The sequence below is a fragment of the Candidatus Nanopelagicales bacterium genome, assembly GCA_037045355.1.
GTDB lineage: Bacteria > Actinomycetota > Actinomycetes > S36-B12.
Genome location: JBAOHO010000008.1, coordinates 1 through 57,671 on the forward strand (window position 1 = coordinate 1; position 57,671 = coordinate 57,671).

General features: G+C 65.3%; 49 protein-coding genes, 3 tRNA genes and 4 pseudogenes (1 of these 56 running past the window's edge). 32 read left to right on the top strand and 24 right to left on the bottom strand.

Features of this window, described 5'->3' with window-relative positions; translation table 11 throughout:
- The first annotated feature begins 21 nt into the window (after positions 1-21).
- Entirely contained in the window at positions 22-360 is a 339-nt protein-coding gene (locus V9E98_00920; GenBank protein MEI2715559.1) for an aldo/keto reductase, read from the top strand.
- A gap of 33 nt (positions 361-393) precedes the next feature.
- Here the strand turns inward: V9E98_00920 and V9E98_00925 are convergent.
- The 3 genes from V9E98_00925 to V9E98_00935 all read right to left on the bottom strand — a co-directional run bounded on the left by V9E98_00925 (position 394) and on the right by V9E98_00935 (position 644).
- Positions 394-467: transfer RNA gene (locus V9E98_00925), tRNA-Phe, on the bottom strand.
- 26 nt (positions 468-493) lie between these two features.
- Positions 494-567, bottom strand: a tRNA-Asp gene (locus V9E98_00930).
- A gap of 4 nt (positions 568-571) precedes the next feature.
- A tRNA-Glu gene (locus tag V9E98_00935) sits at positions 572-644 on the bottom strand.
- A gap of 95 nt (positions 645-739) precedes the next feature.
- Between V9E98_00935 and V9E98_00940 the strand changes: the two genes are divergently transcribed.
- Positions 740-1,717, top strand: a complete 978-nt coding sequence (locus V9E98_00940) for an L-threonylcarbamoyladenylate synthase (GenBank protein MEI2715560.1) — start codon at positions 740-742, stop codon at positions 1,715-1,717.
- 27 nt (positions 1,718-1,744) lie between these two features.
- Here the strand turns inward: V9E98_00940 and V9E98_00945 are convergent, their stop codons facing one another.
- The 3 genes from V9E98_00945 to V9E98_00955 all read right to left on the bottom strand — a co-directional run bounded on the left by V9E98_00945 (position 1,745) and on the right by V9E98_00955 (position 3,098).
- Positions 1,745-2,092, bottom strand: coding sequence for a metallopeptidase family protein (locus V9E98_00945; protein ID MEI2715561.1), 348 nt, complete (start codon positions 2,090-2,092; stop codon positions 1,745-1,747).
- A gap of 67 nt (positions 2,093-2,159) precedes the next feature.
- Complete coding sequence (locus tag V9E98_00950) at positions 2,160-2,654, bottom strand: hypothetical protein (protein ID MEI2715562.1); 495 nt, start codon at positions 2,652-2,654, stop codon at positions 2,160-2,162.
- 201 nt (positions 2,655-2,855) lie between these two features.
- Entirely contained in the window at positions 2,856-3,098 is a 243-nt protein-coding gene (locus tag V9E98_00955) for a hypothetical protein (protein ID MEI2715563.1), read from the bottom strand.
- A 140-nt stretch (positions 3,099-3,238) separates the two neighbouring features.
- On the opposite strand from V9E98_00955, the gene V9E98_00960 reads away from it, so the two are divergent.
- The 3 genes from V9E98_00960 (at position 3,239) to V9E98_00970 (ending at position 7,412) form a co-directional block, all read left to right on the top strand.
- Complete coding sequence (locus tag V9E98_00960; GenBank protein ID MEI2715564.1) at positions 3,239-4,483, top strand: saccharopine dehydrogenase NADP-binding domain-containing protein; 1,245 nt, start codon at positions 3,239-3,241, stop codon at positions 4,481-4,483.
- Between the two features lie 179 nt (positions 4,484-4,662).
- A complete protein-coding gene (locus V9E98_00965; GenBank protein MEI2715565.1) occupies positions 4,663-5,832 on the top strand; it encodes an ABC transporter ATP-binding protein in 1,170 nt (389 codons plus the stop codon).
- Positions 5,829-7,412 (top strand): hypothetical protein, encoded by a 1,584-nt coding sequence (locus tag V9E98_00970; GenBank protein ID MEI2715566.1) that lies wholly within the window; start codon positions 5,829-5,831, stop codon positions 7,410-7,412. The genes V9E98_00965 and V9E98_00970 overlap by 4 nt, the downstream gene beginning before the upstream one ends.
- Here V9E98_00970 and cydB read toward each other — a convergent pair.
- Together cydB and V9E98_00980 are read right to left on the bottom strand one after the other, a co-directional pair.
- Positions 7,320-8,405 (bottom strand): cytochrome d ubiquinol oxidase subunit II, encoded by a 1,086-nt coding sequence (cydB, locus tag V9E98_00975; GenBank protein ID MEI2715567.1) that lies wholly within the window; start codon positions 8,403-8,405, stop codon positions 7,320-7,322. The genes V9E98_00970 and cydB overlap by 93 nt on opposite strands.
- A 9-nt stretch (positions 8,406-8,414) precedes the next feature.
- Positions 8,415-9,896: a cytochrome ubiquinol oxidase subunit I gene (locus V9E98_00980; GenBank protein MEI2715568.1), complete on the bottom strand. Its 1,482-nt coding sequence runs from the start codon at positions 9,894-9,896 to the stop codon at positions 8,415-8,417.
- A gap of 789 nt (positions 9,897-10,685) precedes the next feature.
- Between V9E98_00980 and V9E98_00985 the strand changes: the two genes are divergently transcribed.
- The 5 genes from V9E98_00985 to V9E98_01005 all read left to right on the top strand — a co-directional run bounded on the left by V9E98_00985 (position 10,686) and on the right by V9E98_01005 (position 15,038).
- On the top strand, positions 10,686-11,681 hold the full coding sequence (locus V9E98_00985; GenBank protein ID MEI2715569.1) for a metallophosphoesterase: 996 nt from the start codon (positions 10,686-10,688) through the stop codon (positions 11,679-11,681).
- 326 nt (positions 11,682-12,007) lie between these two features.
- Positions 12,008-13,222 (top strand): acyl-CoA dehydrogenase family protein, encoded by a 1,215-nt coding sequence (locus V9E98_00990; protein MEI2715570.1) that lies wholly within the window; start codon positions 12,008-12,010, stop codon positions 13,220-13,222.
- Positions 13,219-14,304 carry a phosphotransferase family protein gene (locus V9E98_00995; protein MEI2715571.1) on the top strand — a complete coding sequence of 362 codons (1,086 nt, stop codon included), beginning with the start codon at positions 13,219-13,221 and terminating at the stop codon, positions 14,302-14,304. Before V9E98_00990 ends, V9E98_00995 begins: the two co-directional genes overlap by 4 nt.
- A gap of 90 nt (positions 14,305-14,394) precedes the next feature.
- Positions 14,395-14,736: a DUF202 domain-containing protein gene (locus V9E98_01000; protein MEI2715572.1), complete on the top strand. Its 342-nt coding sequence runs from the start codon at positions 14,395-14,397 to the stop codon at positions 14,734-14,736.
- Entirely contained in the window at positions 14,733-15,038 is a 306-nt protein-coding gene (locus tag V9E98_01005) for a hypothetical protein (protein ID MEI2715573.1), read from the top strand. The genes V9E98_01000 and V9E98_01005 overlap by 4 nt, the downstream gene beginning before the upstream one ends.
- A 109-nt stretch (positions 15,039-15,147) precedes the next feature.
- Here the strand turns inward: V9E98_01005 and V9E98_01010 are convergent, their stop codons facing one another.
- A complete protein-coding gene (locus V9E98_01010) occupies positions 15,148-16,134 on the bottom strand; it encodes an NADP-dependent oxidoreductase (GenBank protein MEI2715574.1) in 987 nt (328 codons plus the stop codon).
- A gap of 36 nt (positions 16,135-16,170) precedes the next feature.
- Positions 16,171-16,407, bottom strand: coding sequence for a hypothetical protein (locus tag V9E98_01015; GenBank protein MEI2715575.1), 237 nt, complete (start codon positions 16,405-16,407; stop codon positions 16,171-16,173).
- A 75-nt stretch (positions 16,408-16,482) separates the two neighbouring features.
- Here V9E98_01015 and V9E98_01020 point away from each other — a divergent pair, with 75 nt between their 5' ends.
- Both V9E98_01020 and V9E98_01025 read left to right on the top strand, forming a co-directional pair.
- A complete protein-coding gene (locus V9E98_01020) occupies positions 16,483-16,983 on the top strand; it encodes a putative toxin-antitoxin system toxin component, PIN family (protein MEI2715576.1) in 501 nt (166 codons plus the stop codon).
- A 260-nt stretch (positions 16,984-17,243) separates the two neighbouring features.
- Complete coding sequence (locus tag V9E98_01025) at positions 17,244-18,323, top strand: hypothetical protein (protein ID MEI2715577.1); 1,080 nt, start codon at positions 17,244-17,246, stop codon at positions 18,321-18,323.
- A 151-nt stretch (positions 18,324-18,474) separates the two neighbouring features.
- On the opposite strand, the gene V9E98_01030 is transcribed toward V9E98_01025, so the two are convergent.
- The gene (locus tag V9E98_01030; protein MEI2715578.1) at positions 18,475-21,579 is read right to left on the bottom strand and encodes a glycoside hydrolase family 2 TIM barrel-domain containing protein; all 3,105 of its coding nucleotides are present in this window, start codon (positions 21,577-21,579) and stop codon (positions 18,475-18,477) included.
- Positions 21,580-21,741: 162 nt separating this feature from the next.
- On the bottom strand, positions 21,742-22,608 hold the full coding sequence (locus V9E98_01035) for a pirin family protein (protein ID MEI2715579.1): 867 nt from the start codon (positions 22,606-22,608) through the stop codon (positions 21,742-21,744).
- Positions 22,609-22,824: 216 nt separating this feature from the next.
- Between V9E98_01035 and V9E98_01040 the strand changes: the two genes are divergently transcribed.
- The 13 genes and pseudogenes from V9E98_01040 to V9E98_01100 all read left to right on the top strand — a co-directional run bounded on the left by V9E98_01040 (position 22,825) and on the right by V9E98_01100 (position 37,241).
- Positions 22,825-23,646 carry an MIP/aquaporin family protein gene (locus V9E98_01040; GenBank protein ID MEI2715580.1) on the top strand — a complete coding sequence of 274 codons (822 nt, stop codon included), beginning with the start codon at positions 22,825-22,827 and terminating at the stop codon, positions 23,644-23,646.
- A 58-nt stretch (positions 23,647-23,704) separates the two neighbouring features.
- Positions 23,705-25,201: a glycerol kinase GlpK gene (gene glpK, locus V9E98_01045; GenBank protein ID MEI2715581.1), complete on the top strand. Its 1,497-nt coding sequence runs from the start codon at positions 23,705-23,707 to the stop codon at positions 25,199-25,201.
- Positions 25,202-25,263: 62 nt separating this feature from the next.
- A complete protein-coding gene (locus tag V9E98_01050; protein ID MEI2715582.1) occupies positions 25,264-26,337 on the top strand; it encodes a hypothetical protein in 1,074 nt (357 codons plus the stop codon).
- A 61-nt stretch (positions 26,338-26,398) separates the two neighbouring features.
- Positions 26,399-28,054 (top strand): methyl-accepting chemotaxis protein, encoded by a 1,656-nt coding sequence (locus tag V9E98_01055; GenBank protein ID MEI2715583.1) that lies wholly within the window; start codon positions 26,399-26,401, stop codon positions 28,052-28,054.
- A 3-nt stretch (positions 28,055-28,057) separates the two neighbouring features.
- Positions 28,058-30,316, top strand: coding sequence for a chemotaxis protein CheW (locus tag V9E98_01060; GenBank protein ID MEI2715584.1), 2,259 nt, complete (start codon positions 28,058-28,060; stop codon positions 30,314-30,316).
- Positions 30,309-30,773 (top strand): chemotaxis protein CheW, encoded by a 465-nt coding sequence (locus V9E98_01065; protein MEI2715585.1) that lies wholly within the window; start codon positions 30,309-30,311, stop codon positions 30,771-30,773. Before V9E98_01060 ends, V9E98_01065 begins: the two co-directional genes overlap by 8 nt.
- Positions 30,766-31,122, top strand: a complete 357-nt coding sequence (locus tag V9E98_01070) for a response regulator (GenBank protein MEI2715586.1) — start codon at positions 30,766-30,768, stop codon at positions 31,120-31,122. The genes V9E98_01065 and V9E98_01070 overlap by 8 nt, the downstream gene beginning before the upstream one ends.
- 2 nt (positions 31,123-31,124) lie before the next feature.
- The gene (gene cheB, locus V9E98_01075; GenBank protein MEI2715587.1) at positions 31,125-32,183 is read left to right on the top strand and encodes a chemotaxis-specific protein-glutamate methyltransferase CheB; all 1,059 of its coding nucleotides are present in this window, start codon (positions 31,125-31,127) and stop codon (positions 32,181-32,183) included.
- Positions 32,180-33,013 (top strand): annotated as a pseudogene (locus tag V9E98_01080) (protein-glutamate O-methyltransferase CheR). Before cheB ends, V9E98_01080 begins: the two are co-directional and overlap by 4 nt.
- Positions 33,003-33,482 (top strand): chemotaxis protein CheX, encoded by a 480-nt coding sequence (locus V9E98_01085; protein ID MEI2715588.1) that lies wholly within the window; start codon positions 33,003-33,005, stop codon positions 33,480-33,482. Before V9E98_01080 ends, V9E98_01085 begins: the two are co-directional and overlap by 11 nt.
- Positions 33,479-34,444, top strand: coding sequence for a diguanylate cyclase (locus V9E98_01090; protein ID MEI2715589.1), 966 nt, complete (start codon positions 33,479-33,481; stop codon positions 34,442-34,444). Before V9E98_01085 ends, V9E98_01090 begins: the two co-directional genes overlap by 4 nt.
- Positions 34,445-34,457: 13 nt before the next feature.
- Positions 34,458-36,272, top strand: a complete 1,815-nt coding sequence (locus V9E98_01095; protein ID MEI2715590.1) for an FUSC family protein — start codon at positions 34,458-34,460, stop codon at positions 36,270-36,272.
- Positions 36,273-36,329: 57 nt separating this feature from the next.
- Complete coding sequence (locus V9E98_01100; GenBank protein MEI2715591.1) at positions 36,330-37,241, top strand: diguanylate cyclase; 912 nt, start codon at positions 36,330-36,332, stop codon at positions 37,239-37,241.
- A gap of 139 nt (positions 37,242-37,380) precedes the next feature.
- Here V9E98_01100 and V9E98_01105 read toward each other — a convergent pair whose 3' ends face one another.
- Both V9E98_01105 and V9E98_01110 read right to left on the bottom strand, forming a co-directional pair.
- Positions 37,381-38,454 carry a B12-binding domain-containing protein gene (locus V9E98_01105; protein MEI2715592.1) on the bottom strand — a complete coding sequence of 358 codons (1,074 nt, stop codon included), beginning with the start codon at positions 38,452-38,454 and terminating at the stop codon, positions 37,381-37,383.
- Positions 38,451-39,281, bottom strand: a complete 831-nt coding sequence (locus V9E98_01110) for a GGDEF domain-containing protein (GenBank protein MEI2715593.1) — start codon at positions 39,279-39,281, stop codon at positions 38,451-38,453. Before V9E98_01110 ends, V9E98_01105 begins: the two co-directional genes overlap by 4 nt.
- 252 nt (positions 39,282-39,533) lie before the next feature.
- On the opposite strand from V9E98_01110, the gene V9E98_01115 reads away from it, so the two are divergent.
- Entirely contained in the window at positions 39,534-39,998 is a 465-nt protein-coding gene (locus V9E98_01115) for a hypothetical protein (protein MEI2715594.1), read from the top strand.
- 241 nt (positions 39,999-40,239) lie between these two features.
- On the top strand, positions 40,240-40,689 hold the full coding sequence (locus V9E98_01120; GenBank protein ID MEI2715595.1) for a hypothetical protein: 450 nt from the start codon (positions 40,240-40,242) through the stop codon (positions 40,687-40,689).
- An 83-nt stretch (positions 40,690-40,772) separates the two neighbouring features.
- Here V9E98_01120 and V9E98_01125 read toward each other — a convergent pair whose 3' ends face one another.
- Positions 40,773-41,996, bottom strand: a complete 1,224-nt coding sequence (locus tag V9E98_01125) for a DUF4143 domain-containing protein (protein ID MEI2715596.1) — start codon at positions 41,994-41,996, stop codon at positions 40,773-40,775.
- 432 nt (positions 41,997-42,428) lie between these two features.
- Here V9E98_01125 and V9E98_01130 point away from each other — a divergent pair.
- Positions 42,429-42,655: pseudogene (locus V9E98_01130) on the top strand (integrase core domain-containing protein).
- 264 nt (positions 42,656-42,919) lie between these two features.
- Here the strand turns inward: V9E98_01130 and V9E98_01135 are convergent.
- From V9E98_01135 to V9E98_01145, 3 genes are all read right to left on the bottom strand, one after another.
- Positions 42,920-43,747, bottom strand: coding sequence for a nucleotidyl transferase AbiEii/AbiGii toxin family protein (locus tag V9E98_01135; protein MEI2715597.1), 828 nt, complete (start codon positions 43,745-43,747; stop codon positions 42,920-42,922).
- Positions 43,744-44,283 (bottom strand): type IV toxin-antitoxin system AbiEi family antitoxin domain-containing protein, encoded by a 540-nt coding sequence (locus V9E98_01140; GenBank protein MEI2715598.1) that lies wholly within the window; start codon positions 44,281-44,283, stop codon positions 43,744-43,746. The genes V9E98_01135 and V9E98_01140 overlap by 4 nt, the downstream gene beginning before the upstream one ends.
- Before the next feature lie 243 nt (positions 44,284-44,526).
- The gene (locus V9E98_01145) at positions 44,527-45,966 is read right to left on the bottom strand and encodes an integrase core domain-containing protein (protein MEI2715599.1); all 1,440 of its coding nucleotides are present in this window, start codon (positions 45,964-45,966) and stop codon (positions 44,527-44,529) included.
- A 64-nt stretch (positions 45,967-46,030) separates the two neighbouring features.
- Between V9E98_01145 and V9E98_01150 the strand changes: the two are divergent.
- A pseudogene (locus tag V9E98_01150) lies at positions 46,031-47,187 on the top strand (IS3 family transposase).
- A gap of 255 nt (positions 47,188-47,442) precedes the next feature.
- Positions 47,443-47,580 carry a hypothetical protein gene (locus V9E98_01155; protein MEI2715600.1) on the top strand — a complete coding sequence of 46 codons (138 nt, stop codon included), beginning with the start codon at positions 47,443-47,445 and terminating at the stop codon, positions 47,578-47,580.
- A 605-nt stretch (positions 47,581-48,185) separates the two neighbouring features.
- Here the strand turns inward: V9E98_01155 and V9E98_01160 are convergent.
- From V9E98_01160 to V9E98_01180, 5 genes and pseudogenes are all read right to left on the bottom strand, one after another.
- A pseudogene (locus V9E98_01160) lies at positions 48,186-48,611 on the bottom strand (transposase).
- 643 nt (positions 48,612-49,254) lie between these two features.
- Positions 49,255-49,551 carry a hypothetical protein gene (locus V9E98_01165; protein ID MEI2715601.1) on the bottom strand — a complete coding sequence of 99 codons (297 nt, stop codon included), beginning with the start codon at positions 49,549-49,551 and terminating at the stop codon, positions 49,255-49,257.
- Positions 49,552-49,716: 165 nt separating this feature from the next.
- A complete protein-coding gene (locus V9E98_01170; GenBank protein ID MEI2715602.1) occupies positions 49,717-50,742 on the bottom strand; it encodes a hypothetical protein in 1,026 nt (341 codons plus the stop codon).
- Between the two features lie 235 nt (positions 50,743-50,977).
- Positions 50,978-53,587, bottom strand: coding sequence for a DEAD/DEAH box helicase family protein (locus V9E98_01175; GenBank protein ID MEI2715603.1), 2,610 nt, complete (start codon positions 53,585-53,587; stop codon positions 50,978-50,980).
- A 2-nt stretch (positions 53,588-53,589) separates the two neighbouring features.
- Positions 53,590-55,236, bottom strand: a complete 1,647-nt coding sequence (locus V9E98_01180; protein MEI2715604.1) for a DNA methyltransferase — start codon at positions 55,234-55,236, stop codon at positions 53,590-53,592.
- Between the two features lie 654 nt (positions 55,237-55,890).
- On the opposite strand from V9E98_01180, the gene V9E98_01185 reads away from it, so the two are divergent.
- Positions 55,891-56,172: a hypothetical protein gene (locus V9E98_01185; GenBank protein MEI2715605.1), complete on the top strand. Its 282-nt coding sequence runs from the start codon at positions 55,891-55,893 to the stop codon at positions 56,170-56,172.
- A gap of 207 nt (positions 56,173-56,379) precedes the next feature.
- Here V9E98_01185 and V9E98_01190 read toward each other — a convergent pair whose 3' ends face one another.
- Complete coding sequence (locus V9E98_01190) at positions 56,380-56,712, bottom strand: helix-turn-helix transcriptional regulator (GenBank protein MEI2715606.1); 333 nt, start codon at positions 56,710-56,712, stop codon at positions 56,380-56,382.
- 158 nt (positions 56,713-56,870) lie between these two features.
- Between V9E98_01190 and V9E98_01195 the strand changes: the two genes are divergently transcribed.
- Positions 56,871-57,671 carry the 5' portion of a site-specific integrase gene (locus V9E98_01195; GenBank protein ID MEI2715607.1) on the top strand. 234 nt of this gene lie beyond the right edge of the window, so the window shows 801 of its 1,035 coding nt (coding positions 1-801); it begins with the start codon at positions 56,871-56,873; its stop codon lies beyond the right edge, outside the window.

The following is a 57,671-nucleotide window of genomic DNA, read 5'->3' on the forward strand; positions in this document are numbered from 1 at the left end:
ACTTAACGGGGAATCGCACCCATCGCCTATAGCAGCCTTGTGCCCTTGTCCACCTGGCGCGCTGAGGAGGGGCAAGACAGTGCCAAGACCGCTGAGATGCAGGCAGCCAGTGAGGCCGCCGACTCCCCGTTCGCAGTGATGGCCCGGAAGTATGGCGTCAGCGAGGCCCAGGTCTTGCTGCGCTGGGCAGTCCAGAAGGATTACGCCGTGCTGCCAAAGAGCACGTCTCCTGAGCGGATACGGGAGAATGCGGACCTTTTCTCGTTCGCGTTGGACGACGAAGACATGGCCGCCATCGCCGCGATGGACCGCGGAACCGGCGTGGCGTGGCCCACTGGTGATCCGATGACGGGTGCGTAAGTGGGTGGATGTCCCCACGCAGAAAGTAGAAAGTGGCCAGGGGCGGGGTCGAACCGCCGACCTTCCGATTTTCAGTCGGACGCTCGTACCAACTGAGCTACCTGGCCGAAGGTCCGGTTCTCACCGGACCACGCGACCCTGACGGGACTTGAACCCGCGACCTCCGCCTTGACAGGGCGGCGCGCTAACCAACTGCGCCACAGGGCCTCAGTACCCCCAACGGGGTTCGAACCCGTGTTACCGCCTTGAAAGGGCAGCGTCCTAGGCCACTAGACGATGGGGGCCGAGACTGACCCCTCACCAGCTGCGAAGCCGTTGAGGTGCCGCTTCAGCATAGGGGACGGCTTCAGCGATCTCCAACCCGGTCGATACTGGTCAAATGCCGCCTGCGGACCCCGACACTGTCGCCTCGGCGGCCGTGGTCTCGCTGCGCGCCGGGGGGGTCGTCGCGCTGCCCACCGAGACCGTTTACGGGCTCGCCGCCGACGCCAGGGATCCGCAGGCAGTCGCGCGCATCTACGCGATCAAGGGTCGCCCCGCGGACCATCCGCTCATCCTGCACGTCGCTGATTCCTCAGCTGTCGACTCCTGGGTCCGAGACGTACCCCGCTACGCCCGCCGGCTGATGACGTGCGCCTGGCCCGGACCTCTCACGCTCGTCCTGCCCCGCGCGCAGACCGTCGGCGACTGGGTCACCGGAGGGCAGGACACCGTGGCCATCCGAGTGCCGGACCACCCGCTGACGCTGCGCATCCTGCGCGACTTCGGCGGTGCGGTGGCGGCGCCGTCGGCCAACCGCTTCGGGCACGTGTCTCCCACCACGGCTGCTCATGTGATCGCCGACCTGACCGGACTACTCGATCCCGACCGAGACATGATCGTCGACGGCGGCCCGTGCCCGATCGGCGTGGAATCCACGATCGTCGACTGCACCGGCGCTGCCCCGGTCGTCCTGCGTCCCGGTCGCTACTCGGGAGACGAGATCACCGAACTCGGCGGCGTCCCCGTGGCACCCACCCGGGGGCGCAAGCCCCGGGTCTCCGGAACGTTGACGAGCCACTACGCGCCCACCGCGCGCGTTCACGTCGTGACCGCAGTGCCACAAGACTCGACCGGCGCCGGTCTGATCGCCGCAGCGGATGTGCCGACCCCACCCGGAATGGTGCGGATCATGGCACCTGCCGACACCCGGGACTACGCTCAGCGCCTCTACTGGGCCCTGCGGGAGTCGGACGCACTGGCCCTCAGCGACGTGTTCGTCATCGCACCGTCCGACAGCAGCGGCTTGTCGGGGGCCGTGCGGGACCGAGTGCAGCGGGCCGCCGCGATGACGGACGAGCGGGGCGATCCCCGGTAACTGTCGACTGTTGCTGCGCAGCTGTGCTCACCCGTAGCCGAGTTCGTGGAGCCGGTCGTCGTCGATCCCGAAGTGATGCGCGATCTCGTGCACGACCGTGATCCGGACCTCGTCGACGACATCGGCGGGGGTGTGACACAACCGCAGGATCGGAATGCGGTAGATCGAGATCCGGTCCGGAAGAGCTCCTGCGTAGTGGGTGTCGCGACTTGTCAGCGGCACCCCTTGGTACAGCCCCAGCAGATACTCCCCGGGCGGCGGCCAGTCCTCCACGACGAACACGACGTTGTCGACAAGTTCCGCAAGTTCGCGTGGCACCTGGTCCAGCGCGATGGCCACGAGATCCTCGAAGTCCTTCCGGGACATGTGGATCATGGCCCGAGCCTGACATGACACCGCCCCGCCCACCAGCGGTGAACGGGGCGGCTCGCTGACAGCGGAATCAGTCGATCACGCGAGCGACCTCGACTTCCGTCACGACCTTGCGGGTCAGCCGGAACGTGGTGACGGCTTCACCCGGGTTGAAGTCACCCATCATGCAGATCTGCTTGCGGCCACCGATCTTCTCGCAATCCGCCTGCGGGAACTCGGCCTTGACCTCTGACTGCGTTGAGCCGACTCCGGTGCCTCCGGTCGTGCGCTCCGCAGCCGAGCGAGTACCGACACCGATCACCCGCTTGTCGTACAAGGTCACTTCGAGGTCGTCGCCGTCGGGACCGTACTTGAATACGGTCACGGACCCGAGGATCTCGTTCTGCACCTTCTCGCGGGAGTCCGGCTGCCCCTTCTTCTTGATGACCTGCTTCTGGGTGTTGTCGAGCTTGACCTTGGCGATGCCCACCTCGGGGTTGATACGAGCTTGTGCGCTGGGCGCCGCGGCCAGGACGAGCGCGGCCGCGGCGGCTCCGGTGACGGCGATGTGTGTGATTCGAGTCATGGCGAAACAGTAGAGCGCTGCTCCCGCGCCGGCCGTCATTGGCGCGACCGGCGTTCCTCTTGAGGTTCTCCCTCTCACTCGAGGTCCTTCCTCCCACTCGCCTCCCACTCGCTTTTCCCACTCGCGTTCGCGGGTCTCCCCGGCTCTCCTCGGGTTCTCGTCGGTCGAGTGATGCCCGACATGCATCCCCGCGACTCCTGACTACGGTTGGGGGATGACCCAGGCCCAGAACCCGCCCGCGAAGAAGACACCGCACAGCGCTGCGACGCAGCAGTCCGCGGAGCAGGAGACTCCGGCGCAGCAGCCCCCGGCGCGGAAGCGCGCGACGAAGAAGTCCGCTGCGAAGCAGTCCACTGCCGGCAAGGCGAGTACACGGAAGGCCGCCACGCAGAAGACCAGCCCGAAGAAGCCCGCCACGCAGAAGACCGCGAGCGAAGCGGACACCCGCCGCGAAGTCCGCTACCAAGCAAACCCCCGCCCGCAAGACCACTGCCACGAAGTCCGCCGCCGCCCGAAAGCCCGCGGCCAAGACCTCCGGCGCCCAGCCGTCGTCGCGAGCCAAGAAGACGTCGCCGGCCGCCGACGTGTCCAGCACCACGGCCCGACCGCGCCGGGAGCACGACCTGGTCTTGTTCGGGGCCACGGGTTTCACGGGCCAACTCGTGGCCAAACACCTGATCCGCACCACGCCTGCATCGCTGCGGATCGCGCTGGCCGGTCGCAGCGAGGGCAAACTCGGGCAGGTCGTCAAACAGATCGGCGGTCGCGCCTACGACCTGCCGCTGGTGATCGCCAACTCCGACGATCCCCGCAGCCTTGCCGCCATGGCGCAATCCACGACAGCCCTGATCACCACCGTCGGCCCCTACGCGAAGTACGGTCTGCCGCTGGTCGGGGCGTGCGCTGACGCCGGCACCAACTACTGCGACCTCACCGGCGAGGTGCTGTTCATGCGCGACAGCATCGACCGGTACGACGCCAAGGCCCGCTCCACCGGGGCGCGGATCGTGCACTCGTGCGGCTTCGACTCCATCCCCAGCGACCTCGGGGTCCTGGCCCTGTCGATGGCGATCGCCAACGACGATGCGGACGCTCGTATGCTCGCCACCCGCCTGGTCGTGCGCAGCGCACGCGGCGGCATCAGCGGTGGGACCATCGCTTCGGGCATGCTCGAGGCGGAACGCGCGCGCGGCGACGAGCGGGCGCGCGAAGTGCTCGACGACCCCTACTCCCTGTCGCCGGACCGCGCCGCAGAACCCACCCCAGGGGACGACCCCGACCCCCGCAGTCCGCTGCGCGACGAGGTGACGGGTACGTGGCTGACGCCCTTCCTGATGGGCTCCATCAACACCCGCGTCGTCCGGCGCAGCAACGCGTTGCAGGACTACCGCTACGGCCGGCAGTTCCGCTACTCCGAGTACCTGAGCACCGGCGGTGGCCCGGGCGGGCGACTCGCCGCCACCGGGATCGCCACCGCCATGGCAGCCGGGGAGTTCGCCATGAGCCTGGCCCCGGCGCGAGACCTGCTTCAGCGGTTCCTCCCGGACCCCGGCGAGGGCCCCAGCGAACGCACCCGCGCCAAGGGGTACTTCTCGATCCTGCTCCACACCCGCACGAATACCGGAGTGCAGTACCGGGCGACCGTCGCCGCGCAAGGTGACCCCGGATATGCGGCGACCTCGATGATGCTGGCGACCTCAGGGCTCACGCTGGCCGGGACGGGGTTGACCGAGCGCGCCGGGGTGCTCACACCGGCCACTGCCATGGGGGAGACCTTGATCACCAACCTCAAGGCCGCGGGCATGACCATCGAGGCGGCCCGGGCCTGAGAAGCTCCAGGTCTGCGTCGAGGCCAGTGCCTGAGTGGAGGGCAGGGCCAGTGCCAGTGGAGGGCGGGGCCTGCGCCGACGAACTACGGTCCGGTCACTTCCGTGACCCGAATGTGACGTCTAGGTCACGGTGGACCCGACCTCCCCACCGAATTTGGGGCGCCGCCTAGCCTGTCCCCATGACCGACAGCGTGATCTCCGCCCGCGGCGTGTGCAAGGACTTCGGCAGCACCAAAGCCCTGGACAAGTTCGAACTCGAAGTGGCCCCCGGCGAGGTCCACGGGTTCCTTGGGCCCAACGGCGCCGGCAAGACCACATTCCTGCGCATCCTCATGGGGCTGATCCAGCGCGACGAGGGCGTGCTGACCATCATGGACCTGGACCCCTGGCAGGACGCCATCTCGCTGCATCGCGACATCGCCTACGTGCCCGGGGACGTCGAGTTGTGGCCCGACCTCACCGGCGGCCAGACCATCGACCTGCTGCTGCGCATGCGCAAGGTCGACCCGATCCACCGCGACGACCTGATCGAACGTTTCAACCTCGACCCCACCGTCAAGGTCCGCGACTACTCCAAGGGCAACCGGCAGAAGATCGCTCTGATCGTCGCGTTCGCCGCCGATGTCCCCCTCTACATGTTCGACGAGCCCACCGATGGCCTCGACCCGCTGATGGCGCAGTCCTACCGCGAGTGTGTCGCCGAAGTCCGTGACGCCGGCGGCACCGTGCTGTTGTCGAGCCACATCATGAGCGAGGTCGAAGCCGTCGCCGACCGCATCACCCTGATCCGCAGTGGCCGCACTCTTGAGACCGGCACTCTGGCCGAACTGCGCCACCTCACCCGGATGCAGGTCAGCGCCACGACCGCGCGACCCGTCGCCGGACTCGTCGACAACGAACTCATCCACGACTTGACGATCGACGCCGACACCTTCACCTGCGACATCGGCCCCGAGGGTCTCGAACCCCTGCTGGCCGCCGTGCAGCAGGCCGGCCCGATCATGCTGGACTGTCGCCCGCCCAGCCTCGAGGAGATCTTCCTGCGCCACTACGGCGAGGAGGAGAAGACGACCGTCGACGACTTGTTCGACGGGCAAGCGGACGCGGGGCAGTTTGGCGCGGGGCAGGTGCCACCACCGCCCGTGGACCTCGCCGATGGCTCTTCGACTGCTGCGAGCGGTCACTCCGACGGCACCGAGCAATCCCACGACGACCATGCCCCCGACGGACATGCCCCCGACGGGCATGCCCCCGACGGGCATGCCCCCGACGGGCAATCCCCCGACCCAGACAACTCAGGCCGCGACGAGGACAGCGAGAACGGCCACGAGGCGAAGGTGCCGTCGTGATCGGAGTCGGCAGCCTGCTGCGTTTCGACCTGTCCCGCGACAGGGTCCGGGTCCTGCTGTGGGTCGTCCTGCTCGGTCTGATGGTGATCGGGGTCGCATCATCGTGGGATCGCCTCTACCCGACGTCCGACGAGCGGCTGCAACTCGTGGCGATCCTGTCCGGCAACCCCGCGCTGACGGCTTTGCTCGGTCCGCTGAACAACCCGCTGTCCACCGGTGGTCTGACGGCGTGGCGGATCGGCGTCGGGATCGTTCTGGTGCTGGGCCTGGTCAACATCTTCACGATCACCCGCCACGTGCGCGGGGAAGAACAGTCCGGCCGCGCCGAGATGCTGCTCGCGGGACGCACCAGCCGCGTGGCGTCGTTGTGGGCGGCAGTGTTCGTCACTCTCATCGCCGCACTTGCGTTCGTCGCCATCGCGACCGGACTCATGGTCGCGGTCGGGCTGGCACCGGCCCCGTCGTTCCTGTTCGCAGCGACCGCCGCCGCTTCCGCCTGGGTGTTCACCGGAGTGTCCGCAGTGACCAACCAGATCACCCGGTCGTCCCGCGCCGCCAACGCGATCGCCGCGAGCATCCTGGTCCTCACGTGGGCGATCGCCGGGCTGGGCAACCTGCAGAACAACCTGCTGCAGTGGTTCTCGCCCTTCGGCTGGGTCAACAAGGCAGACCCCTTCGGCGGCAACCATTGGGAGGTCCTCATCGTCCCGCTGGGGGCCACGGCCATCCTGCTGGTCATCGCCACGGCGCTGCAGTCCCGACGCGACCTCGCGGCGGGAGCGCTGGCCGACCGCATCGGACCGGCCGAAGCGGGTGGAGCGTTGCGCGGCGCGCACTCCCTGGCCTGGCGGCTGGAACGCTCGACCCTGCTGTGGTGGGTGGTCGGCTACCTCGCCGTGGGCGCGTTCATCGGAGCCTCCCGTGACGCGTTGATCCAGTTCGCCGACAGCAGTCCCGCGCTGACTGACATCTTCGAAGCGCTCGGTGGCCCCGGCGCCATCATCGACGCGTTCCTGGCCACCTACATCGGCCTGGGTGGAGTGGTGGCCGCGTTCTTCGCGGTATCCATCGTCATGCGGCTCGACCACGAGGAGCGGGCCGGGCATACCTCGGCGGCGCTGTCCACTGTGACCCGGCGCTCGCGCTGGCTGTCGGCCTATGTCCTGCTCGCGCTCGTGGGTTCGGCGTTGATCCTGATCGCGCTGGGTGGTGTCATCGGCCTCACGTTCGGGTTGCAGGGCGACTCGGGACTGAGCGAGGTGCCGCGCCTGCTACAGGCGTCACTGGCCTGGCTGCCGGCCATCGTGCTGGTCGTGGGACTCACCGTGGCGCTGATCGGGCTGCTGCCCCGGTGGGCGTCGGCCGCGTGGGTCATCGTGGCCGCATTCGCCCTGATCACCGAACTCGGCCCGGTGTTCGCGCTGCCGTCGTGGCTGGTGAACCTGTCGCCGTTCTCCCACATCGCGAAGGTGCCGGCGGAGTCGCTGTCAGCGGCCCCGCTGATCGCCTTGACGGTCAGCGGTCTGCTGCTGGCCATGATCGGATACATAGCGTTTCAGGTCCGCGACATCCGCACCTGACGTCACGGGCGTCGCGATCCGGCGGCGGAACACGTAGTAGTTCCACCCCTGGTACAGCAACACGATGGGGAACATGACCACCGCGACGATCGTCATGACCTGCAGCGCATAAGCGCCACTGGCGGTGTTGGCGACGGTGAGGTTGTTCGCGGTCGCCAGCGACGACACCATGACGTTCGGATACAAGCTCGAGAACAACGTCGCCACCATCGCGCCGATACCCACCGCGCTGGCCGCGAACCCGACCCCGTCGCGGCCCCGAGCCCCGAACAGCAGACCCGCGGCCGCGCCACTGACGGCCAGCACCATGAACGCCACCGTCAACGCGTTCACGGACTCGGACACGATCGCGGTGTAGATCACCCACACCACGGCCAGGACAAGCGCGACGCGGCCGGTGATCGCCGCCACCCGGGCACTGCGCTCCCGCACACTGCCGGTGGTCTTCAGTGTCAGGAACGCCGCACCGTGAGACAGACACACCACGGTAAGAGCCACCCCCGTGGTCAGGCCGTACGGCGTCAACAGGTCCCAGAACGTTCCGGCGTACTCCTGGTCACCGCCGATCGGCAGACCCACCAGCAGGTCGCCGAGGCCCACTCCCAGCAGCAGAGGCACGAGCAGGCTGGATACTGACAACGCCCAACTCCAGCCCGAGCGCCACCGATCAGAGTCGCGTTTGCCGCGGTACTCGAACGACACTCCGCGCACGATCAGGGCGACGAGAATGACCACGAGCGCCAGGTACAGCGACGAGAACATGGTCGCGTACCAGCCGGGGAACGCCGCGAAGATCGCCGCGCCACCCACGATCAGCCACACCTCATTGGCGTCCCAGAACGGGCCGATCGTGTTGATCGCCACTCGGCGTTCGGTGTCGTTGCGGCCCACGAACCGGTGCAGCACGCCCACGCCGAGGTCGAAACCTTCCAGCACGAAGAACCCGACCCAGAAGATCGCGATGATCACGAACCAGATGACAGTCAGATCCATCGCATGTCCTCAGTAGGTGAGCGCTGGTTCGCGGTCGGCGGAGTCGGTGTCGTCGTCATCTGCCTCGTCCGGCAGCCCGGCCTTGGCGGCGCGCAGCATCAACGTCAGCCACACGGCTCCGATGATCAGATAGACGAGGGCGAACACGATGATGCTGATCCACACCTCGGTCGCGGACACCGACGGACTCAAGCCATCCTCGGTGAGCATCAGTCCCTGGACGATCCACGGCTGGCGGCCGTTCTCCGTCAGCATCCAGCCCGCGGTGTTCATCAGGTATGGAGTGACCACCGCGATCATCGCCAGCGTCCAGAACCAGCGGGCCCCCTCCAGCTTCCTGCGCCACCACAGGAAACCGCCGATCAGCGCGAGCAGGGCCACCAGGGTCGCCGTGTAGGCCATGACCCGCATCGACCAGTACTGCACGAACACGTTCGGGATGTAGTAGCCGGGGCCGTACTCCTGCTCGTACTGCGCCTGCAGTTCGTTCAGGCCGATCACCTGGCCATCGAAGGAGTTCGTGGCCAGGAACGACAGCAGGTAGGGAATCTCGATGATCTTCTTCGGGTCCTGGTCGTTGTTGCCGCCACCGATCTGGAACGCACTGAACGAACACGGCTGGCACGTTGTCCACTGCGCCTCGGCGGCCGCGATCTTCATCGGCTGGTAGGTCGCCTCGACGACACCGAGTTCGCTGCCGACCCCCATGGCCAGGATGATCGACGGGATCAGGACTGCGAGCGAGGTCTTGGCTGCGGTGAGGAACTCGGGGTTCTTCGTTTGTGATCCGCCCTTGAGGGGCTGGTCCTGGCTCGGGTGACTCTGGCTCGGGTGGCTCTTGTTCGGGTGACTCTTGCTCGGGTGACTCCTCCGGAGGTGATAGGCGGAAACGGCCAGCATGAACACGCTGCCGGTCACCGCCGACGCGAGCAGAACGTGCACGTAGGCGGTCAGGAACACCGGGTTGGTGAACACCGCCCCGATGTCGTTGAGTTCCGGGCGCCCGGTCTGGGCGTTGGTCGCGTAACCGACCGGGTTCTGCATCCAGGAGTTGGCCGCCATGATGAACATCGCCGACAGTGCCGCTCCGACGGCGACGAGCCAGATGCACGCGAGATGGACGCGGCGCGGGAGACGGTCCCAACCGAACAGCCACAGACCCAGGAACGTCGACTCCAGGAAGAACGCCGCCAGCCCCTCCATGGCCAGCGGCGCCCCGAACACGTCACCGACGAAGCGGGAGTACGCCGACCAGTTCATGCCGAACTGGAACTCCTGCACCAGGCCGGTCACCACGCCGATCGCGATGTTGATGAGCAGCAACGTTCCGAAGAACCGGGTCAGTTTGCGCAGCTGTGCGTCGCCACTGCGATGCCAGCGGGTCTGCAGGATCGCGGTGAGGAACGCCAGCCCAATGGTGAGCGGGACGAATAAGAAGTGGTAGATCGATGTCATCGCGAACTGCATCCGCGCGAGATCGAGGTTGGACATCCGACGGCTCCGTGGGTTCGCTGCCGTGAACAGGACTGGAGCCAGCGTAGGCGTGGGGTGAGGGGCTTCGCAGGGTAAGTGAGTGACTGCGTACCGACGTCTTTGTCTGTCTGGGACCGTATTGGGTCAGACCCCTGGAACCCAGTGCTCGGATCTCGCCAAATGTGGCGTGATCTGAGCAGCGCTTGGCGGGTTCGCGGCATTTCGTCCGCAACCTGAGGCGGCACAACCACTCGGCGGTACAACCACTCGGCGGCTCAGTTTGGGCCCGACAGCACTGGGCCTCGCTGTGGCCGAGTGGGCCCCGTGGTGGCCCCAGTCGCAGCTCCAGCTGCGGCTTCCACGGGCGGTCCCCAGTTGCGGCTCCCGCTGGAGGTTCCAGCTGTGGCCCCTAGCGGCGCCCAGAATGACGTTTGTCGGCCACGCGGTGCTGTGATGTCGCCGGATGTGGCGAGATCTCGGCACTGGGACGAGGGGGATCGGTCTCGAACCTTGGACGACCACTCTGAGTCGCGCCTGGGGACTGTCCGTAGGGCTGGGGCCGGGTTACGGTGCGACATGAGGCGCGAGCGGAACTGAGAATCAAACGGGGAGCGCGACCGTGGATCAAGCGGAGTCAGGGACGAGCGGGGGCAGGACCAGCGGGGGCAGGACCAGCGGGGGCAGGACCAGCGGGGGCAGGACCAGCGGGGGCAGGACGAAAGGGCATGAGGACGAGGCGGAGAAGCGGGACGAGCGGGGATGACGGCAAGCGGGGATGACGACAGCGGGAATCGGGACGAGGCGGGCATGAGGACGAAGCGTCGGCACGTGATGGCGGGTGCGGTCGCAGTCGCCGCCGTGGTCGTGTCGGGCTGTTCGCCGGGGCCGACGACCGCGGCACTTCCCGCGAGTGCCGCAACGGCAACCGAGCAGGCGGCGGACACCTCGGTGGACCGACAGGGATCCGCTTCGCCGGTGTCCGATCCGGCCGGGCGTGTAGCCAGCACGGCGCGGGGTTCGACGACGGTCTACGCGGTGGGTGACATCGGCGATTGTGGGGGTGACCCGGCGGCCACTTCCCGGCTGATCCCTCGGGGCGCGACGCTGCTGGCCCTCGGTGACCTGGCGTACCCCAACGGGTCGATGGCGGACTTCCGCAACTGCTACCTGCCGTCGTACGGCAAACACCGACCGGCCACTCATCCGGTGCCCGGCAATCACGAGTATTACGACTACCCCGAGTTGGCGTACTTCGACGTGTTCGGCAAACGCGCCGGCAGTCGCGAGAAGCCTTGGTACACGTTGCGGCGCGGGGCCTGGACCGTCTACCAGCTCAACTCGAACTGCTCGTTCTTCCCGGGCGACTGCGGATCCAAGTCCCGGCAGTACCGGTGGCTGCGGCGCCACCTGGCGGATCACCCGGCGCGGTGTATCGCTGTGAGTTGGCACCACCCCCGCTGGTCGGCATCCGAACACGGTCCGGAGGAGGCCATGGGGCCGATGTATCGGCTGCTCTCCAAGCGCGGCGCTGATCTGCTGCTTTCGGGCCACGAGCACAACTACCAGCGGTTCCCCCGCCTGTCACCCGCCGGGAAACCGGACCCGGCCGGGTTGCGGCAGATAGTGGTCGGCACCGGAGGGGCGGGGCTGTACTCACGCGAGCCGGCGGCGGTGGAGCCGACGGTGTTCGACTCCGAGCATCACGGGGTTCTGCAGTTACGTCTGTCTGAAGCCGGGTACTCGTGGAAGTTCCTCAGCGCCGACGGCGCTCAGGTCGACTCCGGTTCCGACACCTGCGGTTGACCAACGCCACCCGTGGCAGCGGAAGCGACGGGTCGCGAGGTCTAGGGACAGGCGATGTCACAGCGCACTTCGGGCGCTCGGGCGATCGCTTGGTCCAAGGTCACCAGGGTCGTCCTGAGGTACTCGGCCAGGGCTACGCAGCTCGCGTCGTAGGCAGTGAGGCTCTGGCGCAGCTCCCAAGCCCTCGGCGCCAGTAACTCATAGGGCCACAGTTCGACCGGCAGGGTGATGAGGGAACCGGCTCGGTCCCGCGGACGATGACCGCAGGACACCTCGGGATGTGGGGCGATGGCACGGCCTCGGGCGTGCTGCGTAGGGTGCGGGGTATGGATTTCGCCGCATCCCCACGAGCTCAGGAGTACCTCGCCAAGGCCGAGGCATTCATCGCCGATCGGGTCTTGCCGGAACTTCCCGGTTACCTCGAGGCCGCGCATGCCGAGCCGTGGTCGGTGCCCCCCGTCGTCGAGGTCCTCAAGGCAGAGGCCCGCGACGCCGGACTGTGGAACCTGTTCCTGCCCGACGCGAGGTTCGGGCCCGGTCTGTCGAACACCGACTACGCGCCGATCGCGGAACTCACGGGTCGAGCCATGCCGCTGGCACCGGAGGTGTTCAACTGCAACGCCCCGGATACCGGCAACGCCGAGGTGCTGGTCCACTACGGGTCCCCCGAGCAGCGAGAGCGATGGCTCACGCCGCTGCTGGACGGCACGATCCGGTCGGCGTTCTGCATGACCGAACCGGCAGTCGCCTCGTCGGACGCATCCAACATGGCCGCCACCGCTGTCGTCGAAGGTGACGAAGTGGTCATCAACGGAACGAAATGGTGGAGCACTGGAATCGGGCACCCGGAATGCCGGTTCGCCGTCTTCATGGGCCTGACCGATCCGGAGGCACACAAGTATCGGCGTCACTCCATGGTCCTCGTACCGCTGGACACCCCAGGTGTCGAGATCGGCCGCATGTTGCCGGTCTTCGGCTACCTCGATGAGCCCTACGGTCACGGCGAAGTGACGTTCACCGACGTCCGGCTGCCGGTCGATGCCATCATCGCGGGGCCCGGTCGCGGGTTCGAGATCGCGCAGGGCCGGCTCGGCCCTGGCCGGGTCCACCACTGCATGCGCATGATCGGACTCGCCGAGATGGCGCTCGAGCTCGCGTGTCGCCGCGCCACCGACCGGGTCGCATTCGGCAAGCCCCTGGCCAATCTGGGCGGAAACCGAGAACGCATCGCCGAGGCCCGGCTGGCCATCGACCAAGCCCGACTGCTCGTGCTCCGGACCGCGTGGCTGCTCGACCAACATGGAGTTGCCGGGGCCCGCAACGAGGTCTCCCAGATCAAGGCCGTGGTGCCGCGGATGGCCTGCGATGTGATCGACATGGCGATCCAGCTGCACGGCGGCGCTGGACTCAGCGACGGATTCCCGTTGGCCGAGGCCTATGCGGGAGCGCGGTCGCTGCGCCTGGCCGACGGCCCCGACGAGGTCCACCTGGGCATGGTCGCCCGCGCGGAACTGCACAAATACTCGGAACCACCCGCATGACACGGTCGATCGGCACCGACGGAGCGTTCTCGGACGAGCCGCGCGATCTGCGCGCCGAGGACTCCTTCGACATCGCGGCTGTGGACACCTGGCTGCGGGTCCAGGTGCCGGACCTGCCGGCCGGCGAACCGGGACTCCGACAGTTCCCCGGAGGGGCGTCGAATCTGACCTACCTGCTGTCGTATCCCGATCGCGACCTGATCCTGCGCCGGCCACCGACCGGCACCAAGGCGGCATCCGCACATGACATGAAGCGGGAGTTCACGTTCCAGGAACGGTTGCGACCCGTGTTCCCCCAGGTGCCTCGCGTCCTGGCGTTGTGCACCGACGACGCAGTCATCGGCAGTGAGTTCTACGTGATGGAGCGGGTCGCGGGACTGATCCTGCGCGGTGATCCGCCACCGGGGCTCGACCTGGATCCCCATCGGGCGGCGTCCTTGTCCGAGGCGATGGTCGACACGCTCGTGTCACTGCACGACGTCGATGTCGAAGCCGCGGGTCTGGCCGACCTGGGGCGCGGACCCGGCTACGTCCAGCGGCAGGTGAGTGGTTGGTCTGACAGGTTCCGGCGCGCTCGAACGGACAACGTTCCTGACTTCGCAGCGGTCATGGCATGGCTGGCCGCCGAGCAGCCCCCGGATGTCGGCTACGGGATCGTGCACGGAGACTTCCGGCTGGACAACCTCGTCCTGGATCCGCAGTCGTTGACCGTCAAGGCTTTGTTGGACTGGGAGTTGGCGACCATCGGCGACCCGCTGATGGACCTCGGCAGTGCCATGGCCTACTGGGTGCAGGCGGACGATGACCAAGGCATGCAGATGGCCCGGCGACAACCCAGCAACCTGCCGGGAATGCTCACCCGGCGGCAGATCGTCGAGCGCTACTGCTCCGCTCGTGGTTTGAGCACGGACAACTGGACGTTCTACGAAGTCTTCGGCCTGTTCCGTCTGGCGGTGATCGCGCAGCAGATCTACTACCGGTACCACCACGGCCAGACCACCAATCCGGCGTTTGAGCACTTCTGGGTCTTCACGGCCTACGCCGAACAGCGGTGTGCCTCCCTGGCCGGCATCTCGCAGTAGCAACACGTGCGCCCGACAAATCCGGGCCTGCGATGACTGGCTCTGGTCGAGTCGGCCTGTACCCGCTCAGTGCCGGATAGTCTGCCTGCCATGGCCGCCGACGATCCCGGAGTGGAACCGGACTACCGCTACACGCTGGCCAATGAGCGGACGTATCTGGCCTGGACCCGCACGGCGCTGGCCCTCATCGCGGGTGGGGTGGCGCTGCGAGCGTTCGCCAAGGAGTTCGGTGAGCAGTGGCCCCCGTTGGTGGCGGCCGGACTGGCCACCGCTCTCGGCGGGATCCTGACGGTCCTGGCTCACCACCAATGGCGGCGAACCCAGATCGCCATGCGTCTGGGTCAGCCGATGCCGCGGCAACTGGCGGCGCCCTTGCTGACCGGCGGCGTGGTGCTCATCGCCTTGGTCCTCAGCGTGACGATCCTGCAGTGAGTGTCCCCGAGGCGCCCGGAAAGGACCTACCCGAGAACCAGTACGAGCGCACCCGACTGGCCTGGAACCGGACCATGATCGTGCTGCTGGTGGTTCTGGGGGTGGGCGGGATCCGGATCGTGGTCCTCGAGCACATCTGGCTCGGCGTGTTCGCGGGGGTGATGTCGCTGGTCGCCATGATCCCGATCGCATCGCGGACGGCCCAGTTGCGGGCCCACCGGCCCGGAGCTGCCCGGTGGCAACCGACCGTGCTGACGTTCGGCTTGTCCGCACTGGCCGTGGCGTTTCTCATCTTGAGTTGAGTCGGCCGGTCTCCGATCCTGAGTTGCTCGGCGTTGAGCAGGCCGCTCCCTTACCCCAGCGCTCGCAGGGGACAGGCCCGGAGCCGCCCCGGATCGCTTGGTTCGGGGCCTACAGCCGCACCAGTGTCTTGCCGGTGTTCGCGCCCGTGAACAGATCCGCCAGCGCCTGCGGCGCCGCGTCGAGTCCGGTCACGACGTAGGTGGCAGAAGTGAGTTTGCCTTCCGCGAGCAGACCCGTCATGTGTTCTGCGGCTGCGCGGGCCCGGTCGTAGTGATCGAGCACGATGAATCCCTGCAGAGTGGCGCGGCGCGGGATCGCGTTGACCAGGTTGGCTGGACCGGGGGGTAGTTCGGCGCTGTCGTACTGCGAGATCGCACCGCACAACACGATCCGAGCGTGGTCGTTGATCTGCCCCAGGACGGCGTTGAGAATTTCGCCACCGACGTTGTCGAAGTACACGTCGATCCCGTCGGGACATGCTGCCCGCAGCGCCCGGGCGATGTCGCCGGTCTTGTAGTTGACGCATTCGTCGAAGCCGAGTTCGTCCGTCACCCAACGGCACTTGTCATCCGAGCCGGCAATGCCGACCACCCGGCAGTCGCGGGCCTTGGCCAGTTGCCCGGCGATCGATCCCACCGCACCCGCGGCCCCCGACACCACCACCGTCTGCCCCGACTGCGGCCGGCCGATGTCCTCGATTCCGACGAATGCCGTCAGCCCGGTCATGCCGAGCACTGACAGCGCCTGCTCGTAGTCCACGCCTTCGGGGATGGGGAACCCACCGTTCATCACGACGTTGCTCTGCCACCCCGTAACACCTGTGACCCGGGTTCCGACCGGAAAAGATGGGTTGCGGCTCTCCACCACCTCGCCGGCACCCAGACTGCGGATCACCTCACCCTCGGCGATCTTGGGCAGGTAAGTGTCCCGGGCGATCCAGCCGCGGATGGTGGGGTCGATCGACAAGTACCGCACCGCCACGAGAATCTCCCCGTCCGACAGGGCGGGCACGTCCACCTCAGCAGTTCCGAACGTGTCCGGCCCCATGGGGCCGGTGGGAGTCTTGGCCAAAGTGATCTGTCGAGATGTCGTCATGGACGACACCGTAGCGAGTCCGCAACCCGTTCGACGTCACAGCGCACGGCGGTAGGCGTGCAGCTCGTCACGGGCAATGAACGCCGCTTCGGCTTCGGTCACGGCATTGTCCGCGGCTGCATCCAGAATCCGCGTGAGACGCCGCCTCGCCAGAACACGGCGCACGGCAGCTTCGAGGAGTTCGTCAGTGCTGCCACCAGTTCGGCTGGCTTCTGAGTCCAACTGCTCCCACACGGACTGCTCCATGGAGATCCGGCGATCGACCTTGGTCATCGTCACGCCTCCCGCTTGTCCAGCCCTCGCAGTCTACTCGCGAGGGTGCGGATGTCACCTGAGACGATGACCGGCATGACCGTCCGCCCGCAAGGTCCACTGCGACTCGTACTGGACACGTCGGTCTATGTCACTGCGGTGCTGTCCGCCCGCTCGGACGGGCATTGCAGGCAGTTGTTGGAGGCAGCGGCAGCCGATGAGATCACCGTGATCGTCTCCCCAAGCCTCCTGGCCGAACTGAGAGGAGTGCTGGGTCGCGACAAGTTTCGCCGCTGGATTCCGCTGAGCGAGGTTGATCCATTCGTCTGGTCCGTTGCGGCGGTCGCCGAGCAACGGCCAGACAGTGACGTCATCCCCGCCGTCGATAGAGCCTGCCAAGATCCGGGGGATCGCTATCTGGTGGCGCTCGCCCGGTCGGGTGATGCGCACTACCTGGTCAGTACGGACCGTGATTTGACCGAGATGAACCACCCGCAGGTATTGGTGCGGACCCCTACCGAGATCGCCCAGATGCTTGCCCAGCCAGCAGAACTCGGCTCGGGGGCCGCGGCCGACCCTCGCACCGAGGAGGAGTGACATTGAGTCGGCGCCCGAGGACAGTCACGTCGCCCGCGCGGGTTGGGGCCGGCTGCTCAACAGTGTGGGCACTCTGATGGTGTTGCGGTGGTGTCTGACTCTGAAGTTGATGGGTCCCGGTACCAAGAAGTCGCGTTTCGGAGCAGCATCTGTGAGGTGCATCACTGACTCAGTCGTGTCAGCCTGCCTAGCCTGGGGAACGTAACTGGCCTGGGGGACGTCGGAAACGGTGGACCAGTCATCGTGGAGGGGAATCAGTCGTGTTTGTTCGCGCAGCGGCGCTCGCGTGCGCGGCGGTGTTGGTCCTTCCCGCGACCCACGCGGTCGCGGCAGAGCCCGACGACAAGGGCAAGCCCGCTCCCACCGCACAGGACAAACTCATCGTCACCCCGCTGCAGCAGGCGCAGGACCGCGTCGACGACGCCCGCGCCGACTACGAGAAGGCGAAAGACACGGCCGATCGCTTGCTGCGTCAAGCCGACGCCGCCCGGGGTCGCGCCGACGATGCCCGGCGAGACCTCGGCAACTTTGCGCGCGAGGCCTATGCCTCGGGGGTCAGCGAGGAACTCCTCGGACTCGCCTCCCTGTTGGACGCACCGAATCCCTCCGACGTCATCCGGCGCGCGACCGTCGCCGAGTTGCTCGCCATCCACCAGGACACCGAAGTCGCCAAAGCGTTGACGGCACTCGGTCGCGCCGACATCCTGCGCGAAGAAGCGGAGGTGCTGGTCGACCGGGCTCGCGAAGAGGTCGACCGTGCCGAGGCTGCTCTGGAGGCGCTGAAGCGCAACCTCGCGTTGATGGGCAAGCAGGCCCAGGGCCCGGCGAGCGGTCCTGGAGCCGCCGAGCTCAACAAGCTGTGCCTCCAGGCGCAGATGATCATCGACGTATGCATGACCCCGCCGTGGAGTGAGCAGAATCTGACCCGCGACGCGGTCCTGGTCGAGCGCTACACCCACATCGGCTGGCCCCAGATCAAGGTCGTCGGAGGCTGGCGACCGAGCGACCCCTATCCCGATCACCCCAGCGGGCGGGCCGTGGACATCATGATGCCGGCCGGCGGGGGGACCGCCGAGGACGTCGCCCTGGGCGACGACATCGCGCGCTACTTCCAGGAGAACGCGGCCGACTACGGCATCTACTACATGATCTGGCGGCAGCGGATCTGGAAGAACGGCGACCCCATCGGGCAGTGGACCGGCATGTCCGACCGCGGCTCCCCGACCGCGAACCACATGGATCACGTCCACATCACCGTGACCGACGGGACCAGTGGACGGGGCTTCGACCTCGCGGTGCAGCGGTCAGCGGCGCTGCAGGACGAACTGATCCGCCGCTGACGTTCGTTCTGCCTGGCGTTCCCTCTCGGCTGGCGTTCCCTGCGCACTGCTGATGCCTCCGCGTCGTTGCACCTCGTGCGCTGAGTCGACTCGTGCTGCGGTGGCCGACGCTCGTCACCGGACGCTCCCCGGCAGCTCATCCGGGCGAAGCTCAGTCGGCGCTGAAGCGGGCCGTCACCTCGATCGGCTCCCCAGCGGGGATCTTGTACTGCGGCAACAGGTTGGCCACTCCGGGCGTATCGCCACCGACACCGCGCTGGCGCCGGTCGATGTTCACCGTCACCGCGCTGGTGTGTTCGAGGTCATGGATGTGTTCCGCCGCGTCGAGTGCTTCCTGCGTGTACGGCCAGGCAGTGAATCCCAGCCGCGCCCCGTTGACGTCGTCGACGCGCAGCCGACCGAACGACCCGACGGCCTCCAGCCACCTGACCTGGCTGTGGTTGCCGTTCTCCTGTGGCCGCATGTAGTCGTGGCAGAGTTCCAGGGGCGAACCTTGATGGATCGCGGTCTGGGCTCCGCGCAGGCGATCGATGTAGTTCTCGTGCGGGCCCTTGCCGTACCAACGGACAACGTCGACGTCGGGCAACTGCAAGGTGAAGCCGAGTCGGATCATCGCCTTCTTCGGAGTGACTGCGTGGTGGGCGATGAACGAACCGTCCGGTAGGAAGTCGTACCAGAGCACACCGTTGCGGAAGTGCCGACACCGCAACTGGAACGCGAGCCGCACGATCCGATCGTTCGGCATCACCGTGAACCGTTGGACGGAGACGTTGGGGTCCTGCCAGGAGTAGTCGATGGCGAAGCGCTGCAGGCGCGGGTCGAAGTTGCCGAACCCGCGGTTGTTGTCCGTCAACGCCCGCCAGTAGTTGCGCCGCAGCGGGTTGGCCAGTAGTTCTCGCTCCCCGACCCGCCACGACTCGATCGACCCGTCAGCGAGGTTCACCGTGAACAGACAATCCCCGGCCGTGACCACGGCGCTGTCGGCGCGGGTGACCACCACCGGAGCGGGTGAGCCAGGGCCGAAGTACGGCAGCGGTGTGACGTCGCGCCGGACCTCGAACTCGTCGTAGGCAACCGTCGACCCGGCTGGTACAGCGGGATGGTCATCCAGTGTCGTGAAGGAGAAGCGGACGACGACATCGCCTCCGTCGGTCGGCGGCACGGCTGCCGGGACGTCCCACTCGACGCTGTCCCACGGATCCAGCGGCACCGGATCCAGGTGCTGCGCCGACACCACGTGACCGTCCACGAGCACCTCGACCCGAGGTCGGAACCGGTCCGCGTTCGTGAAGGAATGCCGATTCGTCAGTCGGTACCTGCCGCGGCGGGGGTCGACCGCCTCGACCACCAGGTTGCGATATCCCCAGAACACCTCCCGGGCCGCGGGATGTTCGCTGCGATCGGCGGCCAGGATTCCGTTCGCGCAGAAGTACCGGTGCGTGGGGTGGTCGCCGAAGTCGCCGCCGTACAACCACTGATCCTGACCCTCCGGGGTGACCCGATGGATGGACTGGTCGATGTAGTCCCAGATGAACCCGCCCGCCATGTTGCGGTAGCGGTAGAACACGTCCACGTACTCCGCGAAGTTACCCAGGCTGTTCTCCATGGCGTGCGAGTACTCGCACAACAGCACCGGCCGACCGGCCATCAGTTCCGGGGTCAACAGCTTGTCGTCGGTGAACAGCCGGTTCGTGACCAGTGTCGTGGCGGCCGGTTTCAGCGTCTCGTGCCGGCCCAACATGGCCAGTTGCTCGGCGGTGGCGTACATGCGCGACACGACGTCACTGATGACGGGATTGTGGTCGCCCTCGTAGTGGAACGGCCGCGAGTCGTCGAGGGCCAGAGCGGCTTGGCGCATGCGCAGGAAGTTGCCTCCGCCGGGTCCACCCTCACCGGCTTCGTTGCCCAACGACCACATGACGATGCTGGGGTGGTTACGGTCGGCCAACACCATACGTTCCATGCGGTCGACCACGGCCGCGGTCCACATCGGGTTGTCACCGGGAACATTCTTGCGCCTGACCCCGTGGGTTTCCAGATCGCACTCGTCCATGACGTACAGACCCAGCTCGTCGCACAGGTCGTACAGGATCTGCGGGTTCGGATAGTGACTCGTGCGGATGGCGTTGATGTTGAGCTGCTTGGCTTTCGTCAGGTCGTGGCGGTAGCGGTGTTGCGGCACGGCCCACCCGTGATCCGGGTCGAAGTCGTGCCGGTTCACGCCCTTGAACATGATCCGCTGCCCGTTGACCAGGAGTTGTTCATCGACGATCTCGACACAGCGGATGCCGGTTCGAGTGCTCTTGACGTGGAGGATGTCGTCACCGGATGCCAGGACCGCCGCGACCTCGTAAAGGTGCGGTGTCTCGGCGGTCCACAGTTGTGCGTTCGGCACCGCGATGGTCAGGGTGATTCGCTGATCGCCCGCGGCGACGTCCCGCTGGGCTGCGGGCTCCCACGTGTCACTTCCCGGGTGCCTGATCATCATCCGCACCGAGATCTGGCGGCGTACCGCGGAGACCCCGTGGAGGTCGACGGTGCACTGCAGCTGACCGTCGACGTACGGAGCCGTCAGCAGCGGCTTGACCCACAGGTCATGGATCGCGGTACGAGGTTCGCTGTTGAGCCACACGGGACGGAAGATGCCGCTGAAGAACCACATGTCCTGGTCCTCGAGGTAGCTGCCGTCGGTGAACCGAAACACCACGGCGGTCAGGGTGTTGGCTCCCGGCCGGATCAAACGGCTGATGTCGAACTCCGCGGGCAGGAACGAGCCCTGCGTGTAACCGGCGAACGCACCGTTGACGAACAGGTACATACCGGCCTTCACACCTTCGAACACCACAGTGGTGTGCCGGTCGAGCCAGTTCTCCGGGAGTGTGAACTCGCGCGTGTAGACGCCTAACTCGTTGCGGTCGGCGTCGATGTCCGGAATCCGCCCCTTGCGCTTGCCGATCCCGGGGGGATAGGTGTTCGCGAGGTAGTAGGGAATCCCGTAGCCGTGCAACTGCCACACGCCCGGGACCGGCAGGTGATCTGAGCTCGTCGCGCCCTCGGCGCCGAGGTCGAGTGGGTCCAGGTCCGCGACACCTTGGTGCCAGTCGAACCGCCACTCACCGGACAGGTCCAGGCGATGGTCGGCATCGTCGGGGACGCGATCCAACCCCGCGCGACCCGCGATGACGGACCGACCCGGCAGCCGGTCGACGCCGAACACGGCAGGGTCCTGCCAGGCGTCGGGGGAGATGCTGGTCACGCGGGCCTCCTCACGGGAACCTCGCCCATCGGGATGGTTCCGGGCTCTGTTGTGTCGGGGGACGGGTTGTGTCGGGGGACGGGTTGTGTCGGGGGACGGGTTGTCTCGGGAGTCTGGTTGTCGGGGTCGCCAGTCGATGCAGTGCACCCGCCGCAGGGGCCGTCACAAGGGTGGTGCCGGCATCCACACCTCGTGGTCGTCGGGCACGACGGGGAAGCGCTGAGCGTCCCAGTCGGACTTCGCCTGCTCGATCAGGGCGCGGTCGGATGCGACGAAGTTCCACCAGATGAAGCGGTCGCCGACGGGGTCACCGGCGAGCAGCATGGCGCGACCGGTGCCGTGCAACTCCACAGGCTCGTCACGGGCCAGTACTGCCGCCTGACCGGGTGTCAGTGCCCTTCCGGCGACGGACAACTGGCCCTGGATCGCGATGACCGCGCGCTGCGGGTACTCCGCGGGGATCGTCACGGACGCATCCCGCAACCGGATCTCTGCCTCCAGCAGCGGCGACGATCCCACGACCGGAGAGGTCTGCCCCCACCCTGCACCCGCGGCCATCGCGATCTCGACTCCCGGCGCGCGCTCGTGGGGGATCTCATCGGCGTCGGCGTGTTCGAAAAACGGCACGTGCCCTTCATGTTCCACCGGCAGAGCTACCCAGGTCTGTAAACCTGCGAGAGTATGGCCGCCCTCGCGCAAGGCGGCGGGTGAGCGTTCCGTGTGGCAGACACCTGCCCCGGCTGTCATCCAGTTGACGTCCCCCGGGGCGATATCGGCCACGGCGCCGGTCGAGTCGCGGTGGAGCAATCCGCCGGAGAACAGGTAGCTGAGCGTCGACAGCCCGATGTGCGGGTGTGCGTCGATGTCGGAGCCCGTCCCTTGCGCGTACTCCTCCGGCCCGATGATGTCGGCGAAGATGAACGGCCCGACCATGCGTCGGTGACGGTACGGCAGTACCCGCCTGACGACGGACTCACCGATCGGTCGTTCCCGGGGATCGATCACCATTTCGATGGCGGTTGCGGTCACGTCACCGTCCTACCACCGATATTCGGGGGAATGAACCCCGGCAGCGGTTTCCCTCTCGTGTTCTGGGGCGGGTCGTCGTACGGTGGAGGCAGAAGCCCCGTCGCCTCCCCCGTCGGCGGGGCTTCCCCCTTGCCACCGGGCCCCTCCCGGGCCGCTCGCCACCCGGGCCCCTCCCGGGCCGCTCGCCACCCCGGGCCGCCTTCCCGCCCTGGTCCTGTGCCCGCCGGGCACCCGCTGATCCGACATCCGGCATCCGGCCCGATGCGCTGGTATATATCCGGGGTGGGCTTCGACTACTACTTCCACACGATCGCGCTCAACGAGTTCATGGGCACCGCGATCCTGGTTGCGCTGGGGTGCGGTGTCGGCGCCCTGTCCGGACTGAAGAACAGTCTGGGGTACGGCAAGGGCAACTGGATGCTCACGGCCTTCGGCTGGGGCATGGCCGTCTACGTGGGCGCCAGTGTCGCGTGGAACTCAGGCGCGAACATCAATCCGGCGGTCACGCTGGCGCTGACCGTCAACGGCACCCAGACGTGGGCCGAGTTCCCCTTCTACATCCTGGGCCAGATGGCCGGGGGCATCTTCGGTGCCTTCCTGGTGTATCTCGTCTACAAGAAGCAGTTCGACACCGAGGACCATCCGGAAACAACCGGCGGCATCTTCTACACCTCGCCGGGGGTCCGTTCCCTGGGATGGAACGTGGTGAGCGAGGCCATTGCGACGTTCATCCTCGTGTACTGGATCGTGCAACAGTCCCCCTGGGAACCCGCGGTCGCCGACCAGCCTCCGGAGTTCGGCAACATCGCGCTCGGATACGCGGGCGTGGCTTTCGCCGTCATCGCGATCGGTGCGGGAATGGGTGGCGCCACGGGCTATGCATTGAATCCGGCCCGCGACCTCGGGCCTCGGATCGCCTACGCCTTGATGCCCATCAAGGGCAAGCAGAAGATCGACTGGGGTTACTCCTGGGTTCCGGTCGTCGGCCCCTGCATCGGTGCCCTGATCGCCACAGTCTTGTACATGGTCAACTTCTAGTCTGGTCATTCCAGATTCCAGCGCGCACACGTTCGGCTTTCTCGAAAGGACAGTCCCGATGGCACAAGCAGTGATGGCGATCGACCAGGGAACCACCTCGACGCGGGCCATCGTGTTCGGTCACGACGGCGTGCCCATCGCCAGCGACCAACTCGAACACGAGCAGATCTTCCCGCAACCGGGCTGGGTCGAACACGACCCCATGGAGATCTGGGAGAACACCCGCGAAGTCATGGGCGGTGCCCTGGGCCGCGCGAACCTGGCGGTGTCCGACATCGCCGCCATCGGCATCACGCAGCAGCGTGAGACCACGATCGTGTGGGACCAGTCGACCGGACTGCCGATCTACAACGCGATCGTGTGGCAGGACACCCGCACCCAGGAGATCTGCGACTCACTGGGAGACGTCGACCAGTACCGGTCCCGCACCGGGTTACCGATCGCCACGTACTTCGCCGCCCCCAAGGTGCGCTGGATCTTGGACAACGTGCCCGGAGCGCGGGAGAAGGCGGACGCCGGGGACCTGCTCATGGGAACCATCGACACCTGGCTGTTGTGGAACCTGACCGGCGGCGTCAACGGTGGGCTGCACGTCACCGACCCCACCAACGCGTCCCGCACCTTGCTGATGAACCTGCAGACGTTGCAGTGGGACCCACAGATCGCCGCTGAGATCGGCGTCCCGATGTCGATGCTGCCGCAGATCCGCAGCTCGTCGGAGGTCTACGGCACAGTGGCTGCCCCGCCCGGGATGGAAGGGGTCCCGATCGCAGGCATCCTCGGCGACCAGCAGGCCGCCACGTTCGGACAGGCGTGCCTGAGTCCCGGCGAGGCCAAGAACACCTACGGCACCGGGAACTTCGTCCTGCTGAACACGGGTACGGAGATGGTGCTGAGCCAGAACGGACTGCTCACGACCGTCTGCTACAAGATCGGCGAAGAGGAAACCGTCTACGCCCTCGAAGGGTCGATCGCCGTCACCGGCAGTCTCATCCAGTGGCTGCGCGACAATCTGAAGTTGATCTCGTCCGCACCGCAGATCGAAGAATTGGCGCGCAGTGTCGACAACAACGGCGACTGCTACTTCGTGCCGGCGTTCTCGGGCCTGTTCGCGCCCTACTGGCGCGGTGATGCGCGCGGAGCGATCGTCGGGTTGACCCGATTCGTCAACCGGGGACACATCGCTCGAGCCGCCCTCGAAGCGGCCGCCTACCAGTCCCGCGAGGTCATCGAAGCCATGGAGGCCGACTCCGGTGTCCCGCTCGTGACGCTCAAGGTCGATGGCGGCATGGTCGTCAACGAGGTGCTGATGCAGTTCCAGGCGGACATCTTGGGAGTCCCGGTCATCCGCCCGCGCACCATCGAGACCACCGCTCTCGGTGCTGCATACGCCGCTGGGCTCGCGACCGGCTTCTGGGCCAGCCAGGACGACATCCGCGCCAACTGGGCGGAAGGCAAACGGTGGGAACCGCAGATGTCCGAAGAGGAGCGGGAACGATTGTTCGCCCGCTGGAAGCATGCGGTGGAACGGACCTTCGACTGGATCGAGAGCTGAGGGGCGCACTCCAAAGACGCTGATCCCGGCTGAGTGACCGCGACGAGAACGGACCTCCGACAGTGACGTCGACGACTTCGTCTCGGCTGCTGGACCAGCCCACCTGGTTCGCTGCGGTCATGGGCACCGCCGCGGTTTCGACGGTCGCAGCCGTCAACCCGGGACAACTGTCCAGTCTTGAGCCGGCCAGCGATGCGTTCGCCTGGCTGTTGTGGGCGATGAGTGTCGCGTTCTTCGTGTTCCTCGCCATCCGCGACCTGGCGGTGCGGCGCCTGGCGCCGTCCATCTGGGCGGGCTTGAAGGACCCGGCGATCGGGCCCGGCTACGCCACGATCCCCGGGGCCATCAACGTCCTCGCCCTCGCGACCTTGCGCCTGACGGGAATCATGGACCACTCGTGGGGCCCCTGGCTGGTGCTGGGCCTGGCTGTCGTGGGAACCGCCATGGGGCTGGCGCTGACGGTGGTGTTCTTCGTCAACGCCTTCGAAAGCGACAACGTGCACGCGGAGGGCATCTCGGGGACCTGGTTCATCCCCGAGACGGTCATCCTGCTGGGGGCGATCCTCTTCGGCACCATCGGCACCTCGCTTCCCACTTCGTGGCACCGCACCATGGGCGTGCTGTCGTTCGCCTGCCTGGGGATGGGGCTGTTGCTGTTCGCCCTGACCGCCAGCCTGTTCTTCAACCGCCTGGTGCTGCACCGGCAAGCCGACAACGTGGGAGCCCCTGCGATGTGGATCATGATCAGCCCGTTGTCGGTGGGCGCCCTGGCGCTGCCGACGGTCGCGGCCAACACGTCGGAACTCAGTGGCACGTGGGGGTCCGCGGTGATCCAGTCCGCGGATTTCCTGGCGTCGCTGCTGTGGGGATTCTCGTTGTGGTGGGTGGCCGCCGCGACCCTCGTCACCATCCACGTCGGTCGGCGCGCGTTGACGTTCACGCCGGCCGATTGGGGGTTCGTGTTCCCGTCGGCGGCCCTGGTGCTGTCCACCCTCGCTCTGGGCCGACTGTGGCAGTCCGGGTTCGTCGAGGGCCTGGCAATCGCCTTCAGCTTCTTCCTCGTTCTGCTCTGGGTCAGCGTGCTGTTCTCGGCGATCGCCAGCCTGGCTCGAGAGCGCAGGGCAGCCGGAGCATGACTGCATCGGGATCTGCCGTGTTCTCGGCGCCTGAGTCGCGACTGAGCCCTAATGTGTTTGTGTGATCAGGGCATTACGCAAGGTGAAGGTGAGTGTCCGACTGGGATTGACCTCTGCTGTCCTCGTCGTGCTTCTGCTGGCGGTCATCGCACTGAGTCTGTTCGCGTCCAAGACGCTGCACGACTCCCAGGAAGCCATCATCGAACAGAGCCAAGTCGAGCAGGACGTACTCGACGTCAAGTTCGAGGCAGCCGACCTCAACGGCTGGCAGACGATGTACGTGTGGGAGGCGATTCGGGAGGACGCCGGCGCTCCAGACGACAACGCCGGTACTCGCGCTGCTTTCGTGGAGTCCGCGGCGAACTTCGAGGAGTCCCTCACCCGGCTCACTGATCGAGACCTCTCAGCGGAGCAACGGTCCGACGTCGATGAACTCCGGGCACTGTATGACGGATTCCAGTCGATCGATGACGACGTGATGGCGCTCCTCGAAGGCGGCACCAGCAAGGACTTGGATGACGCGCTGAGGTTGACGACGGTGACCGCCGTGGACCAGTACGCGGACCTCGCTGATTCGGCCGAACGATTGGCGGCGGATGTTGTCGCGCGCACCGACGAGATCAACGCGGAGGCCGATGCCCGCGCCCAGCAGCTCATGGTGATCACCTTGATCCTCGGGGGGCTCGCGATCGTCCTGTCGCTCATACTGGTTCTCTTCACGACCCGCTCCATCACAGAGCCACTGGCGGACATGGTGACGGTGCTCCGCAAGGTGGCGCGCGGGGACCTCACCCCGCGAGTCAACGACCCGAGCCGGGACGAGATCGCCCGGATGGGGGTGGCACTGGACGAGACTCTCGACACCGTGACGGGAACCATCAACTCGATCGCCGACAGTTCCAACACGCTGTCCGCTTCGTCGGAGGAACTGCAGGCAGTGAGCCAGAGCATGGGTGCCACGGCTGAGGAGACCGCCCAGCAGGCCGAATCCGTGTCCGCGGCCGCGGAACAGGTGTCACACAGCCTCCAGGTGGTGTCCACCGGCGCGGAGGAGATGTCGGCCTCCATCCGGGAGATCGCCGGAAGCACCAGTCATGCAGCCGACGTCGGTGCCCAAGCGGCGTCAGTGGCGCGAACCACTCGCGAGACCGTGCTGCGTCTGGGGGCCAGCTCCGCGGAGATCGGTGACGTCACCCGCACCATCACCTCGATCGCACAGCAGACGAACCTGTTGGCCCTTAACGCCACAATCGAAGCGGCCCGTGCCGGCGAGGCGGGCAAGGGCTTCTCGGTCGTCGCGAGTGAGGTCAAGGACCTCGCGCGATTGACGGTGAGCTCCAGCGAGGAGATCGCCGAGAAGTTGGCGGCCATCCAGTCGGGGACCGATGACGCGGTGGCGGCGATCGGCCAGATCACCGACATCATCGAGCAGATCAACGAGATGCAGACCACGGTGGCGGCGGCGGTCGAGGAGCAGGCCCTGACCGCCCGGGAGATCGGGCACAGCATCTCCGACGCCGCCAACGGGTCAACGGATATCGCCCGCAACATCGTCGGGGCGGCTGAGGCCGCGCAGGACACCAGTCGCAGTGCCGTGTCCACTCAACAGGCAGCCACCGAACTGGCCCGGCTGGCGGGCGAGCTGCTGGCCCTGGTCCGGCAGTTCAACGTGTCCGGCACGGCGACTGCGACGCCGGGTACTGCCGCCGGCAGGTGAACCGTGGACCCCGATGACGAACTCGTCCAGGCGTTCCTGGAGGAGAGCGGGGAGAACCTCGACCAGTTGGATCTCGACCTGGTCGCCCTCGAGGAGAGTCCCGACGATCCGGAGTTGCTGGCCCGGGTGTTCCGCACGATTCACACCGTCAAGGGCACCTGCGGATTCCTGGGGTACCACCGGTTGGAGGCCCTGTCCCACGCCGGTGAGGACGTCCTCGCGCTGCTGCGGGCCGGTGACCTGCGCCTCGACGAACAGATCACGACCGCCCTGCTGAGTCTGGTCGACGCCATCAGAGAAGTCCTCGACTCGGTAGCCGAGACCGGAGACGAGGGCGAGCACGATCACACTGCTGTCATCACCGCCCTGCGCGCCTGTCTACCGGGCGCGCCCCAACCACGAACTGTTCCGACCGCGACCGACGAGCGCGGCTCCGGCCCCGAGCCCGAGGCCCCCGAGGCCCCCGAGCCGACGCCGGGCGGCGAGCAACCACCGGACAACCCTCACTTGGCGCACCGCGAGGACACGTCGGTACGGATTGATGTCGCGGTGCTTGATCAACTGCAGGACATGGTGGGGGAGTTGACCCTCGCCCGACTGCGGATCGGTGAGTCAATTCCAGACGACGATCCCTTGGCCCAGCCGTTCCGACGGCTGACCTTGATCACGCGGGACCTGCAGGAGACCGTGATGCAGGCCCGACTGCAACGCATCGGTGTGGCGACGAGTCGGCTGCATCGGGTCGTGCGCGACGTTGCTGCAGACGAGGACAAGCAAGTCCGACTGGAGGTCCTCGGCGAGGATGTGACTGTCGACAAGACCATCAACGAAGTCATCAGGGATCCCCTGGTACACATCGTGCGGAACGCCGTCGACCACGGTGTGGAAATGCCGGCGGACCGGGTCGCCGCGGGAAAGCCCGAGCAGGCTCTGATCCGCGTATCGGCTTCACTCGTCGGCGGCGGAGTCCATATCGACGTCAGCGACGACGGCCGCGGAATCGACGTCGAAGCGCTGGCGCACAAGGTTGTGTCGCTGGGTCTGCAGACTCCTCAGCAAGTCGAGCGGATGTCCGTATCCGACCTCTACTCGCTGCTGTTCCTCCCCGGCGTCTCGACGGCCAGTCGGGTCACCAGCGTCTCCGGTCGCGGGGTGGGAATGGACGCCGTGCGGTCCACGCTCGAGGCAGTCGGAGGCAGCGTCGAGGTCTGGTCGCAACCCGGAGTGGGCGCCACGTTCCACATCAGCGTCCCGTTGACTCTGGCGGTTCTGCCCGCCGTGATCGTCGGTTGCGGGGACGGCAAGTTCACGATCCCGCAGTCCGACATCCGATCGATCGTCCGCGTTCCGCCCGCCGACGTCGAGCGCCGTGTTCACACGGTGGGTCAGGCTCGGTTCCTGCGGGACCGCGGTGCGCTCCTGCCGCTGGTGGACCTGGCCGCGTATCTCGAGATCACCGGTCGACCGGCTGAGGCTCGGGTGGGCCCGGTGGTGGCTGGGGTGGGCCCGGTGGAGGCTGGGGTGGGCCCGGTGGAGGCTGGGGTGGGGCCGCCCGGCGAAGGCGCTGGACTGGAGATGGTGGTGGTGGACCGGGGCGACCGCAGGTACGGCCTGATCGTCGACTCCGTGGGTGACAGCGTCGAGGCGGTGGTGAAGCCGCTGCCCCGGGCGCTGACGAGGGTTCCGTGCTACTCGGGCACGACGATCTTGGCCGACGGGCGCCCGTCCTTGATCCTCGACACTCTGGCGCCGGCCCGCGCGGCGGACATCCACGAGCGGCCCGCGAACGACCTCGACAACGGTGCTGCCGACGAGGGAGCACCTGCCGAGCAGTTGTTGACCCTGTCGCTGGGCGAGCAGCAGATGGTTCTTCCTCTGGATCGAGTGCAGCGACTGGTGCGCCGCCCCAGCGCAGATATCGAACCCAGTGGCCATGAGGAGGTCGTTCAGCTGGAGGGGGAGATCCTGCCGGTCATCCGTCTCGCCGAGCAACTCAACCTGCCCGGTGCTGTGCGGCCGGACACCCATGACATCCACCTGGTCGTGTGCCGGTCTCCGGTCGGGCTGGTGGCGTTGCTCGTCGATGACGTTCACGACATCCATCGCGCACCCCGAGTGGAACTGGAGCCGATCGAGGAGTTCGGCTACCTCGGTCGAGCCGTGGTCGCGGATCGGGTCACGGAGTTCCTCGACATCGATGCCCTGGTCCATGCAGGACTCAGTCATCGCGTGGCCGGCGGATCGGCGGTGGCCGGTGACTGACGTGACGCTGGCGACCTTCCGTGCGGCTGGGTTGCGGTTCGCCGTCCCGGTCGAGCGCATCCAGGAAGTCCTGGGCGAGCAGGCGCTCGAGCCGGTACCACGCGCCCCCAGCGCTGTGGCCGGCCTCATCAACCTCCGGGGTCAGATTCTGGCAGCCATCGACTTGCGCCGACGATTGGGACTGTCTCCGCGACCGCCTGAGCTCGCGGAGACGCATCTGATCGTACGGTCGGGAAGCAATCTCGAAAGCCTCGTTGTGGACCTGCCCGACGAAGTCGTGACCCTCGATGACACGACTCCCGCCCCGGTTCCCGACACGATTCCATCCTCGATGGTGCCGTATCTGACCGCTGCCCATGAGACGGTGGACTCCCTTGTCCTGGTGCTGGACCTCGATCTGGTTCTGGCCGTCGCCGAAAGGGGTGTGGGATCCGACAATGATCGCGTTGGTGATTGACGACTCGCGAGCAGTGAGGGTGATGATCGGGCGGATGCTCGCGTCATTGGACTTCGAGATTCTTCAGGCGGCGAACGGCCAAGAGGGCCTGGACCAACTGTCCGCTGGGGTTGTTCCGGACGTTGTCCTGGTGGATTGGCACATGCCGGTACTGACTGGTATCGAGTTCGTCACTGCTGCGCGGTCGAAGTCCTACGGCTACTCAGGGCCGATCGTCATGGTCACCACGGAGACCGAGGTCGACAGCATCGGGCGGGCCCTTGCCGCCGGGGCCAACGAGTACGTGATGAAACCGTTCGATGTCGAGGTGCTGCGCGACAAGTTGAGCATCCTCGGCCTGGTGGAGTGACGGTGTCCCCACCCGCTCGGGCGCCTCATCGGGTGCTGATCATCGACGACTCTGCTGTCGCGCGCCAGGCCGTCGCTCGTTCCGTGCGCGATGCCGGGATGGTCGTCGCCGGATTGGCGCGCAACGGTCGCGACGGACTGGACCAGATCGCTGAGGCGGCTCCTGATCTGGTGGTGCTCGACCTCGAGATGCCGGAGATGGACGGGATGGAGTTCCTGCGCCACCTGCGGCGCAGGGACCGGCGGCTGCCGGTTGTGGTGTTCAGCGCGCTGTCGGCTCAGGGTGCGGAAGCCACGTTGGCGGCCTTGGCCGCAGGAGCCACCGCCTACGCGTTGAAACCCACGTCGCTGGCCGGTACGGCCTCGGGGGATGTGAACTCTGAGCTGGTCCCGGTCATCAACTCCGTCCTGCAGCGGGACCTCGTGACTCAGGCCCCGGCTCCGGCTGCCCCTCGACCCCGGCGGGTGTCCGGCAGGCCCGACGTCGTCGTGATCGCCGTGTCCACCGGGGGGCCGAACGCTCTGGCGGCCGTCATCGCGGAGTTGCCCGCGAATCTGAGCGTCCCGGTGATGATCGTCCAGCACATGCCGGCGACCTTCACGTCGCTACTCGCCCAGCGGCTCGACAAGATCAGCGCGCTGTCGGTGCTCGAGGGTCATCAGGGCCAGCCCGTCGACGCTGGTCACGTCTACGTCGCACCGGGAGGTCGCCATATGGGGGTCGAGCGGCGCGATTCCGCGGTGCGCATCGACATTCACGACGGGCCGCGTGAGAACTCGTGCCGACCCGCGGCGGACGTGCTGTTCCGAACGGCAGCGGATGCCTACGGGAGCGGTGTTCTGGGCGTCGTGCTGACCGGGATGGGTCAGGATGGACTGGCCGGATCGCACGCCATCGTCGCTGCCGGGGGCACCGTTGTGGTGCAGGACCCCGCGACCGCTGTGGTGGGCACGATGCCGGATAGCGTCGCTCGCGCCGGCTTGGCGGACGCTGTCGTGCCGCTGGACGGTATTGCCGCTGAGATCGTCACCCGGACGGTAGGTGCTCGGCGGAATCCATGACTGTCTCGGATGACGACTACGCGTTTCTCAAGGCGCTGATGCAGGAGCGCTTGGGGCATCGGCTCGACGATGGCAAGGGGTATCTGATCAACTCACGCCTGGGTCCTCTCGTACAGGAACGGGGGCACCGAGATGTCGGTGGGCTCCTGCAGGAGGTCCGAAACGGCGACGCGCACCTGCGGTCTGCAGTGGTAGAGGCGATGACGATCAACGAGACGTCGTTCTTCCGTGACTATCAGGTCTTCGCGGCGCTGCGGGACGTCGTACTTCCGGAACTTGTGCGCACTCGATCGGGCAGGTTGTCATTCTGGTCAGCGGCAGCGGCATCCGGTCAGGAGGCCTACAGCTTGGCGATGATGATGGAGGACGACTTCCCCCGCGTCCCAACTCCGACGATTCTGGCCACCGACGTCTCCAACGCCGCGCTTGACCAAGCGCGGGCCGGTCGTTACACCCAACTCGAGGTGAACCGGGGGCTGCCCGTACAGGCGTTGACGCGGCACTTCACACAGGTCGATCGGGACTGGTACATCCGTCCCGACCTGCGGAACAGGGTGGAGTTCCGGCAGTTGAATCTCGCGGGTCCCTGGCCCGCTCTGTGACCCATGGACCTGATCCTGCTGCGCAACGTCCTCCTCTACTTGCACGATGACACCCGAAGCCGTGTGCTGCACCACGCCGCGCGCGCACTTCGTCCGGGCGGGTACCTTGTGCTCGGAAGTGCGGAGAACATGATGGCCGACCTGCCCGAACTGGAATCCGTCGTGGTTGGCCGAACCGTGCTCAGGCGTGCCCCGGGCGCCATTGAGGGGGCTGCTGATGCTGGATGAACACATCGACTCGGCTGTGTGCACGGTGTGGACAGTCGTCTGCGGTTCTGAGTTGGAGCGGGCCCCGGTGGAGCCCGGTGCCGTGTCGGGAGTCACCGGCTTCGTCACGCTCGACGGGGCGTTCAACGGAGCGGTCATGGTGCAGTGCAGCACCGAACTCGCGCAGACGCTGACGGCGGCGATGTTCGGTTCGCCCGAGGCCGCCCCCGATCGTGCGGACGTCCGCGACGCCGTCGGCGAGCTGACCAACATGATCGCCGGGAACCTCAAACCGTTGTTGCCGGGACCCTCCGGAATCGGACTGCCCGTCGTCGCTTTCGGCGCCGACCACGACGTGCAGATTCTGCGCGCCGAACCTGTGGGTGTGGTCGGATTCGTCAGTGGGGGCCAGCCCCTGCTCGTCACCATCGTCCGGCGTGCCGACCCGCCCGAGGAGCGTGCGGACCCGCCCGAGGAGGTGGAACCGTGAGCGATGAGGAGTCGCAGCATGTCGCAGAGGTCGAGGGCGCCGAGGAGTTCCGGACTGTCTTGGTCGTGGACGACTCCACCGCCATTCGCCAGATTCTGAGTCGGCAACTGCGCGAGGGTGGGTACCGGGTCAGGCAGGCCGCCGATGGCGCCGAGGCCTTGGAGATGTGCCACACGGAACGTCCGGATCTGGTGCTGCTGGATGTCGACATGCCGGTGCTGGACGGGTTGGCCACACTGCGGCAGATGAAGGCCGACCCGGAGTTGGCGCGCACCCCCGTTTTGTTCCTGACTGCGCGGACCACGGCCACGGATGTGGCGGAGGGTTTGGGGTTGGGTGCACAGGACTATCTGCGCAAACCATGCGAGCCGGCCGAGTTGCTCGCTCGCGTCTCGGTCGCAATGGCCGCCAACCAGCAGGAACGCCGACTGCTCAAGCGCAATCGGCAGTTGGATGCCCTCAGTGCCACCGATCCCTTGACGGGGCTGGGCAACCGTCGCCGGTTCGACACCCGAGTGGCCGAGCTCCGTGAAAGTGGCCCCGAGGTCCCCGTCGGAGTCGCGATGCTCGACATCGATCACTTCAAGCGGATCAACGACACCGAAGGGCATGTGGCCGGAGACATGGTGCTCACGGTGCTGGCCGCTCGACTGCGTGGCGTGATCTCGGACGAGGACACCTTGGTCAGGTGGGGAGGCGAAGAACTGCTCTTGCTGCTCAGCGCCGACCGGGTCGACAGTCTGCCGGTCATGGCCACCTTGATGAACGCGGCGGTCGCCGGAAGTCCGATGGCGGTGGGCGTCGACCACACTGTCCCGGTGACGGTGAGTGTCGGTTGGGCCCGAGGACGGATCGCCGATCTGGACTCGGTCATCGCGGCCGCCGACACGGCGCTCTATCGCGCGAAGAGTGAGGGCCGCAACCGAGTGTGTGCCGCCGCTCACGACCAGCCCGACCCCTGACATACTCCTGCGCGTGGGCCACACCGGTTTGGCGCGACTGAAGTCCGCCCTCAGTGGGCAACCCGGGACACCTGTCGCCTGGCGCAACAGCGTTGCCGTGGTCGCGGGGATGGTCGTCGCCGGCGGGTCGGGACTCGTGGTCGATCAGTACGTGGGTGGTCGCACTTTCGCGGTGTCCTTGATCGTCGGGATGTTCCTCGGCTTGGTCGCCGTGGCTGGGCCGTTTTTCATGGCCTTGCGGCTGATCGTGGGAATCGGAGTCCTCCTCACTGGGGCGGTCGGACTTGCGGTCGTCGCCCTCGACCACGCGTGGCTGGCGGTCCTGGGGATCGTGATCTTGGTGTTCGTGGGCACGGTGTGGACTGCGATCCCTCTCGTCGGAGGACCTCTGGGTTCTTTCCCGACCCTGGTGTACGTGATGGTCCTGGCGCAGGGGCAGACGCTGACCGGCGGCGGAGTGGCAGGGCGGGTGATGCTGGGGTCGGTGGTCGGAGTCGTCGGAGGCCTGGTGGTGCTCGTCGCGTTCTCCGGATGGGATCCACGCAAAGCAACCAGGGGGCTGGTCGCGGGTAGTTGGGGGTCAGGGGCGACCGGGCAACAACAAGGTGCGGCGCTGCAGGTGCTCCGGCTGGATTCCGCCCCCCGCTCGTACGTGTCGTTGGTCCGCGCCGCCGTCATCGCCCGGATCGCTCGCAACCGGTTGGAATCGGACAGCGCCACCAGCACCTATCAGCACGGCACCGCGGCGCAAGAGACGATCGCTGCCACCGTGCTCCCCCGCGGCGCGATGGTCCCGCGCCCTGTGCCCACGTCGGTCGACGATGCCCGGCACGAGATGCAGGCGGCGAGTACGTCCGCTCCGGACCGGGCGGTGGTCTACGCGTGGGAGCGCTGGCAGGCTTCCCTCGGGTACGCGTCCGCGATCCTCACCGGTCGGACGGTGCCGCGTGCGGACACGATCACGGGCGGGACCCTGGCCGCCGAAATGGTTCGTTCCGTGCTGCACCCGGAGTCGGCCAGCTTCCGCTACGGCGTGCAACGCGCTGTCGCATTGGGAATCGCCACCTTCGTCATGCTCAGCACGGATCTTCCGGAGTTCTATTGGGTGCTCCTCACCATCTTCGCGGTCATGCAGACGAATGCGGTCGCGACACAGGCTCGAGCAGTTCAGTACGCCGTGGGCACCTGGATCGGAGCGCTCGCAGCGGTGGCTCTGAGCCTCGTCCTGCCGTCGGTGGTCCTCGGTGTGCTGGCCGTGGCCCTGCTGGCCGCCGGATTCGCGTGGATGGTTCGCAACTACTTGATCATGTGCGTCGCCATCGCCGCAGCGGTGGCTCTTCTGGTGGGGAGCCCGGACGGTCAGTATCTGCAGTGGGCCGGACTGCGCGCGCTCGACTGCACCGTCGGCGCCCTGACCGCCGTGGCTGTCTCCGCCTTCATCCTGCGCGTACGACCCCATCCCGAACTCCACGTCGAACAAGCACGAGACGCGCTGTTGACGACGCTCGCCCGGTTGCGGGCCGGTCTTGCCGACGAGCACGTCGATATGGCGCCGGTCTTGGCAAGCCAAGCGTCCCTGCAGCGGGCGCTTTCCAACTTGCGATCCGACATCCAGCTCACCCGGGATTCCGACTGGGCCACCGAGCAGTTGGCGCAACTCACGGACGTGAATGACCGGGTCATCGCCTTGGGCTCAGTCGTCGTCGAACGCGCCGGCAGCCGGTCGGCCGAGGACCGGCGCAGCGATGAGGTCCTCGTCAGCAAGGGGCTGGAGGATGCCGAACGTCGGGTCCGAGCCATCCCTGTCGCCGCCGCGTCGCCGACCTGACGAAGCGCCAGAGACACTGGGCCGCGACTAGGATCGTCCAATCGCGGAAGGTCCCACATGAGTGAGTTGCCCTCGCAGTACTGGCGGGCACTGATCGAGAGCGCACTGGACGTCATCATCGTCACGGAGGCGACGCCGCTCAGCTCACCGGGCCCGCGGATCGTCTACGTGAACCCGGCGTTCACCAGGCTCACCGGCTACGAACCGCACGAGGTCATCGGACTCAATCCCCGCATCCTGCAGCGCGAGGGGTCGACGGATCCCGCCACGACGTCGGCGATCCGCGCGGCCTTGGAGGAGAAGAAGCCCTTCGACGGCGTGATCCGGAACTTCGACCGGCACGGGAGGGCCTACTGGCTGCACCTGCACATCATTCCGCTGTTGGACGAGGCGGGCGACGTGGCGTTCTTCGCGGCCATCGAAAGGGATGTCACCGACGAGCAGGCGCAGCTGGAGCGGTTGGCGGAGCAAGCGAGCCGGGATACCGGGACGGGGTTGTTGAACCGGCGCGCTCTGGAAGGCGCGGTGGCGGAGATCTGGGACCGCAGCCTGACCTCTGATCCACCCCACTGCGCGATCATCGTGGACGTTGACGATTTCAAGGGGGTCAACGACGATCTCGGCCACCCCACGGGGGACGCAGCACTTCGCGCGGTCGCCGCAGCGATTCGGGCGAGCATCCGAGACAGCGACTTCGCGGTCCGACTCGGTGGTGATGAGTTCGCTGTGGTGCTGCCACGCATCTCGTCGTGCGATGCAATGGCGATGGCGGACCGCATTCGGCGGCGCGTGCCGCGGGAGTGTCAGGCAGTCGACGACCGGATGACCGGCGTCACGGTCAGTGTCGGCGTAGCGTCGACCACGCCTGCGACGTCAGGTCTTGCCACCGTGCTGGCGTCGGCCGATGAGGCGTTGTACCGGGCCAAGGCTCGGGGGAAGAACACGGTCGTGGCCGCCACTGATCCGTGACGCCACCTGATCGGTCGATCGGTCGATCACAGAGGGCTGCCATGTCGGGAATGCGGCACACCGGCGTTCACAGCCTCCTTCGCAGGACGGGCCGGTCTCGCCAGAAGCCCCAGCCGCCGGCCGGGGTCCGGCGGGACGATCAGAGATCGACGACGGGCTCCGCGGAGCACATCGCCAGAGCCCGGCTGGTCGCGGCTCGCATCAGCGGTACCGAATCAGGCAGCACCGGTCCCAGCAGATCGAAGGCGGAGGCCACGAAGGCAACCGGGAGATCGCGTGCGCGTAGGACCGCCTCGAACCATTCGACGTAGTTGCTCAGGATGTCGTCGTCACCGACGAGGACCGCGCATTGGATGGCCTTGAGGGTGGCCGAGAGGTCGTTGATGGTGGCTTGGTACCTCGCTGAGTCGGTGGTCAGGACTGGCCAACGGTCCAGGCTTTCGGACCCGGCGCGCTCGAGGATGCGTTCTCGCTCCCGGCTCGACTCGAAGATCTCGGTGCTGGTCACCGGATCCGAGATCGGATCCCGCGGAACTGGGGTCGGTTCTTGTGTGGCGGCGGCGATCAGGTCGGCGCCGCTGGCGAAATCGGGAGCCCACTGATCGGCACCCAAGGCGAGACCCCACCTGCCCTCGGGGCCGAAGCCGCGTCCGCCGATCACGATCGTGGCACCCAGCCCACGCAGAGTCGATATCGTGCGCCAGGCACCGACCAGCGACAGTTGCATCGAGCAGGTGAGCGCGACTGGCCCGACCCGGTCACTGTCGAGGAAGAGGGGGAGGTCTGATGCCGGGACGGACGGCCCGATGAGTTGGGCGTCGAAACCGTGCAGCCGCAGCGTCTCCGCCGCCATACGCCCAGGCAGGACGTGCCACTCACCCTCGGTGCACAAAACCAGTGCCTTGCCGCGTTCTCCCTCCGCCGGTGCGCCCGGGATCTGCATGGCCGTGTCGCTGACCGTCTGCAACACCAGGTCCGCGACGGCGGACGCCCGGTGTTCCATGGCGACCGTCCATTCACCGTCCTGCCATCCCTGGCCGACACACACCTGGCCGTAGGCGATCAGGTCCGAGATGATCGCCGTGGCAGCGACGCCCCGATCGAGCAGACCCACCGCGATGTCGGTGGCGACGCGTCTGTTGCCTTCGGCCAGTGCGGCCACATAGTCGTCCTGGATGTGGTCGAAGTCCGGGACCTGGATGCTCTCGGTCATTCGCGTTCCTGTTCTGGATGGGTGTCGTCGTCCCCGGCGATGATGCGGTCACGACCGGCGTTCTTCGCCCGATACATCAAGGCGTCCGCGAGTCGAAGTGCGCGCTGGCCGGCCGGCTCCTCGGCGGCGCCCTGTTCGGGAACCGGGCACACGCCGGCGCTGAACGTGATCGACAAGGGGCGGGACTTCGGCCAGGACGCGCGCAGCCGATGCAACGTGTCGGTGGCATCCGACAGAGTGGTTCGTGGGAATACGATCCCGAACTCCTCGCCACCCAGTCGGCCCACGATGTCTTCGTCACGCAGGTTCGCGCGCAGATGCTGGGCGAACGCGATCAGGACGGCATCGCCGACTTCGTGTCCATGGACGTCGTTGACCCGTTTGAAATGGTCGACGTCCAGCAGGGCGACACAGTCCCCGGGGCCGCACCGGTTGATGGACATGTCCAGTGATCGCCGGTTCCACAAGCCGGTGAGCGGATCTGTCGTGGCTCGCACGACGAGTCGCTCGGCCCCGGTTCTGCTGTTGAGAATCCGGCGGGCGTCGGACACCAGTGGGGTCAGGTAGTTGCCCAGCAGTTGGGCGGACTCGGAATCGGCTGCCACCGGAACCATCGGCTCGCCGTCACCGATCGTCATGTCGATGGGCAGCGCCATGGGATCGGAGGTGTCCGCGGGAGCAGGGGTGGCACCCAGTTGTGCGCACAGCCAGTCGACGCAGGACTGAACCGCTGTTTGGTCGCCGGCCGCAAGCAAGCGCCGTGTCGCCAGATATGCGGCACGGATAGCGGAGGCTTCGTCGATCCCTGACAAAGGCCGCGCTGACACATATCGATGGTAAGCGCGTGCGTTACTCAACAGATAACCTTCACTACCGTTCGTGGCGGCGTCGCGGATGTGCTGGTCAAGCGGCCTCTTCGCTCTGGCGTTTCGCGGGCCCACGCTCCCGTTGCTTCGGGCATCAGTCTGGGCGTGTTCCGTCATTGGCCTGCAGCCACCGAGAGTGGGCTTGTCTGCCACGCACATTCCCTCCGATATGTGTACCATCGTGTGTACGCATAGTGGAAGGTGGGCAGAGGTGTGGGGGACGAGACGACGTTGATGAAGTTCATCGACCTGGACAGCAATATTCCTCGCGTTGGCCGTCGCGCCTTGCGGGACGCGCTAGCGGGCACTATGGCGCGGGTGCACGAGGGTGGGGTCGTCGAGGTCACATACGAGAATGTGCGCGAAGCAGTTCTCCTTGACTCTGACCTGTTTGACTCCATGGTTGCGCAAGTTCGGGTGGCCATCCGGATGCACGAAGGGTTGCGGCTCGCTATGACGGCGGCTGCGGCAGGGGTGCGGTTGCCTGGTGCATTGATGGACCCTTTTGGGCTGCAAGTGGACGAGGAGGCCTTGAAGCGGTTCCGTACCGCGTACCCGGTGCAGATCACCCACGACGATGCGGGGTCACCGCTTGCCTCCAGTCCAGGATTCGTTGAAAGCGCCGCCCCCATCCTTTTCGTAGACGATGAGGACGAGCTGGTATTTGTTGATGAGTGACGCGGGCGAAGCACTGGGGTTCGAGGGCATCTACCCCGCAGACGGAGGTTTCTGGGTCCCGTTCGATCAACAGTCTCTATACCCGTGGCGGTACGGCGACCTTGTTGCCCTCCCACACGGGGAGACAACCGTTCAAGACGGTAAAGGAAGAACTTGGTTCGCTGCAATGGTTGTTCACCCGACCTGCGACCTTGGAGCGAAGGCCGCGCCGTCAGGTATTCAGTTGGTTCGCGTCCGTCGTTTGAAGGATGTCAGTGAGCGGCAGCGCAACGAGATCGCAGCCGGGTTCGCCGTGGATGCCGAAGGAGTCACCAGGGTCGCGAGGGTCAACTGCGTCTACCTGGCTGGGGTGTCTGGGGCAACTGCTCACTCCGAGCCGATGTACGCGGATCTGCGGGAAACGGTCCGGCTGCCACTGGGAGTGGTCGAGGCGGCTGGTCGGATCGCAGCTATGACACACGAGGCCCGTGTGGCGATCATCAGGCGTGACGCGTTGTTCCGCTACCGGTGGAACCTGACTCTGGGAGATGTGTACGAACAGGAGAGGGCGCGGATCTCGGTTGACTCTCGCTTCGAGGGCCCCAAACCGGATTGGGCGTCTTCGTACGGCCGGAAGGCGCTGCGGCGCTCTCCTGATTCGCGATTCGCGACGTTGCTTGGCGCGAAACCTTCATCCTCCCAAGCGCTGTGAATCTCCCTCAATAAACAGCGGTCCATCCGAAAGCGCGGGGCTCACGGGTGGCACATAGAGAGCTGGGGAAATCCAGGTGGACCTCAGGGGCCGAGCAGCGCGGCGGGGACCACAGCGATGCCGTCATCGCGGCGGTACGCCTCGGTGCCGGTGGTGATGAGGACGGCATCGAGGAGTTGGTCTCCGATGCGGTCCTTCAGCCACTTGATGTGTCGAGCGTCGGCCGCGTTCACCGTCGCCGAGAGCTTGACCTCGAGGGCGACGATGCCTCCGTCTTGCCCGATGACAACGAAGTCGATCTCGCGCTCGCCGCGTTGGGTGCGCAGGTGGCGCACGTCGGCTTCCGCGGCTTGCGCGTACACGCGAAGATTCAGCGCCACGAGACTCTCGAATAGGGCGCCCAAGAACGTGCCGTCTCGGGGAATGACCGGTTCGGTCTGACCGCCGCCGAGAAGCTTCCTCGGGGTCACGTGAAGGAGTCGCGCTGCCAAAGCAGGATCAACGAGGTGATGCTTATCAGATGCGGCCAGTTCCTTGAGTTTGTTGTTGGATGGAAGCCACGCACGTACTGGGTCGAGGATCCAGAGCCTGGTGAGGATGTCGCGCCAGGGCAGCGTGGTGCTGAGGGATGGTTTGTTACCCACCCCTGGTGTGGCGGCGTCACGGATGGTCTCAAAACTTGCACTGGTGGAAGTAGCCGCTGCATAGGCCCGCATCCATGACCGCAGAGTTTCTGGACGTCGCAGAGTCATTCCCTGCTCTGCAAAGTCGCGATCGATGATGCGCTCCAGATAACCGTCGAGCCCCGCGCGGAGTTGTCGATCGCTCAGTCCACGCATACCGGGGAAGCCTCCCGCGAGGATCTCGGTGCAGTAGCCGTCGAGAGTGACTGGTGTTGTCCCCGAGATGTCGGGCTGGGAGCCAGCGAGCAGCTCGCCTAGACTCACCGAGGCGGTGAATCCTCGTTCGACAAGTGACAGCGGACGCATGCGGAGTGTGACGATTCGACCTGCCCCAGAGTGGGTGTCGACTCCATATGGCGATGCGGAGCCGGTGAGTAGGAAGCGCCCGGGCGACGGATTGCCATCAACGGCTCGCCGAACAACATCCCAACTTGGTGGCCACTTCTGCCACTCGTCGATGAGGATCGGAAGTGGACCCTGGGTGAGACGGGTTGGGTCTGCTTCGATGATCTGACGCTGCCCGACATCGTCGAGTTCGTAGACACTCGAGGCCCGAGTGAGCGCTGTGGCGGTCTTGCCGACTGCCTTGGGTCCCTCAATGGCAATAGCGGCAAGGCCCAGCATTCACGCGTCGAGATCGTCGTCGACGATGCGGCGCTGATATTCGGTCTGCTTTGATCTGGGCTTCACCATGACTCAAACACTTCAATTTCGGGAACTCAAACACTTCAATTTCGGGAACTCAAACACTACAATTTCGGGCAAGGGTAGGCTACAAAATCGTGGACTTGCCTGCCGTGCGATCGGTCGTGACCGTGACCCCGTTTGCACTGGACAACCGGTCGTCTGGGTCCCGCAAGGACTTGATCTGTTGACGGGGGCAGAGGCTCTCCGCCGGGGAGCGACGGAAAGGCCGATGCGACGACGAAGAGGCTGGGTCGCGTCTGCGCCCGCCTACGTGGCAAGGCGCTTTCCTGTGCGTGGTCGTCGCGCAGCGGGTGACGGAGCCGGTGCGGCGAACCATCCGCTACCTGAACAACGCGACACGATCGGCCCGGTGCGGTCGGATCGTCGTTCGACAACGCCCTAGCCGAGACCGTGATCGGGCTACGTACAACCGAATTGATCAAACCGCAGCGGCCCTGGAAGGGGCTGGACGATCTCGAGATCGCCACCGCGGAATGGTCGACTGGTACAACCACCGCCGGCCCCACGAGTACTGCCAAGATCTCACACCGCAACAAGCGGAGCAGGCCTACCACGCTCACCACCAGACCCCAGCCACCGCTGGAGTCTCAAACCAGGAAGTCTCCGGACACGGCGGGGGGATTCACTGGATGGCTTCGGGAAGAGCGCCTGCGCGTGTGTGGTGATCCCAAGACCGGGTCCAGACGTGCATATCCGCTGGATCCGACAGACGGAACCACCAAGCTGTGGGTTGCGGGCATCGTTGGCAGACCGTGACCGCCACCGATCGGCGTCGAGCTGACGTCCGCCACACGCAACACCCAAGACGGAGAGTCCCTTCATGACATCGCAGCGCTTGGTTAGATCGCCATTTCGGCCAGACGCCCATTTAGCCATTCCGCTGCGACGTTCACGTCGGCTTCCACGGCGAGGCCACGAGCAGCTTCGCTGTAGGCGCTGCTCCAAGTTGGACCTACGCGGCACTTGCCAGGGAACACATGGCCTCGGCGAAAGGCAAACAGACGCCGCGTAGTTTGTGCGACGAGCTCCTTGTCGGAGTCCTCTGTTGGCCAAAGCAGTTGGAGGTCGACAAGATCGTGTGCCCTCTCACTTCCCGGTTCCGTACAGGCGTGGATCTTCTGGGCGATCTGATGGTGAACTGCAAGGATTGCGACCGGAGTCGGCTCGGGCAAGCCAAGCGCCGTGAACATCGCTGTTATGTCTGAGGAGAGAATCGTTTCTCCGGAGCCGTCAGTTGTTGCGCCGAGATCATCGTAGCCAACCTCGAGAACAACTGTGGCGAATGATTTTCGGTACGCAGTCAGTCGCACGACGTAGGGCTGCATGATGTACGAGTCAGGAACGCCGGGATGCGGACGCTGGGACTTGGCGACCAACTGCCCTCGAAACGGACCCCATCCGGATTCCAACGCCGATCGCATCTGCGTGGCGAACTCCTCTTGTTCTTCCCGCCAAGCGACGTCTAGGTCCTTGGAGCCACGGGTGAACTTTGTGCCGAGTCGAAATTTCATGCCACTTCCACCCTTGACGAGGGCCGAAGGTAGCGCTTGGGCTACTACCACTTGCGCGACCGTGACGCGGACAGGCCCCGCGCTTTGCTGCGTCTCGCGCGCGTATGCGGAAATGCGGCGTTCAAGCACAGCCAGGCCGCCTGGGTCGGAAGTCATGCTGTGGCTCCAGAAAGCTGATGCAACACATCGTCTGCGTCGGACGGGTCCAGGTCACCGCTTGCCGCGGCCTCCCGGGTGGCCTCAATGAGGCGTTCACGCATCACACGCCCACGGCAAGCCAACAGCGCATCCCGTAAGGGCATTGTTGGTAACCCATCAACATATTCAAGATGTTCAAGGGGCGCATGGTGGACAAGGTCTACCGTGTCGGGCAACTTCGCGCGAACCCGTCGACCAACAGTAACTTGCACGGCACGAGGATTCACGAGCGCGAGGCCATGAACGTCCAATACGGACTCGTCAGCAAGAGCGGCGCCTTCCCCAACGAGAGCCAGTGCCTCGGCGTAATGGGTTCGCGGCGTCACCGGCGCCTCTTCCATGCGGTATACGCCGTGCCCGAGGCGAGTGAGGGCTCCTCGAGCGGCGAGTTTGCGCACCTCGACCGCTGGAATGTTGGCTGCCGCTGCTTGCTTGGTTGTCACGATGCCGTGGTTGTCAAATGCGAGCCAGCGGAGTTGTTCTCGATAAGTCATCCTTCAACCTCCTGCCTAAAGTGTACCGATTACGGTACGGTATCGCCCTATGCGACTCACTGTGTGGCACAACCGTACCACAGTCAGTACGGTTGTGTCACAGATAGCTATCAGCAACCGAGTCGTCTCAACTGAGTGGGATTCATGGCTCTTCGCAATGCAGGGTGTAGTCGTGGTCTGAATGTGATGTCTCGGGAGATCGTGCACACATGTGTCTCAAGTCATCGTGGACGCTTGGATGTCTCAGGGCTTCGTGGACGGTCCGTGCCAGCCGCGGCGGCGGTCGGGCTTGGGGTATTGGGCGATGGTCGCGCCGTGGGTGTTGCTGATCGTGACCGTGGCGGCGTTCCAGGTGATGGTGACCTGTTCGCCTTTGCGCTTGTAGCCGGCGTAGAACTTGTTGGCGAGGACGCCGACGTAGCCGCCCTTTGACACGGTGCGGACTGCAGTGCCGGTAAGGCCTGCCGATGGGTTGTGGCCAGCGCCCTTCATGGGGGTGCCGGTCGGGGTGCGGGGCCCGTGGTAGATCCCAGTCGTGGTCGGGCGCGGGTAGCTGATGATGTGCTCGCCGTCGTCGGCGAAGATCTCAAGGATCGTGTCGCTCCACAGGACGTGTACGGTCTGACCGGTGCGGCTGGTGGCCACATAGAACATGCAGCTGAGCGCCTTGACCTGCCCGTTGGGCTTGACCTTCAGGTCGACGCTGCCTGCGCTGGGGTGCAGGGCCAGTGGAGTTCTGATCTTCGACGGTGGTTCGGCGTCGGGGCGGTGCGCTTGCGGCCGTGCCGAGGGTGGTATCTGCGGCATGCGGGGCTCAGGAGTCGGCTCCGGCGCAGGTTCGCTGGACTGCCAGGCCTCCATCGGCGTCTTGCCATCCAGGGCCTGGTGGACGCGCTCATGGTTGTAGTACACGTCGAACTCGTCGACGACGAGCTGCAGGGCGGAGATCGTCGCGGCCGGTGGACGCGCGTTCAGCCACTTCTGCAAGGTCTGATGGAACCGCTCGTTCTTGCCCTGTGTCGTGGGTCGGTCCGGCTTGCCGGTGATGGGCTTGACGCCCAGGTCGACCAAGTAGTCGACGAGCTTGCCGGTGAATCCTCCACGGGTGGGGTTGAACGCCAGCCCATTGTCCGACAGCAGCCGCTGCGGCACACCCCAGCGGCGGATCGCGGTCGCGACGACCTTCACAGCGGCTTGGGCGGTCTCACCCTCGGCGACCAGGGTCGACAACGCCACGCGGGTGTTGTCGTCGACGACCTGATGGATCGCAACCGTGGTCCCGTCAGCCAGCGACCAGGCGAATGCGTCGATCTGCCAGCAACAGTTCGGTGCCGGGTAGACGAACCGTCGGTTAGCTGCCCTGGGTCGCTTACGCGGCTCGGGCTTGGAGACCCCGGCCGCGGCGAATGCTCTGGCCAGCGTGGCTCGAGACGGCGGGTTGAGGCCCTGGCGCTGCATCCTGGCGCACACCGACAAGGGCCCGGCATCCAGGCCCTGCTCCACCAGCCACGCCCGTACCGCCAGTGCATAGTCGATCACCTCCGGATCGGTGCGACTCGGGCTGTTGTGGGGCCGACGTGATCCTGGCTCGGTGGCACTGACCGGGCCTTGCTCCAGTGCCTGGCGACGGATCTTGTAGAACACCGATCGGCTGATGCCCTGCCGCTCACAGAATCGGCTCATGGTCTGCCCCGGTCCCCGTGCAGTGGGAATTGCTGGATTCTGATGTCTGAGGCAGGAGGTCAGGATGGGCAGGCGAGGGTATCCACCGGAGTTTCGACGCAAGGTCGTGGACTTGGTGGAGTCGGGGCGACCGGTCGTCCAGGTTGCTGAGGATCTGGGCATCAGCGCCCAATCGGTATATGCGTGGCGGCGGCAAGATCGCATCGACCGCGGTCTGGTGCCCGGGGTGACCAGCCATGAGAAGGCGGAGCTGGCGGCCGCTCGCCAACAGATCGCCGCGTTGCAGAAGGAACTGGCGGTCACGCGGCGGGCGGTGGAACTGCTGCGGCAAGACGCCAACCCAAAAGGAGGTACGCGGTCGTCGAAGTGATGGCCGCGGAAGGGATGTCCGTACAGCTGGCCTGCCGCGTGCTGCAGATTTCGGAGTCTGGCTACTACGCCCGACGGCGGCGCGCTCCCTCGCAGCGCCGCACCCGGCATGCCTGGCTGACCGATGTCATCACCGAAGTACACGAGCAATCGCGTGGTATCTACGGCGCGCGCCGCATCCATGCCGAGCTCACGATCGGTCTGGGTATTCAGGTGGGCCACGGGCAGGTCGAGCTGCTGATGCGCCGCGCCGGCTTGGCAGGGGTGGCGGGGCGACCGCGCTGGAAGCGGATCAAGCCCGACAACATCGCCAGCGACTTGGTCCAACGCCAGTTCCACCGTGCCCATCCCAACCAGTTGTGGGTGACCGACATCACCGAGCACCGCACCCGCGAAGGCAAGGTGTACTGCTGCGTGGTGCTGGACACGTTCTCCCGTAAGGCCGTCGGGTGGTCGATCGACGCCTCACCCACCGCGGCCTTGGTCACCAACGCCTTGGGCATGGCCATCGACTCCCGGCTCACGAGGCCTGGCAGCGGCAAGCCGATCATCCACTCGGATCAAGGCACGCCATTTGCATCCTGGGCCTTCACCGACCGGGCCAAGGCATCTGGGCTGGTGCCGTCGATGGGCAGCGTGGGCGACTGCTACGACAACTCCATGATCGAAGCATTCTGGTCGCGCATGCAGGTTGAACTACTCGACCGACGCACCTGGAAGACGCGCGTCGAACTGGCCAACGCGATCTTCGACTACATCGAGGTCTGGCACAACCGCCGCCGCCGTCACAGCCAACTCGGCATGCGATCCCCAGTAGAGTTCGAACGCGAGTACGACAACACAGTGGCATGAGAAATCCACCGATCTCGACTGCACGCAACCCGGGACATCCCAGAGTCTCCGGACTTGCCGGGGCGATTCACTTATCGAGTGCCGCCGTGGCAACCTCAACGTCCTCATACGACTCGACCAACCCGGACGTGCCGATGTGAAGAACCAGTCCCGTGCAGACCTCGCCAGGTTCTACCCGGTCGGCTCACCACAGTTCGACTACCTCTACGGCCGTCGCAACACAAGCGAGTCGTTCCACGCAAGATGAAACGAACAATGCCCCGCCTCCCCGCCTACGGTCGGGTACGCCAGGACTTGTTCATGCTCGGCTACATGGTCGCGAACAACTCGATCGCCCTCGCGTTCACCGCCCGGCGACAGGGTGGTCCGAATGCTCTCGACTTCACGACGTAGCAGTGTCTCGCTTTCGCACCCCGCGGTCTTCCGTCGGGGTACTCGTGTTGGTCGAACCCGCGAATTCGACTCTGTGACCCCTTCGCACCGCCGATAGGTGTCCGCGAGGTGAGTCCAGGATGTTCAACCGCTGTCCTTCGCCCGGTAGGCTCGCCCCAGCAACTAGCTATCGGGATTTATCAACACGGTTTTGTACGTGTCCCCGGGCCTCTGGGACACGTTGAAAACCCGGAATCCCTCGTATCTGAACCATTCGTTAAGCGAGCTCTCGACGGAAATTCCGCAAATGGCGACGAACGGCAGGGTCGCTAATTGTCGATTGACACGAAAGATTGCGGATTGACACGCACTTTGCGTCACCGTTGCGTCGCTTGACAGAGGACATTGCGTCAAGATCTAGCGGCAGCCACCGAAGGACTGCCCTTAGGGGATGTCGATTGACACGACGAGAGATTGCGCCATGACGCAGCTCCCCCCAACGGACGTTCACGAACACTGACTCCCGCTTGTGTACTGCGATGGACTACGAATCCGTTCTACGTGGAGTCGAGAGCCGTGGTCAAGCCTCGGGTAGTGGTGTAGCGCTGCGTGTTCCTTCTTCGGGTTCAGGCGGTGAGTGCGGGTAGGTCGTCTGCTCCGATCTCTGGTTCCGTGGTGGGCACGAGGTTCATGCGGCAGCGGGCTAGGACGTCGAGGCCGAGGTAGCGGCGGCCTTCGGCCCATTCGTCGGTCTGTTCGGCCAGCACGGCGCCGACGAGGCGCACGATCGCGTCGCGGTTGGGGAAGATCCCCACGGCGTCGGTGCGACGCCGGATTTCCCGGTTCAACCGCTCGGTGGGGTTGTTGGACCAGATCTGGGTCCACACGTCCTTGGGGAACGCGGTGAAGGCCAGGATGTCGGCGCGGGCGGTGTCGAGGTGCTCGGCGACGTCGGGCAGTTTCTCGGTGACGTAGTCCATGAGCCGGTCGAACTGGGCGTGGACCGCGGGGGCGTCGGGCTGGTCGTAGACCGAGTGCAGCATCGCTTTGACCGGGCCCGTGACTCCGTCACAAGACGGCTGGTCTGGTAGGCGGACAAGAGAAGAGCGAGAACAACGGCAGTTGCCTCGATTGTGCTGCTGTCCATCGCCCCCCGATCTCCGAATCGCACGCATCCTATGCGCTCGCCTGGACCCACGACCTCATATCCCGACAAGGATCAGATGTGATGGCGCAAACCGAAGTTGTACCCCGCCGATAGCAGGAGCGCGGGAAGGAGTGCTGCCATGTCGTCGAGTGAATCACTGTTACTGGTCTACTGCGGAAACGCCACGCTCGTGAACTCTGCAGTGTCTGATCACCATGCGGCGGGGGAGCATGTCGTTCAACTCAATGATGCCTACTGTCCGCTTCTCAGTTGGTCGGGACGCAATCGGCTAGTCGTAGCTGCCCCGGGTCAGTCCCCCCAATACGTGGCCAAGACGTTGTCAGGGTGGGCGGTGAATCTCCCTGCGGTTGAGTGGCTCTCAGGCACAGTCATCGTGGCGACGCACACGCTGCAGGGTCTGAAGCACTCGGTGCTAGAGGTTCTGACTGAGAGCGGTCGCCTGATCTACCTTTGGGAAGCAATCCGACACAACTGGGAGCCTGGACAACAGAACCGCGACGATTTCATCGACTTGCTCAGGTGTTATCTCAATCCAGAGCACCGGCAGGGTCATCCCCCAGTGGGTTGACTTGCGCGAGGATGGGGAGGGCAATCTCAACATCCACTTTTCCACTGCCAGGGTCGAGCCCCACACTGCCATTCTGAATTGATCGCGCCGCGATGATGGCGATCTCCGCCACGATTGCGACCTCAGATTGAGTCAGCGAGGGCATAGCGTTCTCAATGGCTTCATCAAGTTTGACCCGAGACCCTGCCGCGTGCGACGACATGTGTGCGGCTGCAGCAACGATGTTCTGTGCGGTCTGCGAGGAATAGGGGGACACGCGGCAACGGTACCGGAGGAACCAGTACAGCAACTGGAAGATCAAATCTCATGCGTGTGTGGTGCAAACTAGCGTGTCAAAACCAGCACGTCGACTGGTGCAAACAACGTGTCAAACACGCGGAGAATCGGGAACTCGTGGTGCAAACAATCCTGTCACTCGACACTAATGCCTCAGGGCTTCCTCGACATCCAAGAGGTAGAAGAGCTCACGCCCCTCTTGATTGCGCCGCTCCTCTGACCGGTCCTTCAAGGCCTGGGCGGCAGTGGCCACTACCAGCGGTGCTGAGGTCATTGCCAACTGCGCCCAAGAGTTGATGTCCGCAACGGTAGTAACGCCAAAGAGCAGCCCAGCTCCGACGGTCGCCTTAGCAACCGCATCTGGACTCGAAGCCAGACTGGTTGCCGCCGCTCGCAGGATGGAGGAGGATCGCAGACCGCCCTGAAGGTCTGACAGGGCAGGTTGCACTTCGTTTCGCCACAGGTCAGACAGTACGACCTCGTAGGCCGGGTCAGGCGGAGCTGTTGCGAGTGATGCAGCGAGCCTGACAACTGCTTTCCGGTACGGACCCAGCGCTTCAGCGAGATTGTCCCGTGCTTCAAGAATGAGCTCCATCGGCGCATCAGGAAAAGCCGGGAGTCGCTCAATCAGTCCTGCTCCGGTCGCAGCCTGCGCGGCGTGCGACTGAGTGAGTGGGTGCAGTCCGGTGCCGGTCTCTCGCATGAGGGCGGTGACCAAAGCGGACACCTGCTGATCGAACATTAGATGTGCCTTGGGGTCCTGAAGGAGGCATTGAATTGTCTCGACGTACTCGGCCATCGCGTCACCCGATGTATGCAGGTTGAACGCGTCAGACGAGATCGTCAGCAGTCCGGCTTCTGCGGCAGCGCTCAAGTCACTGGCCCCGGCCTCGTCCCAGAGCCGGTTAACGGTGGTTGCGAAGTCCTGCGAGCTCGGACCAAGCAATGAATCCACTTCACGCATCAGCGCTCGCAACTGCCTATCCTCAGCTGGGTCAAGTCGCCGACGCCGCTCGGCGCGGGACATCGCCCCGTAGGATTTGTGCAGCGCGAGTAGGTCGCGCATCTGAGTCGGGTCGTCTGACAAGCCGAGTTGTTTCAGGGTTCCATCATCCAGCCCATCTAGAAGATCTAGAAGGAACCCGGGGCCGCGTTGGGCCTCAACTGCCATCCCGGCGAGTAGAAGGGCTCCCGGCGAGACCAACTCAACGCTGTCAGCGTAGAGCAGCGCGGATCGCACCAGACGTACGTCTTCATTCAGGGAGACTCCCCCGACTTCAGTCGAAGGGCTCGTCAGCACGGTTATCTTGAGCTCGTCTCGGGGCCCAACGGTAATTCGTGTCCTTCCACGACTCGGTCGGTTCCGACGGGATGCGCGTCGAGACTGTTTACCCATTCCGCGACCGTCAGTAGTCAGCGGCGAGGTCGCTGCTGTAGAGGGTCTTTGCGTCCTTCGCAGAGGCGACGGCTTTGCGCACCGAGTCTTTCTTCAGGTCGAGAACTCGGAGGGTGCCGTCGACTTCCGCGATGGCCTCGACACGGTGCAGTTCGCTGCCATAGGTGTCCGCATAGTTAGCGAGCCCACGGAGTTTCGGGACAGCGTCGGAGAGGTGGTGCCCGTGAGGGTCGATGATGCTTGCCACGACCGAACCGTCTTCCTGTGTGTTGAAGAAGATGAAGTCGGGACGCATCGTCTTCCATCCCCCGGACGCGTCCTGATATGTGATGGCGAGTGAGTCGTCACTGACGCGCGCAGGGTTGCGATACCAGCCTGAGGCGTTGGGGAAGGCAAGTTCCCGGTCAAGGACGCTGGTCTCCCACTGGTTCAGACCACCAATCGGGTAGTTGCCCTCCTCATCGCTCAAGAGATGCTGGGGACGGGTGGGCAGGTCGGTTTCAGCGCCAGCGTTGTCTCGATGCTTGGTCTCCTCTTGTCGTAACAGTGGCCGAGTAAGTTGGATTCGTTGCGGTTCAGTCGACATGGCTTGGATCTCGTTGTAGAGCGATTGCCGGTCATCCGATAGTCCTTTGATGGCGACGCGTTGCTCGTTGAACCACTTCTTCGCCAACGCATCGGCTTCCCGGTCCAGCGCTTCCTTGATTTCCGGAACGAGTGCGAGTGCGGCGATCTTCACGTGGGCGTCACGTAGTGCGTCGTCGTCTTCCTCGTCGGGGGCGAGGTGTTCGGCGTAAGTGCGGGTGAGGTCGGGGGTGAAAGCGCGTCCTGCCGCACGGTAGGCGTCTTCGATGGTGCGGTCGTCCGCTGTCTCGGAGAAGGGGGAGTAGGTGATGGTGCCGCCGCGAGTGCCCTGGATGGCCTCACCGTCTGCTGTTTCTACATCTGCGACCGCTTCCTTCACTTGATCTTGGTAGCGGACGGAGAGGCCATCGAGAACTGCGTGGAGTTCCTTGTGCGCCTCCTTGCCTGCATCCGGTTTCAGCCCATCGGTGGCGAGAGCCTGTGCCAGTGCCGTCAGCCGTTTGACGGGTTTCGCGGCCTTCTTGGGGAGCGACTCGGTGGGTAGTTGCTCGAAGCATTCGAGGACGGCTTCCTCGACGGCAGAGTTCGGGGTCATGTCTTGCGGGTCGATCAGGACACGACGCCCGCGACCGCCGCCTGTGCCGCCGCCCCGGTCATCGCCGTTCTCACTGGTGGACATGAGCAGGTTCACGACTTTGGTGGCGGTCTTGCGGTCGAAATTCGGCAGAATGCAGTCGACAGAGTTGAGCCTGTCGTTGCCCGGGATGCGTCGCGCCAGTGGCGTGCGGACCATCCGACCGAGGAGCTGAGTGATGTGGGTTTCATCCTTCGCTGGACGGAAAGACACCAGAACTTCAGCACGGGGGCAGTCCCATCCGGTACTGATGGCGTCTTTAGCGAGCAGTACCCGGATGTGGGTGGATTCCTCCACCAGCTCCGGTGAGATGTAGGGCACGTTCCACCCACCGAAGGTCTTGGTGTCGTGCTCTCCAAACACGTGGGCAACGTGCTCCGAAGTGATTTCTGGCCACTCCTCGGCGATGGTGTCGAGGGCTCGCTTCAAGGACTCATCTGACGGCTTGTTCGGAGACTGAAGCACCAGCAGTGGAGCGACCGGCTCGGTGACCCCTTGCTCTTCCGCGTAGTCCTGCCAATCCTTCGTCGCCGCCATGACCTTCCGTGTGGCCCGCTTCAGCAGGACGGTGTCGAACTGCCCCGATTCAGCGGGGATATCCAACACGATGTCGTCCTTAAGCAGCCCGGAAGCCTGCACCCGGTCTGGGTCAACTTCCACACTCGGGAGGGTGGTCCGGTTCGATGTGGCGGCAGCAGCCTTCATGGCTGCGTCGAACCGGGCAACCGTGGCGGAGATACCCCATACGACGGGAATGCCGGGAACTGAGCCGTGGCCATTGATCAGTCGACTGACGATGGTGTCCTTGTCCTCATCGTCTGTCTTCGACTTACCCAACCCCCTGTGCGCTTCGTCCAAGACCAGATACAGCGTGAGGTTCGGGTCTTCAATTGTGTTCTGGATCGTGTCCCAGATGGTGTAGCCGCGTAGGTCGGGTCGTGTTGCCTCCATCCCCGGCAGCGGCGAAGTGTTCGGGTCAGGATCTTCGTGTCCACGCACAAGCAGCGACTTCTTCGACAGCTTCTGCGTGTTTAGGAAGTACACCTTGCCGGGTGAGAACTTCTCGGCATTGAAGGTGCTGCCGACCACTACGAGGTCGGAGTGCCCGATACGGTCACAGGCGTCCAAGAGCCGGAACCGGGTCTGCTCGTTCAGGCTGGGGTCGCTGGAGAACCACAACACGACAGCACTGGGATCAGCCTGAAAGTCGTTGTCATCGTCGCCCTTGAACAGCGCCTCAATGGCGGCGGCGGCGATGACCGTCTTACCTGCCCCGGTCACCGCAGATAGCGAGAAGGCGCTGCGCTCGTCGTCTTCGTGCCAGCGCCGACCCCCCTTCGACAGGTTGGTGAGCACTCCCGCCAGCGCATCCGTCTGGTAGTCCTTCAAGGTCACCTGCATGGCTAGACCCTTCCGACAATCTCGAAGTTGTTGAGATACGACTCATACAGCCGCACTGGCTCCACGTGGCTCGGCAGTTGGCGGCACACCATCTGGTATCGGCGATCATCGTTCGTCACCACAAACACCAGTCGGACCGACTCGATCGCTACAACCTCATCTAGGAACGGCTGAGTCTGATCCAGGTCTTCGAGGACGCCGTAGGTCTCCGCGACCGCATAACCGTCTACGGACTCTATTGGGGAACCTAAGGCTCCAGCCCGCAGCCACAACAATGGCGCAATGGCCGAGAAGTCCCGGTTATGACTGACCCGACGAGGCGACTCGTAGGTGAGGGTAAAGAACTCGACGTTCTCCTCGAAGCCATCGCTCATTGGGAACTCGTCTGTGAACTTGTAGTCACCCTTGACCGATTCCCCGTCTGGATTCAGCCCAGTCACAGCTGCTGCGATCCTGGGCTTGGTGATGTAGTCGCAGATGCCGCGCTCTTCCCACTTGGGGTCGCCAGGGCGAAGACCCTGTTGCCGCAGGGTGCCCTGCTCTTCAGCTGACACCTCGTTGTTGGTGACGAGTATGGACTGACGTGCTCCACCATCCTGTCGGTTGAGACGCATCACGGCGTGCGTCGTTGTCCCTGATCCGGCGAAGAAGTCGAGTACCACGGCGTCTGGCTTATCTCCGACGGCGCACCGCACCGCGTCCTCGACCGCGTACAGGGACTTGGGGAACGGGAATCGTCGCCCCCCCAACATTGCGCGCACTAGACCCGAGCCGTAGTACCCCGCGTTGTGGGCGGGGCGGTGCCAGACCGACATGGCCGCGCGAAGCGGAGCACTCAATACCTGTAGCTGCAGAACACCGTTCTGGTCTCTTCCAGTGATAGCGATCTCCCCACGCGCGATTCGATCTCGCTGCCCCTGGTTCAAGTACTGGATGCTCCAACGCCCGTCAGTAGGCTGTGATGATCCGACACGAACCTGACCGTCTTGAAGCAGTCGGCGGAGGGTGGCCGGTGCTACCTGCCAACGCTTCTCTGACCCATCCCGACCGAGCGGCCAAACCGTATCGAGCCCTGGCTCATCTCGTGTCTCCGAACGGTTTGTCCCCAGTGGAAGAGGTTCACCAACTTTCACTACACGCCGAGCGACGGGGTCGACGAAAACGGGGTAGAACAAGTTTGGGCGATCAATCCGCCGTGCCCCATTGCTGCCCTTGATGAGACGCTCCCAGCGAACGTCCGTCGACGGAACCTCCTCTACCGCAGAAAGGAGGTCGTCGGCACCCCATGCGGGGCCACTTGACCCCAGGAAAACGAAGAATAGGTACTCATCGACGCGCGTGAATTCGTTGCTGCGGGCAACACCTCGATGGTTGATTACAACGCTGACCATTTGTATCCGCCCCTCGGGGAACACCTGCTCCAGAAGCAGGCCGAGTCGCAGATACTCCTTCTCGTCAATGGTGACGACGAGCACGGAATCCTCAGGCTTGAGTAGTTCTCTCGCAACCAGTAAGCGCCGCTCCATCATTGCCAACCACTTGGAGTGTCTGTAGAGGTCGTCGCTGTCTACGTAGTCGTTGTTGTACTTCCAGTCTTTCGCACCCGTGTTGTAGGGCGGGTCGATGTAGATCGCGTCGACCTCGGCCACGATGCGTATAGGTAAGCGCTTCCAGGGCGTGGTAGTTCTCACCGTTGATAACCGTGTGGAAAGGCTTGTCGCCTCCACGTTCAATTCGTCCAGTCGACCGGAGCCCGGGGTAAATGGGGTCTTGGAACTCGGCGACCACGACCAGATCACTGACCAGCTGATCGACGGTGGTGACGTCCCCATCTGCGAGATGGGGCGTGAGTGAGGCAACGCGTTCACCTGACTCGTCCTTGCGGATCCTGGTGACGCGGTAGAGCGTCTTGTCCCCGCGCTTGGTGCTGCCGCGTTCGGGGAGGACGCGCACCTTGTCGCCGGTTCGCACGGGTCGCCCGGGGAGTTCGACGGCTTCCGGCACGTGCCGCTCGAAGTTCAAGCCAAAGGACCGTCGCTGAGAGAGGCGCTTGTACTCCGCTTCAAGATCGGCACCCAGTTGTGGATCTTTGGCGGCGGCTTGACGGATGAGTTCGGTGAGACGCGACATGACTCAGCGACCTCCGCCTGCAAGGTGGACTGAGTCGGTCTCGGTCATTGGTCTCTCCCCGTGTCGGTCTACTCCTGGTTGTTCAGGCTATCGGCGTGGTCTGACAGTCGTTTGTATCTGACCGCGAATACGGCTCAGGCTTGCCCGTAGGTCTTCCCTCGTCGCGCTTCCACGTGTTCGTGTTCCGCTTCCGCGAGGCCCGGTTCGAGGGTGGTGCGGAGATGTTTGGCTGCATCGAGGATCGCCTGCACAAGTGGCGCGGGGCGACGCCCGTGTTCCTGCAGCTCGGCACGGAACTGTCGTTCGGCGCGGAGGAGCTGGTTGAACGCCGCGAGCGTTTCTCGTGTTTCGCTGGGGGTGAGGTGAAGGTCGGGTTCGGGATTGCCCGTGCGCTTCTTGCGTGCCCGACGCCGCGCCAACACGCGTGCTCGATCTTGCTTGTGACGTTCGCATAGTTGGCTGGGGCTCATGTAGTCCGCGCACCCACACGCAGGGCTGGGCGATGGTGGGTGACTGCTGTCACGCTCTGGTGATCTGCTCACGCGTTGTGGCACATAGGGAATCTATAGGTTCTGAGGTCGAGCGAGTCAGATTCGGCGTGACAGGTGTCACGGTGTCAAATTCCGGGGACGTCCGCCGCTGATAGCTCTCACATGAGTTGTTTAGATCAGGTTTTCGGGCCACAGGGTGATACCGAGGGCGGTTTCCAACGTGGCGAGCGTGGCGGTGTCAGGGATGACTTTTCCCGCGTACAGATAGTTGATGGTGTTCAGGTTCACGCCGGTCGCTTCGGCGAGTGCGCGTTGGCTCCAACCGCGCTCTTCGGCTTCTTGTCGCAGTTGTTGGGCGAGGTAGGCGAGACGAGGTACGTAGGGGGGTGCGTCGGGGGTGTAGGGGCCGTCGGGCCAGACGCCGTTTGTGGCCAGGTAGTCGGCGGGTGGAGGTTTCGGGCGTCGTCCCATGTGTGTCATCTTGCCGTATGGGTTGCGCTCCATAGGTCGTATGTTATAACATACGGTAGTCGGGATGTTCCGAACCCGGCGGAACGGGGAACCCACACTTGCCAAACAAGCCACGCCGAGGACGCCACCGCCTCCACCCCACGGGACCGCTTCCAAGCGGGGCGGCGGCAACCGGTGTTGGTGGTGGAACGGTGAGCGCATTCCGAGGCCGAGGCGAGAAGAACGGGCGAGTGCTACGCCCAGAAGACACCTTCGTACTTCGCCAAGACCTCCCAATGCCGGGTGCCTACCCACTTCCCGACGCGGTCCGCGAAGTAGCAGCCGAGTGGAACCACCAGTCCGAAACAGGCGTCATCAAACCGGGCACCGCCGCCACCCACGCGAAGGTTCTCGGGACGTTGCTCAAGTTCGCCACCGCGCGCGGCGCGGTCATGGTGTGTGACGTTTCGAACGAGGTCTTGAACGAGTGGATGTTCGCGTCCCATGCCACCGACGCGAAGAAGGGGAGGGTCGCCGCCACCACGCCCAAGCTTCGGCGTGCGGTCGCGTCGTCGTTCTACTACACGTGCTTCCGGCTTGGTATCACCGACAACAACGTGGCGGCGAATCTTCCACCGCAGGGCAACACGCCTCGTTACGTGAAGCCATTTACCGAGGACGAAATCGAAGCATTGAAGGAGGCGAGCGGTTTCGCCTACCGGGAGACGAAGTCGCCGTCAGCGCTCGCTCTTGTCCTGCTCGGATGCTCTCCGGGAGAGGTGGGCTCCATCACGTGCGCCGACATCCACCTTGTCGAGGGCCGCGTGCGTGCTCACGGCGGCGGCACCCGCTACCAGGAGCGTTGGCTACCGATAGACGACCCGTGGTGCTTCGAGAAACTGTCAGCGCGCATCAAACACCTCGCAGACAAGCATCCCGACGATTGGGCCACCCGGTACGTGGCCTACGACCCCCGCCCCGATTCGGACAATGACTTCGCCAAACGGTCGGCG

Coding starts and splice junctions, on each gene's coding strand:
- V9E98_00945 (MEI2715561.1), bottom strand. CDS start 2,092: ATGATCCACATGTCCCGGAAGGACTTCGAGGATCTCGTGGCCATCGCG.
- V9E98_00940 (MEI2715560.1), top strand. CDS start 740: ATGCCGCCTGCGGACCCCGACACTGTCGCCTCGGCGGCCGTGGTCTCG.
- V9E98_01175 (MEI2715603.1), bottom strand. CDS start 53,587: ATGCAGGTGACCTTGAAGGACTACCAGACGGATGCGCTGGCGGGAGTG.
- cydB (MEI2715567.1), bottom strand. CDS start 8,405: ATGGATCTGACTGTCATCTGGTTCGTGATCATCGCGATCTTCTGGGTC.
- V9E98_01100 (MEI2715591.1), top strand. CDS start 36,330: ATGAGTGAGTTGCCCTCGCAGTACTGGCGGGCACTGATCGAGAGCGCA.
- V9E98_01105 (MEI2715592.1), bottom strand. CDS start 38,454: ATGACCGAGAGCATCCAGGTCCCGGACTTCGACCACATCCAGGACGAC.
- V9E98_01010 (MEI2715574.1), bottom strand. CDS start 16,134: ATGACGACATCTCGACAGATCACTTTGGCCAAGACTCCCACCGGCCCC.
- V9E98_01170 (MEI2715602.1), bottom strand. CDS start 50,742: ATGGCAGTTGAGGCCCAACGCGGCCCCGGGTTCCTTCTAGATCTTCTA.
- V9E98_00950 (MEI2715562.1), bottom strand. CDS start 2,654: ATGACTCGAATCACACACATCGCCGTCACCGGAGCCGCCGCGGCCGCG.
- V9E98_01000 (MEI2715572.1), top strand. CDS start 14,395: ATGGCCGCCGACGATCCCGGAGTGGAACCGGACTACCGCTACACGCTG.
- V9E98_01155 (MEI2715600.1), top strand. CDS start 47,443: ATGCCCCGCCTCCCCGCCTACGGTCGGGTACGCCAGGACTTGTTCATG.
- V9E98_00980 (MEI2715568.1), bottom strand. CDS start 9,896: ATGTCCAACCTCGATCTCGCGCGGATGCAGTTCGCGATGACATCGATC.
- V9E98_00965 (MEI2715565.1), top strand. CDS start 4,663: ATGACCGACAGCGTGATCTCCGCCCGCGGCGTGTGCAAGGACTTCGGC.
- V9E98_01020 (MEI2715576.1), top strand. CDS start 16,483: ATGACCGTCCGCCCGCAAGGTCCACTGCGACTCGTACTGGACACGTCG.
- V9E98_01015 (MEI2715575.1), bottom strand. CDS start 16,407: ATGACCAAGGTCGATCGCCGGATCTCCATGGAGCAGTCCGTGTGGGAG.
- V9E98_00985 (MEI2715569.1), top strand. CDS start 10,686: ATGAGGACGAAGCGTCGGCACGTGATGGCGGGTGCGGTCGCAGTCGCC.
- V9E98_01140 (MEI2715598.1), bottom strand. CDS start 44,283: ATGACTTATCGAGAACAACTCCGCTGGCTCGCATTTGACAACCACGGC.
- glpK (MEI2715581.1), top strand. CDS start 23,705: ATGGCACAAGCAGTGATGGCGATCGACCAGGGAACCACCTCGACGCGG.
- V9E98_01135 (MEI2715597.1), bottom strand. CDS start 43,747: ATGACTTCCGACCCAGGCGGCCTGGCTGTGCTTGAACGCCGCATTTCC.
- V9E98_01190 (MEI2715606.1), bottom strand. CDS start 56,712: ATGGAGCGCAACCCATACGGCAAGATGACACACATGGGACGACGCCCG.
- V9E98_00990 (MEI2715570.1), top strand. CDS start 12,008: ATGGATTTCGCCGCATCCCCACGAGCTCAGGAGTACCTCGCCAAGGCC.
- V9E98_01125 (MEI2715596.1), bottom strand. CDS start 41,996: ATGCTGGGCCTTGCCGCTATTGCCATTGAGGGACCCAAGGCAGTCGGC.
- V9E98_01085 (MEI2715588.1), top strand. CDS start 33,003: ATGCTGGATGAACACATCGACTCGGCTGTGTGCACGGTGTGGACAGTC.
- V9E98_01145 (MEI2715599.1), bottom strand. CDS start 45,966: ATGAGCCGATTCTGTGAGCGGCAGGGCATCAGCCGATCGGTGTTCTAC.
- V9E98_00995 (MEI2715571.1), top strand. CDS start 13,219: ATGACACGGTCGATCGGCACCGACGGAGCGTTCTCGGACGAGCCGCGC.